Here is a 57,671-nt window from a genome sequence, read left to right as displayed (position 1 = left end):
CTGATCAAATCGTCTCAAGAACAGGGTATGATGAGCGATTCTTGGTAGATTATAATGCCAAAAACCTCAAATTAAATGGTGCATTACATTATAGAATCAATGACCGCTCTGAGCTATCGTATACCATGAACTATGGCTCGGGTACTTCGGTATATACTGGAGCGCAACGCTATTCTTTAGCTAATTTTTCTATCATTCAGCACAAATTGGAATTGAAAGGGGCTAATTACTTCCTAAGAGCTTACACCACTATTGAAAATTCTGGAGATTCTTACATAGCTGACTTGACGGGTGTGGCCATTAATGATCGATGGAAATCGAACACAGATTGGTTTGGTCAATATGCCGGTGCTTACCTGCAAAACCTTTTCGGTCAAGGTGTCACTCCAGGACAATTAGGAAGTCCTGCTCAGCAAGCCCTTGCACATCAATTTGCTCGCGGAGCTGCTGACCAAGGAAGATTGATACCTGGAACGCCAGAGTTTGAAGCTGCAAAATCAGCTGTAAGAGGTGAGGTAATTCCCAATGGTTCGCTTTTCAATGATCAGTCTAGAATGAATATGGTAGAAGGCCAATACAATTTCAGTGATGAAATTGATTTTATGGACTTACAGGTCGGAGGCTCCTATAGAGTATATGATTTAAGATCCAACGGAACCATTTTCGCCGATGTAGAAGGAAATGATATCACCATCCAAGAGGTCGGTGCATTTGCTCAAGCTTCTAAAAAGGTAATCCAAGATAAATTGAAATTGACGGGATCTTTGAGATATGATAAAAATGAAAATTTCCAAGGACAGTTTAGCCCGCGACTTTCAGGTGTGTTTACTCAAGGAAACAACAACATCAGATTATCCTATCAGACTGGTTTCCGTAACCCTACAACTCAGGGACAGCACATTGATCTGAATGTGGTTTCTGCTCGTCTGATCGGTGGACTGCCCTTCTACAGAGAAAAATATGATATCTACGAAAATGCTTACACCTTAAGCTCAGTAAATAGATATGTAGCAGCGGTAGGTTCTGGTTTGTCTCCAGTCGATCCTAGAGCCACAGGATTGCTAGAAAGAGCCACTCCGGATTTGATTCCCGAACTGAGACCAGAGCGTGTTCAGTCTGTTGAGATTGGTTACAAAAGTTTGTTGAGCAATAATAAGTTATTGGTTGACTTTGCTTATTACTACAATATCTACAATGACTTTATTTCGCAAACAGCGGTTCGAAAAGCTCCGGGACCAGTTTTCCCAGGTGCAATGCCAAATACGGACGAGGGAGCAATTACTGCAATCAACGCTCCTACCCTTCTGACACCAATCACCACTCCTGGTCAGGAAAATACCTTCCAAACCTACACCAACATCGTGGGGCAGGAAGTTCGTGCTCATGGTGCCGCCTTGGGATTAACTTATAATCTGCCTAAAAACTTCACTTTGGGTGGTAACTATAACTTCAACCGTTTGATTTCTGACATTAGTGAAGACTTCTTGAATGATTTCAATACACCGGAGCATAAGACCAACATTACTTTTGGAAATAGAAAGCTGACAGATAAAATCGGATTTGGAATCACTTACAGGTATCAAAGTGGATTCAGATGGGAGTCTACTTTCGCCCAAGGAGATGTCCCTGAGATCCATACATTTGATGGACAGATCAGCTACAAAATGAAGGAATTGAAATCTATCATTAAAATCGGTGGATCAAATCTTTTCAATAATCGCTATTTCCAAAATTTCGGTGGACCTACAATAGGAGCGATTTACTACGTTTCCATCACATTTGATGAGTTGTTGAACTAATAATCGGCTAAAATGAAATATATCAATAAATCAATATTCTTACTGGTATTTGGCGCTTTAGCTGCCTGTACCTATGATTTTCCGGAGCCTCAGGTCAACGAACCGACTGCAGGATCGGCGGATTTCTCTAAAATAATTTCCGTGGGCAATTCCCTGACTGCGGGCTTTATGGATGGGGCTTTGTACAACAGAGGACAAGAAAATTCCTTTGCTGTGATACTGGCCGAGCAGGCAAGAGCTGTTGGGGGTGGGGACTTTAATGTCCCTTCGATCAACTCTACCAATGGATTCTTCCAAATGGGACCTCAAGGTCCCCTAGGTAGACTTGTATTGACCGTTAATCCTCAGACCGGCGCCACTGGACCGGCCCCTATAGGAGCTGGTGATATTCCAACAGATTTTACCGGTGACAAGTCAAATCTTAATAATTTTGGAGTACCTGGAATTACCCTATTGACGGCCTTAATCCCTCAAACAGGTGGTCCTGCTTCTCCTCAAAATCCTGCTTACAATAGACTTTATGAGCGATTTGCTTCTAACCCTGGCACATCCACTGTAATTGGAGATGCCGCTGCAGCACTAGCTGATGGAGGTACCTTCTTTACCTTTTGGTTAGGAAACAATGACGTATTAGGTTACGCAACAGGCGGTGCCTCAAATCCAGCTATCTTGACCTCTGATGAAGATTTTCAACAACGATTAGGAAGTGCTTTAGGCGCACTTCTACAAGCAAGTCCTGAAGCCAAAGGTGCTGTGGCCAATGTGCCAAGTTTAGCAGTTTTGCCTTATTTCACTTTGGTTCCTTGGAATGCACTACCTCTAGCCCAAGCCCAAGCGGATCAAGCTAATGCTGGATATGCTCAATATAATGGGGGATTGGCGTTGGCTAGAAATGGAGGGTTGATTACTGCTGAAGAGGAAGAATTAAGACAAATTCAATTTCAAGCAGGACAGAATGGCTTTGTGATGGCGGATGAGTCCCTTACAGATTTAAGTGGATTGGGAATTCCATCCTTAAGAATGAGTAATCCTTCTGACAGAGCTACCTTACCATTGGCACAAGCTTTGGGTCAGGTGGTAGGCGGTAATCCTGCCTTAATTAGAGGTATCAGTTTTCCTGTAGAAGACCAATTTGTTTTGACCATCCAAGAGCAGGCTGAGGTTAATCAGAAAATCACTGCTTTTAATGGAATCATCTCGGCCGCAGTACAAGCAAATAATGACCGATTGGTACTAGTAGATGTAAATGACCTTCTAAATAGAGTACTTCAAGGTCAAGTATCTTCCGGTGGTGTGGGGCTAACGGCTTCAATTGTCCCTCCTACAGGTGGCTTCTCTTTAGATGGAGTGCATCCTAACGCAAGAGCTCATGCTTTTGTAGCCAATCATTTTATTGATGCCATCAATGCTAAATGGGGAGCAAATATCCCTAAAGCTAACCCTAACAATTACATCGGTAATGATCTTCCTAGATAAGATTACCGATAGTTGAATAATGTAAAAAGCCACTCGATTGAGTGGCTTTTTTGTTGAATAAGCTATTTGGAATCTTAATCGGCAAAGTGGATTCGTTTTCTACTAAACTTGCTTTGGACTAAAATGCATATCTTTTGGTTAATGTTCGCTTTCTAAAGTGCTCAAAAAGCTTACTAGATCCCTTATTTCTCTTTTACTCAATTTACCAGCTAAGGTAGGCATACTTGAGACGGCTATTTTCTTCTCACTGATTTCATTAGGTTTATATGTTTTTTCAGGTTCCGCTCCTACTTTCACTGTCACCCCAGCTTCAGAATCTTCCATCAATGTTCCGTTTACCTCCTCCCCATTTTCTAGCTTAAGGCTTACAAAACCATAACCTGGAGCAAGCCTAGCACTAGGGTCCACCAAAGCAATCAATAATTCCTCTCTACTTAATTTTTTGGCAATTCCATTCAATCTAGGGCCGGCATTTCCTCCCATATCATCATAAGCATGACAGCGAATACATTGTGCGGTTTGATTTTGAAAGAAAATGTTTCTTCCTACCCGTACATTTCCTTCGGCCAAGGCTCCTTCAAACTTTTTCCATTCTTGATCTCCGGCCTTTTGAGAAAGCAATTCTTCAAATTGATCTTGAAGACTTTCGGAACCGGTAGCACCTACCGCTTCCTCGAGTTCGACCCAAGTAGCAGAAGTTAAATTATTCGAGGAAAAATCAGCAAAAATTTTCTCCCATACAGGGAGTTCCGCCGAATTGTTTAAAGCTCCCAAGGTCAATAATGCACGCTGTTTTTCAGCATCGGTTCGCTTTTGGATTATGTCCATGAGCAAATCTACCTTTTGATCTCTTGGCAAAGAGGTCTCCGAAAGCAAGGCTAAGCCCGCTACCCGAACCCTATCTTTGGAATCGTTCATGGCGGTGGCAATTGCATCAGGAAGATTAGAAGCGTCCATTTCTTTCAATGCTTGTAATGCCTGAACTTTGACCTCATCGCTAGGATCTGTTTTAAGCCTTGTCAATAATAAATCTGCAGCATCCGCAGTAGATAGTTTGCCCAAAGCTTTTGCCGACTCTACTCTTATGTTTGACGATGGATGAGAAAGTGAGGCTGATAGGACGGATAAGCTTTGCTCGCGGACCAAGTTTCCATCTCTTTCGACAGGCCCTCTGAAACGTCCATCTACGCGGTCTACTACAGAAGGCTTACTCCAAGTCCCCACAATAGCCAAAGCCTCGATTTTCATAGCCTCTGAAGCTTTACTGGATGAGATATAGGATAAAACATCATTCAACTGCTTCTCTCCTCCTACTCGCTGATTGGCGCTAAGGATCCTTCTGACCAATGCTTCGTTGTTGTATGGAGTGGAAGAAATCAATGCCGCTAATTCCGGGAGGGCTGCTTCCACCGAAAAATCATCATGAATTGCTCTTGCCGCCTCTGTTACGATCAGTTCATTTTGATCGGAGAGAAACTTGGCCAATGCCGGACTTTCTAACCTTCTCAGGGCGATCACCACCCCCATTCTTACCGCGTTTGACTCATGGTCTGAAAGTGCCGCTAGAGTTTCCTCATCACCTATTCTAGCCAATGCTAAAGTAGCCGCATGTCGTAAATATGCATCTTCGTCATCATTGGCCTCTAATAATGAAATAAGCGCACTCGTGGCTTTAGTTTCAGCTGTACGTCCAAGTGCCTCTGCCGCGAAAAACTGGGCTCTGGCATTCTCATCTTTCAAGTTGGCAATCAATTCATCGCCCCCTTTGGGATAACGAATATCCCCTATCCACTTAGCAGCTTGGGCACGGATTTCGGGATCAGAATCTTTCAAATAGGAAACCAAAATGTCTGCCTGATTTAAATCATTCAATCTGGCAATCTGACTGATCCCTACTATAGAATGAATTCTAGCATATTGATTTGAATTATCCGCCAAAACTTCTTCGAAAATGGCCAAGCCTTCTTCCTGTCTTTTGGCAAGCTCAAACTGCCCTTTTCTCCTTACTCTCAAATCTTCATGATAAAGTTTTGACTTGAGTTCAGTTGAAGAAAGGGATTTAAAATCTGCCTTCAATTCATTTTCTACATTTGACTGCAGCTCCCAGCCTTCGGCTTCTTCATCCTCTAGTTTCCAGATTCGACCGTAGTTTTTGGTTCCCCATCCGTCTACCCAATCCGCAAAATATAGCTTTCCGTCAGGTCCAAAATCCATACCAGTGGGCAATACTCCAGAAATGATTCGCTCAGTTGACTTTAATTCAAATGAAGCTCCCTTGGGCTCAAGTGTGAAGGCGTGAATTCCTGAGTTGGCAGCATTGCCTACAAATTCCACCACAAAAAAGTGATCCTTCCACTTAGGTCCCAAACCGGAACCCGGATTATAAACCATCCCTGTAGGTCCTGATACGTAATTCAGAATGGGCGGGGTAATGAATGCTGCTTGTTCCTCCCATCTAGGAGTAAATAACTTTTCGTCCATCCATACCTTATAGGTATTGTTATCAGGGTCACGGTATTTTCCAAACTGCCAATTAATTCTCCAACCCGAGTCAGAGCCATTGGTCAGATAAACCAGCCGTTCTTTTTCTCCAGCGTGATCTCCATCATTGTCCACAGAGATCAAATTATTGTGTGCATCAAAAACAAACTCGTGGGTATTTCTAACACCCATAGCAAATATTTCAAAGTCTGACCCGTCAGGATTGGCCCGAGCAATTACCCCTCGATTGGGATATTTCCACTCTTTGCCATCCGGTCCTTTTCCATTGAAACCGATATCTCCTATTCCCCAATAGATTCGACCATCAGGCCCCATCTCTAATCCGGACATTCCATGAGCACCAAAACCGATATGAATTCCATAACCATGGGAAATGGATTCCTTATCGTCCATTATGCCATCTCCATTCTGATCTACAAGGCGCCACATATCTGGACCTACTCCCACATAGAGGGCATCTTCACCCATCATCACAGCACCCGCTACGTCGGTAACTTCATCATTGAAATCTTCTACCACGAGTTGTGAGAAATCCGCAAGTCCATCTCCGTCTGTATCGCGAAGCTTAAATATCTGCTCCTTCTCGACGGTCATATCTCGCCAGTCATGCGAACCGTCACCATTCAAGTCAGCGAGCCAAGTATTTTGATCACTTCGCTCAGGAGATAATTCGGAGTGTAAAAAAGTTCGCTTATCTTCTATATTTTGAAGACTAATGGAGCGTATTTCCCAATCTTGATGGCCACGAATATCAAATTCAGAATTCTTTTGGCGATTGGTTCGGGAATAAAAAAGATCTCCCTGATCTGTGATATGGATAGAAATGGGATCAAACACCAAGGAATCCACTCCCCATGCCGAGAGTTTTAATCCAGATTTTAAAACAGGGTTAATTTGAGCTCGGGCATTCTTAGCCTGCTCCTCCAATTCAGATTTTCCAAAGGTTTTAATCCGAAGATCAGTTGGCTCCTTTTGACAAGAAATCAAGGAGAGTATTATGGTGGTCAATACACCATAGCTGATGTTTTTCAAGTGCATAGGTTATTTGAGCGTTAGGTTTAAATGACAAATTAGTCATTTTTAAAAAAGTCTAGAATCCACTCATCAAAACATTTGGAACTACTAGTCCTAAAAACAAAAATCCCGACCAGAAGTCGGGATTTTGTTCACTTTAACCACTAACAACCATAAAACAAAAATACTGATAACCAGCTTCTTACACCAGTCCTATGTAGTCCGTACGGGAATCGAACCCGTGTTTCATCCGTGAAAGGGATGCGTCCTAACCCCTAGACGAACGGACCATTTGGGGTTTGTTAAAAATTTCAATTGTCGAAAATTCTATTACTAAGAGATAATTCGATGAACTAAGTAGTCCGTACGGGAATCGAACCCGTGTTTCATCCGTGAAAGGGATGCGTCCTAACCCCTAGACGAACGGACCATGAAAAACCTTGAAAAACGTCCTTTTTCAAAAGGTTGTGCAAATATAGAAGCTTGCTTTTAGAATAGCAAAGTGGCTGCAAAAATTTATTTAGAATAGCCTCTAAAAAGCTGATCCAAAGCAATTAAAATTTTCTCTGGGAGGAATCAATTCCTTTTGGCTAATTTTAACCTTTCAAATGAACCTCTATTTCATGCAAGCTCCAAAGAAGATTCGAATAGCCATTAATGGATTTGGAAGAATTGGAAGATATACGACGAAACTATTATTAAATCGCCCTGAATTTGAATTAATAGCCATCAATGATCTGGCTGATGACCAAGCAATTGCCCATCTTTTAAAGTATGATTCAGTACACGGCAAGTTTGATTCTAGGATTTTTGTCGAAAACACAAAGCTTATGGTCGATAATCAACCCATCGATCTACTTTCTCAAGCTGACCCGGAGAAGCTTCCTTGGAAAGAAATGAAAATCGATGTAGTGATAGAGTGCACAGGGAGATTTACTACAAGAGAAGGAGCTGAAAAACACCTCAAAGCAGGGGCAAATAAAGTAATCATCTCTGCTCCTTCACAAGATGAAAGCATCAAAATGGTGGTTTTGGGGGTGAACGATTCCATTTTGATTGGCGAGGAGCGAATTGTGTCAAATGCTTCTTGTACCACCAATTGCCTTGCCCCTATGGTACAGGTTTTGGAGGATCAGTTTGGGATAGTGAAAGGCTATGCCTCTACGGTGCATTCTTATACCAATGACCAAAACCTTCACGATGCTCCCCACCGGGATTTACGGAGAGCGAGAGCTGCGGCTTATTCCATTATCCCGACGACTACCAATGCCGGAAAAGCACTAGACCGTGTCTTACCTTCCCTGTCGGGAAAGATAGAAGCCTCTGCGATGCGCGTTCCCGTTCCGGATGGATCGCTTACCGATCTTATTGTAGAGCTCAAAACTGAAGCAAGCGTAGATGCGATAAATGACGCTTTTTTGAAAGCCTCACAAGGATATTTGAAGGGAATTGTACAAGTAGAAGATGATCCTATTGTCTCCATGGACATTTTGGGTAATCCACACTCTTGCATTATTGACTCCGCACTTACCTCTTCTAAAGGAAATTTGATAAAATTAGTTGGATGGTATGATAATGAGGCAGGTTATTCCAACAGATTGGTGGATTTGATTGGCGTGCTTTCTGCACGAAATCAATCCTTCATTCTTTGACTCGGTTCAAACCTAGTGCTTTGATCATCAAATTGGGCAAGGGGCCCGTTTTCTTTCGGGACTTGAGGTTGAGATAAATCCCCAAAGGAGCAAAAATGGGGACTTTAAAAGTTTCTACCAATTCTACCAAGGTCCCATCTAAGTCTTCTATATAAGCAAATCTTCCCGCTGCTTTTCCCATATCAAAGTTATCCTTACTATCCACCTTAAAATCAAAGCCAAGAGATAAGGCTTTTGCCTTAAGATCGTCCATACCATTCACATCGAAACAGAGATGGATAAAACCTAAATCACCCCAAAATCGATCCTTGAAGATCCTTCTTCCTGTAGTTTTTTCGGTTGAAATCAATTCGATTTCAGATTGACACAGGAGGCGACCAAATGCCCCGGTAGGCTTTCCTGCCTTTGTCATGACCACCCTTCTGTATTTCACATCTCCCCCTGCCAAGGATTTGATATCATCAAAAAGATCAATGCAATCACTTTTTACCTCATCGTGTCCTAACAAATCCCGATAGAGTGGCAGACTTTTTTCAATAGATGAACAGCCGATCAAAACCCCACAGACTCCACCTGTGACTCCTTTATTATCAGAGAACCAAGAACTATTTTCAATGATTTCAAATAGATTTCCAAAAGGATCTTTTACATAAAAATGACAATCCCCGGCTGGGCTTTTGTTCGGCTGATTTAAAATTGTCGCGCCTATGTCCTCAAGGTGTACTTTAGCCTGATTGATGTCTCGACAGCGGATTTTAATGGCTAAAATACCAAGGTCTGTGAGTTGGATGTCAAAAGCTGCGGACTGCGGTATCCTTGATGTGTACTGCCATACTTCGAAGCCTCCTCCTCCTTGTAAATTCATCGCCAAAATGGCAAAGCGCTCATGAACTTCACCTCCTGTGAAAGGTGACATCAGCGTGGCGGCAGCCTTATCCCTAAATATCGGTACATCCATCCCAAACGCTTTTCTATACCAGGTCCAATTTGCCTCTGCATCCTGGACTCCTATTCCGATTTGTTGGATTCCATTTATTGAATAGGCCATTGGTTTTTCATCTAGTGTTGAGCATTTTCTGATACAGCTGTCGGATTTCTTTAGGATCTCGGTGTTGAATAAAATAAGTGAAAGCCATCAAGTTAGCCCATTGAACTTTAAACCAACTATTTTGATCATATTTTCTAGCAGAAACACGGATTGACCTCGGAATAATGTGAAATCGAAAACGCTTTTTAATTCTTCGAACCAGCTCAAAGTCTTCCATGATGCAGTACTCTTCATTAAAACCACCCAATTCTTTAAAAATTGATCGATGAATATAAAGCGTCTGATCTCCTCCTCCAGAAAAGAGCCCATTAAAGCGAGTAAACCAACCATTTATTTTGAGCAAGAAATTTTCCGAATCGAAGCGATACCTGTAGCAACCCACAAGAGCTCCTTTTTCGACAGCTTTCAAAATGTCACTGTAGAACCCCTTCAGCGGTCGTGTATCTGCATGAACAAAGTAGAACATATCACCAGAGGCTATTTTGGCACCCAAGTTCATCTGAACAGCTCTGCTAGATCGCCCTGAGTTTTCGAATAGCACTCCATTTTGCCTGCAAAAAGTGGCACTTTCATCTTCACTTCCCCCATCGATGACAATTATTTCATGAGGGAAATTTTTCAACTCTTCTTGAAGTAGTGGGATCAACTCTTGGAGATTTTGTATCTCATGAAGCGTAGGTATAATGACCGATATTTTCATAAGTAAAAAAACTCAGTTCACCCGCTGGACCACGTAATTTTTGATTGGATTTTGAATCAAAACCTTGGTCAATTCCTGCCCTGTATAGTAAAACCGGTTTCGATTCCCGTTGATTTCGATTTCAAAGACATCTTTTTCCACCTCTTTGACTTCACTCAAAAGCCCAAAAGTCTCTGAAACAATTTCATCTCCATCTTGAGGTTTCTCAAAGTAAAATTTTGCAGTACTCCCCTCAATCACTCGCTGTATTGTGGTAGAGTTTTCATATTTGTATGTCTCAGCCTCTACTTGATAATGATTTTCCATCCAATCAATCTCAGTAATAAAGTCTCCTCTATTAGACTGAGAAGATACACGCGATGAAATCAATTGATCTTCAAGATATTGACAGTCGATCTCATGGTTCAGAAAAATCTTTCCAAAAAACCAAAAGCTTACTTCACTCTGCAGAAGGAAATTTTTGTTATTACCATTTTTGGTGAGTTTGGCTTCCAGGTCTCCAATTTTAAACCCTGCTACTCGTATTTCATAATTATCTACTTGGGTTTGATTTTGCGCGGATAATTGTCCGCCGAAAACAAAGCTCATCAATACAGCAAAAAGCGCTGATCTTTTCCAAGTTTTAGCAGCAGCCTCCCCCATCATAGAAATAAGTTGAATCTGTAATTAAAATATCTTTTCTACCTAAAACCTGAATCGCACCGGCGGTCTTATCACAAATAGCCAAAGGCTGATTGTGCATTAAGACATGTCCATTTTTGTCATCAAAGTAATCCTCTTCTCCGAAATAGACAGCTGCTTTTCCTGTAAAAACACAAGGCCCGTCAGTTGGCATGGGGTCTTTTATAGCACAAACTTCCACTGATTCTAAGACGATCATGTTTTCTGTATCGTATTGACCGGGGGCCAATACACGGTATGGCCTTTTGGCTCTGATTTCTACTGTACCAAATCCTGCATCAGTAATCATTTTGATATAGTCTTTCAAAGGCAAAGAACCGCTGAGGCAAAGGGCTCTAAGCTTAGGATCATTTTTCAAGTTTTCTGGCATAGGATCTTCTGTAATCGGATCACTCAGCACAAGTCTACCGTGTGGTTTGAGAACACGGTGCATCTCAGCGAGAGCTAGCTTCAGGTCTTCATGTGTGAAAATATTGAATAGGCAATTCTGAGCAGCGACATCTATAGAATTATCCTCTACGGGAAGGTTTAGGGCAGTGCCTTTACGCAAATCGACAAAACTTCGCTGAAACCAATCGTTTTCTTTCTCGGCGACTTGGAGATTTTGATCACAGGCAGCAAGCATATCCTCTACAATATCCACTCCGATGACACCTGATTCCTGGCGGGAAAAGTAAGAAAACTGCAGTACTTCCATTCCGCCTCCTACTCCCACATAGAGTATTTTGGGATTGTTAACGAGGTCCCTAGGATGAACTGTACTTCCACAGCCGTAATTCATCTCCTGCATGATTTTGGGGATTTTTAAGCCGGGAAATTGCCAAATCGGAGAAGTCGTGCAGCATAGCCCTACATCAGGTGTCTGAGCGGCTTTTGCATACACATCGATGGTGGTGTCTAAGTAATTATTCATAGGTACTGGTGAAAAGAGATTTCATTTTTTCCCAATCCTCTAAGCGATCTATATCCGAGAGCATGGGCAATAAATAATAGGTAAGTTTTTTGGCTTCTATGATAGATTTAGTCTGATCAAATACCATTTCCGAGCTCCAGGAGATTCCTTTGAAAAGAGACGGAATTAATTTATTCATTCCAAGTAGATAATATCCACCATCTTCTGCTGGACCGATGACCACATCCTTGCTATCTAATTGATCAAAAGCTTTTTGGATAAGTTCAGCACTGATTTCGGGACAATCTGTTCCAATGATGATCAGTTTTTGGAAATTACTTTGGAAGAGATCTTCAAAAGCATTTAACATACGATCACCGAGATTTTCGCCACTTTGAAGCCTCATCCTGTAGGTAGGACCCTGAGGTTTATTATCGGGAACGAATGAGGAGTAGTACACGTATTTTTCTACATTCAATTGACTGCATACTTGATGGGTAAAATCACACAACTTTTCATAAATAGCCAATGCCTCTTGATCTCCTAAATCCTTAGCCAATCGAGTCTTAACTTTACCGAGCTCAGCATTTTTTTGAAAGATAATTAGTGCACTATTTTTCATCATGCTGTGCTACCTCCGCAACTAGAGCCCGACCCAGCCGTGCAGCCGAAGCAATGCTTATTCACAACAATCTCTCTTTCGGTCAAAGACTGTTGATCCCAATCCGAAATGTGTTGGCTGTTTTCGGCATTTACTTTTAAGTCTAACATTTGATTGAAATCACAATCAAACAAGTACCCATCCCAACCGACAGATACCGTGTTACGGCACATCACATTTGCTGCAGCACCCGGGTTAAAATTCTCTATAAGTTTCTCCATGTAGGCCTCATAGTTTTCACTTCTGATGAGATATTCCAAAAAGCGACTTATGGGAATATTGGTGATGGTAAAGAGAGAATTGAAAGTGATATCAAATCGCTCTTTAAGCTTTTTCTTAAACTCAAGCTCTAGGGCCTCCTGCGCTGGAGGCAGAAAAGCTCCTGAGGGATTATAGACCAAGTTCAGTATTAGACCAGTACCGGATACCCCATAGCCGACTTGATTCAGGAGTTGGAGAGCTTTTATACTTTTATCAAATACTCCATCTCCTCTCTGGGAATCAGTTTTCATCGCAGTGAAATAAGGCAAGGAAGACACGACTTCTATATTATGTTTCTTGAAAAAATCAGGTAAATCATGATACTTTGGGTTGGCCAGAATGATGGTCAAATTGCAACGTACAATGATGGTACACTCGGAATTGATCTCACGAATTTTCTCGATAAACCATCTAAAATGAGGATTCATCTCAGGAGCTCCACCTGTAAGATCGATCGTATTGATTTGATGATTTTTGATCACATCCAGACAAGCCTGCATCGTCTCGGGAGTCATTATTTCTTTTCGATCCGGACCGGCATCAACGTGACAGTGTTTACACACTTGATTACACATTTTGCCAAGATTGAGCTGTAAAATCTCAATCTGGGTGGGCTTCAAGGGAAACAAACCTATGGGATCAAGTTTGCTTTCAAAGCGATCTACATTACTATTTTCTAATATTTCAAGTTCAAATGCGGGTTCTGAAAGTGGGTTTGCTAATGCTTTGAGTGACTTCATTCCGATTACATCGATATTTCGTTGATTTTATTCATCATTTGTGTGGCGTGTACCAGAGATGCACCTCCTCTGATAGCTGCTGCCACATGAACAGCCTCCATCATTTGCTCTTCATCACAGCCTTTTTCCAAAGTATCCGTGGTGTAAGCGTCTATGCAATATGGACACTGAATAGCGTGTGCCACGGCCAGTGCGATCAATGATTTTTCTCTTGCCGTCAGTGCTCCTTCTTCAAAAACCTCTCCGTAGTAATCAAAAAATTTATCTGCTAAAGGTTTCTGAAGTTGGCCGATTTTTCCAAATTTTTTTAAGTCCTCTGGATTGTAGTAAGTTTTCATGATCTGATATACGTGTTGATAGTTTAAGTTGGATTGAAGTTATAGGAAAAAAAACACAAGAACAGAGCGAATGTTATTAAATGTGTTTGTGGGAACAAATTATTCTATTTTCCTATTATCCCTATAGACTTTAAATAACAAATTACTATGACATTACGACTAGGAGATTTAGCGCCCAATTTTCAAGCTGAAACAAGCCAAGGAAAAATTGATTTTTATGAATATCTAGGGGATAGTTGGGGAGTATTGTTCTCACATCCTGCTGATTACACACCTGTGTGCACCACAGAATTAGGAGCTGTTGCCAAGCTCAGGGATGAATTCGAAAAAAGAAATACCAAAGTGATGGCATTGAGTGTGGATGGTCTGGAAAGCCACAGGGGCTGGATAGCCGATATCAATGAAACTCAACAAACGGAGGTTAATTTCCCTATAATCGCTGATAAGGATAAAAAAGTATCAGAGCTCTACGATATGATCCATCCCAATGCGAATGAAAATTTTACGGTAAGATCAGTTTTTGTGATTGGAAACGATAAAAAGATCAAATTGATTATAACTTACCCTGCATCCACGGGAAGAAATTTTGATGAACTGCTCCGAGTGATTGATTCTTTGCAATTAACGGCTAATTATTCGGTAGCTACGCCTGCCAATTGGAAAAACGGAGAAGATGTGGTGATCTCACCTGCGATCAAGGATGAGGATATTCCTGCTAAATTCCCAAAAGGACATCAAGTGGTAAAACCTTATCTAAGAACCACTCCACAGCCCAATTTGTAAGTACAAGAAGGGGAAGTGTAAAAGCTTCCTCTTTATTTTTTGATCTGATTGATCCATGCGATGACTGATTCGATGGATTTGGAAATTTTAGCAAATTCCCCTGCTGCTATCCAGTCCTTTCTCATTAGCTGTGAGCCCATCCCCACACAAAGCACACCTGCATCAAACCATGGCTTTATACTTTCTAAACTGGGCTCTACTCCTCCTGTGGGTATGATCTCCACCTTTGGTAATACAGCATGCACTGCGGGAACAAAACCAGGGCTAAGGATATTTGCAGGATAGATTTTGACCAGTTCGGCGCCCAATTCTGTAGCTTCAAAGACCTCAGAAACTGTACCGCAACCCGGCACCCAAGGGATATCCAACTTCTTGCAGTATTCTCCTAATTTGGGATTCATCACAGGTGCCACAATAAATTCAGCTCCCATATCGATAAATTCTTCAGCTTGCCACGGATGGTAAATCGTACCAACTCCTAGAGAAAGGCCAGGAAGAGTTTCTGCCATTCTTTGCAAAGCCGGAAAAATCAAGGGCGCTTGATCGCCACGATTGACTAATTCGATTACTCGAATCCCTCCTTCATAGGCTGTTTCTAATAGCTTAAGACAGGTTCTTTCATCCGGATGATAAAAAATAGGCATCACGCCCGCCTGATGCATTTTTTGAATAAATGGACTATTGGGGTTTCTCATTTTATCTTTTGATTTTTCCTGATTTACCACTCATGACTTCTTGTACTTCCTCCAAGCTACAGAGCAGCTGATCGCCAGGTACGCTATGTTTGAGTGCACCGGAAGCCATTGCAAAATCAATCGCCTCTTGGGGAGATAAGTGTAACAGTCCATAGATTAAGCCCGCCGCATAAGCATCTCCTGTACCCACTCTATCTATTATAGGGTTAAGGTCGTAGGATTTGGATCGAAAGCTTTCACTTAACGTAAACAAGCGCGCTGAAATCGTATTGTGTGAAGCAGAATAAGTATTCCTATTGGTATGACTTATCCATTTTAGCTGCTTGAATTGTTGGAAGGCAAATGTTGAAGCTTCTTTAAAATCTTGAAATGATTTATTTAAACATTGTTCAAAATCCCTTTTCCCAGCAATCATCAGGTGGGTGTTTTCCATGATTTCAGGCATAATTTCATGTACCTGTTTTCCATATTGCCATAGGTTACTTCTATAATTTAGATCACCACTCACTTTGATTCCTCTTTTATTTGCTTCTTGGACGGCTTTGCGAGTTAAATCGGCAGCTGACTGCGAGATAGCAGGCGAAATCCCAGACCAGTGCAGCCAATCTGCTCCCTCCAATAATTTTTCCCAGTCTACATTTTCAATGCTGAGTTTGGAAAAGCTTGATCCCTCTCTATCATAGATAATCTTGGAACTACGGTGTAATGCCCCTTTTTCTAAAAAATAAGTTCCTAATCGTCCAGCCAAGGAATAACAAAACTCCGTATTGATCCCCATTCGACGTAAGGAAGCTATAGCCGCCTGACCTAATTCATGACTTGGAAAAGCAGAAAGATGCAATGCCTGTGTGCCCCAATTGGCTAAGGCCGCACCGACATTGGCCTCAGAACCTCCAAATTCCAATTCTAAATAAGTTGCCTGTAAAAATCGCTGATGCGCTGGTGGTGAAAGCCTCATCATGACTTCTCCAAGAGTAATAACTTTCTTCATAAGATAATTTAGATCACGGTGATCAAATTACCCAAAGTATCCAAAATAACCTGTATCTATCAATTAAAAATCTACGGAAACGCTTTCTATCATGAATTAAAGAAAAAAGGATGACCGTTTGGTCATCCTTTTATTGGCATACCTTACTATTTATCTTACTGCAGTTTGATCTGGGCTTCAATTTTAGAAGTTCCTTCACCTGTATTAGAATCATACATTCCAGTCAAAACACCTTCACCACTAGCATTTCGGAATTTTTTTGTTCCGCCGACGATATGAACTACCGCTTCGAACGTCACCATGCCATTTGCATCTGGAAAAGTAGCTTGGTTTGTCTCACTTCTATAAAAGATAGCCGTCCCATTTTCGCTTACGGTAACCGAATTTACATCGTCAGGGATATCCGTCAGGCCAAAAGAAGCTAACTCATCCGCATAAAATTGGGTAACGGGAGCGCCTTCAGAAGTAGTAAGCGATGTAGCTACTTGATTGATAAACGAGTAAACTTTTCCCATCCCTTGTGCTTTTCCTACTCCAGTCCCGGGTAGAAAAGTTAAAGGAAGTTCTTCTGTAGGTGGAACGACTGTAATCTGATTAACGAAGGACTCTTCATAAGGTATAAGTCCGCCCTTCTTGAGATTTTCTCCACCTTCTTCCGTGGTGGTAATTTCGACTTGAGACTGATCGATAAGGGGTGTCTCTGTCTCCGAAATACAAGCTGAAGCACCGAATACCATCGCAGTCAGAACCAGCAATTTGTGGGTAATTGATAGATGTTTTTTCATTTGAACATTTTTAAGGATGATAGAACTTTAAGGTTGTTTTAAATAATAAATCAACTGTGGCTAGAGCAAATAAATATCTGCAAATCCACATTTTTGTAGTTCATACCAATAAAAATGCCAAAAATAACTACTGCTCTATCAAAATAAATTTTGCTTTAGATCCTTTTGACCGAATCTCCTTTGCTTCTTGATATTCCTTGGAATAATACCATTCCTTTGCACTTTTCTTATCTGGAAATTCAAGCATAACCAAGCGATCATGGGACCACTCCCCTTCCAATACTTCTACAGGATTTCCCCTAAGGACAAACTTCCCCCCATGAGCCTCTACGGTGGCGGGAGTTAACTTTTTGTATTCATCATAGATAGCAGCGTCAAAAATATCTGCTTCCACTATTACATATGCAGCCATAATTTCTTTTTTGTCAAAAATAATCTTTTCTCAATATAAAAACCTACTCAAAACCAAGACCTGCGGCATATCGTACTTTTGCAAAAGCCATCTTTTGCTTAGCTAAGAGTTCGTTGAGGGTAACTTTTGAATCCAAAACAGAAACTTCTCGGGCATTGATCAAAAACAAACTACTTTCTCCCATTTCAAACCTCCTCAACTCAGCTGTCAGTAGTCGCTCTAAATTATCTACATTTTGACCAAAGGTATTCACCTGCTGATCCAATATTCGGTAATTATTGATTTCTGCCTCTAATTTTGTTCGAAGCTGAAGCTCTTTCAGCTCCCTAGAGTTTTGTTTGAAATCAATCTTTGCTTTAGCAAGTCCAACAGAACCCCGTGCCTTTCGAAAAAGTAAAGGCGTATAAATGGAAACGCCCCATTTATAATTGTTTTCAAAAAAGGGTGCATTTTCAAATTGATTGAGCTGCTCCACTAAGAAATTATACTTGACTTTGACAACGGGTAGAATGGATTGAGCTTTTAATTTCCGGTCAATCTCTAAGCCAGCTAATTCAAAATCAGTCAATTGCAGTTCGGGATGGGCTGCCACAATCGTCCTCAGCTCCTCTACATCAAATATTTCTAAAGCACCATCTTCTAAACTCTCAGGTACAACTCCGTCATTAAGAACCATGGGAAGTGTGTTTTCATCCCACAAGAAGGTATTCAGCATTTGAGTTGCAGCGAAGAATTCGTTCTGTGCTGCTTGCAGTTTATACTGTCTGTTTAAAAGCTGAGAAAAAGCCTCAACGGTATCAATTGCCGCCAAATCGCCTTGTTGGAAGCTTCTTTTAATTGCTCTAAATCGAACTTCTGCCAATTCTACTCCCTCATCCAGTACTAGTAAATTTTGATAAGACATCGACCATTTCCAGTAGGACTCAAATCCCTTCACATAGAGTTCGTTCAGAAGTGTAAGCCTTTCTATCTCGGTTGATTGTTGATAAATCTGAGCTTGTCTTAGCATGGCTCTTCTTTCATCTAAAATCAGCCCTTGGCCGAGATTAACTGAAGCGCCGGCAGCAAATAATCCTCCTGAAGGAACAATATTTTCAGAACTAAGAAATGAACCTGAATTTTGCTCAAAGGTACCATTAAGTTCTACCCCTGCCATCGTGGGAATACTGATGCCTGCCTCTCGCTTGTCATAATAGGTGCTTTCTTTGAATTCCTTATTGTCCAAAGTTCCGAATAGCAAAGGGTCAAAGGCACCTCTTGCAGTTTGAAGTTCCCTTGCTCCCATTTCCAAGGTGATGTCAGCTTGAGAGGCCACAGGATGATATTCCTGAAGCCACTCCAGAAAGGTATTCATCCGCAGCGTGTCTGACTGAAAAGCCCCAGCCGAAAGACCTTGAAAAAGAAAAATCAATAAGAAGAGTCGTTGTCTCATTTTTTCTCTTTAGCTAATGCGTTCTTTTGTTCTTGAGTATAATAATCGGCAGGGAATCCATTAAGCTGTCGCCAGATTTCATACCAAACAGGTACATCATTCAAAAGCGCGATGCCATCAGCACCCGAACCTATCCGTAAGGCATCAGGCCATGCTTCTTCCTCCGGATCTTCGACAACCAAGATTCTATACTGATTAGTAGGGCCTGCAAACTGATCTATTGCCACCACTACTCCTCCAAAAGTACCATTTGAAATCTGTGGCCAACCTGAAAATACAATGGCTGGCCAACCATCAAAGATGAAACGAACTTTATTGCCAACTTTGATCAAAGGGAAGTCTACAGGTTGAACATACATCTCAACTGCCAAATCAGCTTCTGCAGGTACTATGTTTAAGATAGGTTCTCCTTCCTTGATGGTCTCTCCCAAACCTACCTTTATCGCCTCAGCCAAGTAGCCATTTTGTGGGGCAAGGATGTATCTGAAATTTGTACGTGCCTCATAATTGGAGTACTGATTTTCCAATTTGGTCGCTGTCGCTTCAGTATCAAACTGAGCAGACATGGCAGTAAACATCTCCGATTCGGCTTTAGCCAATTTGTCCTTGAAATCATTATCAATAGCATCTAGATCCAACTGTGCAGTAATCAGCATATTTTGACTGCTGAGGTAGTCATTTTCAGCTGCTATCAACTTGGCATTGACGTCTTGAAATTTCAACCTTCTACTTTCTAAATCTGTCAATGATCTAAGTCCTTCCTCGAAAAGGCTTTCCCATCTTTCTAGCTGCTGTTTACCAATATCGAAATTTACTTTGGCCTGTTGAAATTTAATGCTGTCTGACTCCACTTTAAGCTCAGCCATTCGGAGTTTATTCTGTGCTTGCTCCAGTCGTAAAATATTGTTGCGTTTTAATGCCTCTATCTGATCTTTCAGCGCGGAGACCTTATCTCCGTAAGATCTCGCAGACAAATTTTTGGCATCCAATTGTAATTGTGTTCTAGGCAATAGCAAAGAATCAAAATACTCATCCTTGATTTCAGAGATCCTGACAATGGTATCCCCTTTAGCCACATAAGATCCTTCAGCCACATACCATTTCTCTATTCTTCCAGCAATAACAGAATGAATAGTCTGTGGTCTCTGATCAGGTCTGAGGGCTGTTACGTAGCCCTTTGAGCGGATATTTTGTGTCCAGGGCAAGAATAGAAACAAAAAGAAAATAAGGAGCAGGGAAGTCAAAACTCTGACTCTTTTTGTATACTCTTTCAGTGGTAAGGTCATTACCAAGCTTTTTGCACCGCTAAAAGGAATTGATTCCTTGATCTTGATTTTGGAAATGTTTAGCATGGCTTATTCTCCTTTTTTAATGTATTCCTGATAAGCTGTGTAGCTTCCTTGAAATTTAATCATTCCTTGATCCATGACGATTATTTGGCTTGCCCGCTCGATCACCTCAGGGTCTTGTGTGACCAAAAGCAAAGTCCAGTCCCCCGCCATTAAATAATCCATAAGCTTCAGTTTGACTTCTCTGGTCTGATGCAGAAGTGCATTTTCCATGATCATAGCTTTTGGGGTACCTACCAGGGACCGGCTGATCAATATACTCTGAACCAATCTTCGGGAAAGGCCTTTTCCTTCTGGCTGCAGCATGGTATTAAGCCCCTCAGGAAGCTGGTAAACATAATCCTGAAGCCCTGCTAGTTCCAATACTTGATTCAAATGATCCTCATTGTACTCACGGCCCATAAGGATGTTTTCATGAATGGTTCCATGAAAAATTTGCTCCATTTCAAGGCAATCTCCCACCATGGTTCTATATTTTTCGAGGTGGATCATTTTGATTGATAGGTCATTGACTAGGACTTTTCCATCAAACTCCTCATACAAGCCTGAAAACAATGCCATTAATGCACTTTTTCCACTTCCACTTTTACCAGTGATGACTACTTTTTCTCCAGCACCTATGGATAGGTTAACATCTTTCAGAAGTGGACGATCTGCATCTTTGGGTTGAAAGCTGACCTTCTCCATCCCAAATTTCAAGCCTTCACTTTTGGAAGTGACGATTTTCTCTGTTCCTACACTATCTTCAAGGTCAAGGTCCATTAGATGACCTAATTTTTCTACCGCTACCAATGTGTCATAAACTGTTTCTAGGGATAGAATTAACTTTTCTACAGAGTTTACCACCAAAATGATAATTACTTCTGCAGCTACGAATTGACCTATACTGATTTGATCGTTGATTAGCAATAAGCTACCTGCCACCAAGAGACTGGTCACAATCAGCACTTTGAAGGCGATCATGATTTTGTATTGAAAAATCAACACTGAAAAGTGCTTGGATCGAAAATCAACGTATTTCTGAAGTAATTTATCTGCTCGCAATACAGGCAGTCGAGGACTTCCTGCTAACTTGAAGCTGTTCATTGTCCGCCCTATCTCCTCCAGCCAATAGGCGGTTTGATACTTATAAGTGGACTCTTTGAGTGCAGTCTCCATACCCCGTGGGCCTGTGAAATAAAAGATAAAAAAGAGGATAACTACCAGAGCAATACCGAATAATATAAAGAACGGGTGGTAAACAGAAAGCAGAAGCAACCCAAAAATCACTTGAAGAACAGCCGTAGAAAAATCAATCAGAATTTTTGATAGTCCCTTTTGCAAATTGACCGTATCAAAAAAGCGATTGACGATTTCCGGAGCGTATTTCCCATGAAGTATTTCTGCTTTGACTCTTGGCAATCTATAAGCTATGGATAAGCCTGATTTTGAAAAAATACGCTGCTGCAATTTTTCCATAATCTGTAATTGGGAAATTTGAAGAAAGCCGCCAAACAACACCCCAGCTGCGACTATCATTACTAAAATCACCCAAGAAGTGGATATTCTCCCTCCTAGAATGAAGTTAAGAATAGCCTGAATTCCTAGTGGAAGCGAAAGGGTAATCAAACCATTTAGGATCGCATAGAAATAGATGGAGTAAACTTGGTTTTTTTCTTCCCTCAGTAAGCTAAAAAATCGCTTAATGGGAGTCATTTCTTGATTAGTTGTCATTTTGAATGGTATTTATCACCAACTGATAAAAGAACTGAAATCTAGTAGAGGCATTTAAGCCATTTTCGGTCATCCCCGGTAAATGCTGTGAATTGAAAGATTGCAAAAGGCTGGATTCTAAAACTGTATAAACCAATGTTTTAGGAAATTTATAAGTAGGATTGATTTCAGAAACAATATTGGCTATTCGCTCTCCAAATTTGTAGACTTGAGCAAAAATTCCAATTTCATGTTCCTGATCCACATCCTTTGTTAAGTAGCCTTTGATGGATTCATTGATCACAATTTCCCGGAGTATTTTGGGGTCAAGGTATTCATTCTTGAGAAATATAGGGCCTTCGGCTAATAATTTGATGGATAATCTCAAGCGCTCAGCAGGATCTATCAAATTAGCAGTTCCAAAAACCAAGTTGTGCTCCATCCAGCCCCAATACCAAGCCGTGAGGTAAAGCAACAACTTATGTTTGTTTTCAAAATAACGGTAAATCGCAGCCTCCGTACTGCCTATTTGACAAGACAGCTTTTTGAAGGTGAAGTTTTCCAGCCCTAAATCTCGGATCATTATCCCTCCTTCTCGAACGATCGCTGATCCCAATTCAGAGCTGAAAGGCTCCTTCTGATAGAGGTTGGAATTGACTTCTACCTTGATTTTATTCAGTATAGCCTCCATATTTTTTTGGATAAGATAAGGCTGTAACGGAGGCTGTTTGTAAAAAGTTTAGTAAAGCTTTGAATTTTGTTAGTAATATTTACAAAAGGAATATACTTACTTTTTTTGGCCTAAATATAATAACACCCACCCGATCAATAAGGGATGAATGAGCAAGAGCCTAATCCATGCAATCCATGGGGAAACACAGAGAGAATCCTCAACACAGGATCCGATTTGGATGAAATAGATATGAGAAGGAATAAATAGGATCAGAAGCACCACCAAACCTATCAGTGCCCCTTTTTTGAAGGAAGGAATTAATAAACTTAAGGACAATACTATTTCCAGGATACCAGCAATAATATTAATCCCTCTAGGAAAAGGTAAATAACCTGGAATCAGTGGAATATAAAAGTCAGGATTGAGGAAATGATTGATGCCAGCTCCGAAGTAAAAAAGTACTAGCAGATAGAATCCTAGTGTTCGTATGATTGGATGAAGGTTCATTTCTGGATTTTAACTTTAAGACCTATCAAAATCCAAAAATGTTTTAATCAATGCCCCCTGTATTTCAATTTTCCAACGCCATATAAGTAAAGCACTTTTGAATAGCGGAGCATAACAGGTAAAAAGACTGTGTTAATTACCACAATAGTGCTTAGGTACATCCAAAGTTCGGGTTTTTCTATTAAAACATTAATAGCTACAAAAACCGTAATCACTAAAGCTACAGAGAAAGCATAGCTGATGTACATAGCACCGTCAAAAAACCTTGGCTCAGGTTGGAAAGTCGAATTGCAAACTTTACAGGAGTGATTGATATCGGTTAGTTTTCGAAAGCTAAATAAAGACACAGGAAATAAATCCCCTTCACGACAACGAGGGCATTTTGCGGTAATGATAGCTTGACCTAAACTTTTTGCCATTTTTTTAATTTTTTTGCGAATCTACAAAATTTATACTTCCAAAAGGTGACCTAAGACACAATTCCAAAGATCTAAACTCAGGTCAAATTTTTTCGTAAATTTGTGCTGTGAAAAGGAAAAGCAGTCATAAAAATCATAATAAAAAACTGTCTGCTTGGCAGCGGATTATTTGGTCTTTGCTTTTGATCAATTTTATCAATCTGACCGCTAACTTTTATGAATCTCCTCTTCATGATCCAGAAAATAAACTTCTTGAGGATCCTATCGACTCACTTTCGGAATTGATTTATGAGTTTGTCCTTGAAGGTGACCAAGATATTATTCCTGATAATGGTACCGAACAAGAAGAAAAAAACAGCAAAAAACTTACGGTCTTTTTTACCAATATTGATTTAAAATCTTCGGAAAAAATAAGTTTACCCCAATTAGCTTCTCCATTTTACTTGACCGAGGAAAAGGAGTTATTTTTTGACCCTAGTACCCCTCCTCCAGATTGTGCTTAAGGTTTAAATTTTTATTTAATCATCTTAAGTTCAATCTATTACCACAAATGAAAAAAATCTTGACTATAGTGCTGTTTTTCAGCACTTGGAATCTGTATGCTCAAACTTCCAATACCGATTCCTCTAAAATAGAAAAACAGTTTCTTGACTCTGCGTTTATCTATGAAATAGAAGCGACAGATAAATTGCGTAAACCCAAAGTTCTTCATGCCGAGCCTTTATATATTGATCTAATTCGTGATTTAGGGGCTAGGAAAGGAGAAAAGGAGTGGAATTTTGGATTCGGCATGCAGGACAAGCGAAATTTTGACGAGTTTCACGCTTTGGTAGAATATGAGTTTGCGCCGATTGATCGTCTGGGTTTTGAAATTGAATTACCGTTTTCCATGTATTCTTTTCGGAGTATGGAAAGCGGCACCGATCAACCTGAAAATAGATTAGAGTCTATCAAACTGGCCACTCAGTGGACATTCTTAGTGAATGAAAAACACAACACCTCTCTAGCTTTGGGATATATTCATGAATTCACAATGGTGGGCTTTGAGCGCTATCGATCAAAGCAGACCTTTAATGGTAACGTATACAATCCCTTTCTAGTCGCGGCCAAACGCTGGGGGACAAACTATCATACCCTGCTGTACACAGGTCCTGTTTTCGAGAAAATGCGATCCGGCCAACTTAATACAGGATTTGAAATCAACTCCAATTTTCATTACATGATTTCGGGTACTCGGAATTTTATAGGCTTGGAAGTTAACCAATACCTAGAAAATGGAAATCTGGAAACCACACTCAGACCTCAAATGCGTGTCGGTCTTGCAGAAAACCTTATGATTGGAATCGTCAGTGCCATTCCACTGGGACAACCCAATAATGGCTTAGGATCATTTGTAAGAATAATTTATGAGCCGGGCTTTCGGAGTATGCATTAAATCCATGAATTCTATAAAAAAGAGGCCAACATTTGCTGGCCTCTTCGTTTATCTGATCTCATCTAAATCGTAATCTTTGCCTCTTCCCCACTGCAGAAGTTCCTCGAGCGTATAAAGCTCTAAGGTGTCAAGGTCTTTTACTTTAAAATTATCTCCTTGAAGCCGTGTGATAATTTCTAATTTTCTCACCTCACCTTGATTGATCAAAAGGTACCGTCTCCCCACTCTCAAATTATCCAGCGCTATAGCCATTTATTATGCTTTTTCGGGTATGATCACCCCTACTGCTTCGAAGGTGATTTCAGATTTAGGTTCTGTGATGGCATCGATTTCTTCCTGAGATTTACCCTGATCTTCTGCATAATGTCTCAAGGTCTCTACATCTGTTTCTACTCGTGTACCTACCCCTTTCAAAATTATTGGAAAACCTTGGCTATTTGTAGGTACAAAAAAGCCATAATCCTTGAAGGTCACTCTCATACTTTCGCCATTGGGAAGGTCCATACTTAGCCAACAGCCCTTACTAGTACACACTTCTTTGATTTCACCTTGAATGATGGCCTCTGCGGAGCCCTCTTCTTCAATTTGATTTACAAAATAAGGGAGATGAGTCAAGAGTAATTTACCATCGAGACTTTCTCCATATTTACCGGCAACGGACTCAAGTTTTCCCACGACTTCGCCCATTTCATAGGAAGGCAAATCAGCGTAAGGCTGGTCGGAGTTTGAGCTACAAGCAATTGTACCCCCCACAAGTAGGGTTAACATAAATCTAAAAGTGATCTTTTTCATAGTTCTTTATTTTTTTCAAAAATAGTCCTATTCGATCAAGAGCAAAAATATTTTAATTTGAAGGCTATAAAAAATTTGGATCTAAAACATCAAATTTTAGCCGCAATCGTTTGCGAAAAATTTAAATATTAAATCATTTAGAAGAATTTATTCAATAAATCTTCTCTTTTTTTGACAATCCCTTAATTTTACATTCAGTTTAATTCATCCAGCACTCCCATGCCTCAAACCAAAAAATTTATCATTGATTTTGACAGTACCTTCACGCAGGTAGAAGCCCTCGATATCCTAGGGGAAATCTCACTCAACGGAGACTGTGCTGTAGATCAAAAACTACAAGCCATCAAAGACATCACCGATCAGGGAATGGATGGTTCTCTTACTTTCAGAGAGAGTTTAGAGCAGCGACTCGATATTCTTCAAGCCAGCAAATCTCAAATATCTGATTTAATTAAGGCACTGAAAAAGCGTGTCTCAAAGTCTTTCGAGCGAAATAGAGAGTTTTTGGTAGATAATGCAGAGGATATTTTTATCATTTCCAATGGATTCAAAGATTTCATTATTCCCATCGTAGCTGATTACGGCATCAAAGAAGAGAATGTTTTTGCCAATGAATTTGTCTATGATAGTGAAGGAAAAATTGTAGATTTCAATAGAGAAAACCCCCTTTCAAAAAACAATGGCAAAGCAGAAACGCTAAAAAACCTGAAGCTGGAAGGCGATATTTATGTGATTGGTGACGGGTATACTGACTATGAAATCAAAGCCTCTGGCTTTGCCAACAAGTTTTACGCATTCACAGAAAATGTTCATCGGCCTAAAGTTACTTCCAAAGCTGACCACATTGCTCCAAGTTTCGATGAAATCTTATATATCAATAAATTGAACACAAAATTTTCATACCCAAAAAGTAGGATTAAAGTACTCCTACTGGAAAATGTCCATCCTATAGGAATAGAACTCCTCAAAGAGGAAGGCTATCAAGTAGAGGTAGTCAGTTCGGCGATGAGCGAAGAGGAGCTTTGTGAGAAAATCCAAAATGTCTCCATACTCGGAATCAGATCAAAAACCAATGTCACCAAAAAGGTATTGGAAAATGCCAATCGCCTGATAGCTATCGGTGCTTTCTGCATAGGTACTAATCAAATCGATTTAGAAACTTGTCAGGAAAAGGGCATCGCTGTTTTCAATGCTCCTTTTAGCAATACCCGATCAGTTGTAGAGATGGCTATCGCTGAAATTATCTTCTTGATGAGAAATTTCTATGACAAAACCGTGGGCATGCATCAGGGAAGATGGGATAAATCTGCCAATGGAAGCTTTGAAATCCGAGGTAAGAAACTGGGAATAGTAGGCTATGGAAATATTGGTGCTCAGCTTTCTGTTTTAGCAGAAAATATGGGTATGAATGTCTTCTATTATGATGTGATTGAAAAATTAGCTTTGGGAAATGCCACTAAGGTTTCTAGCCTTGAAGAGCTTTTGCAGGACTGTGATATTATATCTCTACATGTGGATGGCCGCAAAGACAACAAATGCCTAATTGATGCCTCCAAGATTAAAATGATGAAAAAAGGAGCGATTTTAGTTAATCTAAGTCGTGGTCATGTGGTGGAAATCCCCGCCCTGAAAGAAGCCATCCTTTCCGGACAGCTTGCTGGCTGTGCCGTAGATGTATTTCCTGAAGAGCCAAAAAACAATGCCGAACCTTTTCAATCGGAACTGATCGGCCTACCCAACACTATTCTTACCCCTCATATTGGAGGAAGTACTCTTGAAGCCCAAGAAAATATTGCACGATTTGTTCCCGGAAAAATCATGGAATACATCAATACGGGCAATACTTTCAACTCGGTCAATTTCCCAAATATCCAATTGCCCTTCTTGAAGGATGCGCATCGCTTGATACACATTCACCATAATGAGCCTGGGGTTTTAGCTAAAATCAATCAGGTTTTGGCAGGCTATGAGATCAATATTGTAGGGCAATACCTCAAAACCAATGAAAAAATTGGGTATGTAATCACCGATATCAATAAAGCTTACACTCAAGAAGCCATTGATGCTTTGAAAAGCATAGCAGGCACGATCCGATTCAGAATTCTATATTAATTTTTGCTTTATCTGAATGAAATGGCTGTCTCAAAATGCATTTAAATATCAACCAGAACCTTACAAATTCAGTGAAATTAGGATCTTATTCAAAAGTTAATTGAATTAGGGTCTTGGTCACATTGAGAAGAGCTTTATCGCTCAAATTCTCAATGTGGCTTACTGGACCTAGGAGATAGCCTCTTATTCGTACAATTACCTCAGGACTCGATCATTCTCCTTAAATAGTTGATTTGGCCTAGGTGATAGTTGAGATGGCCGTAGAGGTGGATCAAGAAGTAAGCATAAGTCATAGGCTTTCCAAAATGCTGAATAGGATATTCTTTGGCTAGTAAATTATTTTCAATTCCTTCTAGACTGAGGTAAACCTGCTTTTGAGTAAGTTCGACCTCCTCCAAAATGGTTTTTTTGCTTAGACCACTGCCACTGAATTCAAAATCCCTGTCACGTTCGTAGTCAAATCCCCCTAATTCTTTGGCGAGAAAATGGCGTAAATTTCCACATAGGTGGAGCGCTAAATTCGCTGAGGAATTGGTAATTCCATTCGTAACCTTCCAAAGATTTTCTTCATGTTCAAAGGAATTAATTTCGTTAATTAGGCGATTTAAATCGCGGTCAAAAAGTTCAAGAAAATGACTAGTCATACCATAAATTTTTTATAAAAAGCGTTCATAAGCTCTCCGCATTCGATCATCGTATTGATGAGATGCTTGAGCGGGACCATTGTAGCAAACTGCAAATCGGGTCCAATCCTTATTTTTAAGATGCTTAATGCAACCAAATTTTTCCAAATATCTACCAAAGGCCTCTAGGTGATTCCGTTCGTGTTTTTCCATTTCAGAAACAAACTGAAAAACTGAACTATAGCCTAATTTTTCGGCATGAAATCCCATGATTTGATAGCTTCCCCAAGAGCAGGAAGACAAAGCTGCTTCTTTGATCAAGGGATTAGCTTGTAGTGTCTTAGCTTTCTCTAACCTCTGAAATTCTCTAGCGCCTCCCAAGTAATGCTGACGTGTCCATTTTGGATAGAGGACATCGGCATTAGAAAAATTAGCCAAGCTTTCAGGCTCAATCCCCCGTGATTTTAATTCTCTCCAAAAAACATGACCTTCGAATAGGATTTTAGGTCTTCCATCTATCAAAAAACCTTTGCCACTGCTTTCTATTTCATTTACTGCCTTGACTGCGGCAAGTTCCAAGCCAAAACGATTGGCAAAATCAATCAAATCGCTTTCATCCAAGAATTTATCTCCAAAAGCTTCCGCTGGCTTGGTCTTGTCAATTAAGACAGTCCAAGTTTTGATTCCGACTAGTCCGTCTACGACCAGATGATTTTTTGACTGAAAATCCAAAACAGCCGCCTCGGTCATTTTTCCAAAATAACCCGTAGCTGGTATTTCGTATCCAAGTTTGAAAAGTAATTCTTGTAAATACGCTACAGCGGTTCCCCTACTTCTATATTTAATGAGTTGCATGGCTTTAAAAATTAAAGAAATGACAAAAACTTCTCTAAAATTTAATTGAAGCCAGTTAAAAAACCAATTTTAGAAAGGATTATTCATCAATAACGTTCCTTCTTTTTCCAAATTTAGAAGTTGAAGCTTTGTTTTCAGTTGGAGTGGGATCAGGCTGAGGAGTAATGTTTTCAGGAGCTGATCGAGGTTTTAACTTGGGTTTGGGTGAGTTATTTCCAGCTTTTTTCTTGGTAAATTTGCCTTTTCCTGAATTTTTATTGGAATAGCTCGGACTGTCTGATTTAGGCTGATAAGCGGGACCGCTTTCGAATCCCTCAGGTAATGGTAATTTTCTGATCTCCATCCCAATCAACTCTTCGATCCGCTTAAATTTATATTGATCTTTTGGATTGACGAAGGTGATGGCTTCTCCTTCCATATCTGCTCGAGCAGTTCTTCCCACTCGGTGAACGTAATCCTCAGGATCCCCTGGAGTATCGTAGTTTATAACCAACTCAATGCCTACTACATCGATTCCTCTTGAAATAATATCTGTTCCGACTAGGATTTTTACTGCTTTGTTTTTGAATGCAGACATGATTTTTTCCCGCTCTACTTGCTCTAGGTCTGAGTGAAAGGCTTCCACATCAAAATGTTTCTTCAGCGTTTTGAAAAGTGCTTTGACCTTATCTTTGGTAGAAGCAAAAATAATCACCGCTTCATAATCCTTTTGAGATAAAATGTGCTTGACCAATTCTTCTTTTTGAGTATCATAAACTGGATACATGGACTGGGTCACTCCTGCAGCAGTTTTACCGATGGCTATGGAGATTTCTTCAGGTTGCTGAAGAAATTTCATACTGAACTGCCTAATTTTGGGTGGCATGGTAGCCGAGAAAAGCACGGTTTGTCTTTTCTTGGGCAAGTAATTGACAATCTTTAGGATATCATCAGAGAATCCCATATCCATCATCCTATCGGCTTCATCCAGTATCAAGTGCTCAAGAGAACTAAGATCCATTTTTCCACCTGCTAATAATGCAATCAAACGACCCGGCGTAGCGACCACAATTTCAGCACCTGTTTCCAAGGCCTTTTTTTGCTGCTCCCACACGATACCATCTCCTCCTCCATAAATAGAGATAGAACTAATTCCCAAGAAATAAGCAAAACCTTGAATCTGCTGATCGATTTGTATGGCAAGTTCCCGAGTGGGTGCTAAGATGAGGGTGTTTAAGGAACTGGTACCTGTTTTTGAAATTTTATTCAATACCGGAAGGATAAACGCGGCGGTTTTTCCGGTACCAGTTTGGGCACAGGCAATTAAATCCTTGCCTTGCATGATGACAGGTATAGCTTTTTCCTGAATGGGTGTAGGCTGTTCAAAGCCCATAGCGTCTAAGCCCTCTTGTAGCGAAGACTCAAATTGAAATGATGAGAAATCCAAAATGAAATGATTTTATTTAGGTGAAATAATGGCAAATGCCTATCCCAAATATAGTTTTAAATCGGATAGAAAGCCAATCTAGAAATGGGCGCTGTTTTTTTCTTATCTATTTGGAAGAGAATTCATCCAATTGCATAGATAGATCATTTCGCTTATATTTCCCTATTAGTAGAATAATTAATATATGTATCGATTTATCGCTCCTAAAGCCTTGATTTTGTCACTTGTTTGCTTCCTGGCAATTTTTTCTATCCATGCTCAAAATTTTGAGTTAAAAGGTAGGGTTATTGACTCGGAAAGCAAGAATTACCTGGATGGAGTTAGTGTGACTTTAAGGGGGACGGCCTATGGTAAGCAAAGTGTGGCCGGAGGCCTTTTTAAGTTTGACGATTTGCCAGAAGATAAATACACGCTTTCCCTCAATTTAAAGGGATACAATCGATACGATCGCCAAGTCAATCTCAAAGAAGACTTGGACCTTGGAGATATCGTTTTGGTAAGAATCGGAGCTGAAGGAACTGTTTCCGCATTACAAAAGACCATTCGCTCTGACAATGTACTTAGACTAATCAATGAGCGTCCTAATTTTCAGGGAGGAAACATGGTTTTTGGAATCGCGCCAGAGCCCAAAAAATTAGAGGGAAACAGTTATTTGGACAATAAGTGGAACTCGGCCTCCATATTACTCTATCGGGATCAGCAAATGCTTGAAGGATTCCGGGTGCGTTATAACATCACTTCGAATATGTTCGAATTGATGGAACCGGAGAATAATCTTGTTTCTATTTTGCCTGGACTTCGAGTTCAAAACGTCGTTTGGGTGGATTCCACCTATCGGGTTCCGAGGTATTTTGTCAATGGTATGGACTTTCTTGATGAGGGAAGTCCAGTTTCTGGATTTTTTGAGGTCTTGGTTGAAGGAGAATTGCCACTACTCAGAAGAACTTTGGCGGTTTTCAAGGAGTCTTCTTACAATGAAGCTCTGATGATTGGGGAGCGAAACGATAAAATCGTGAAACGTGACAAATATTTTTACCTGAGAGGAAAAGACTTAGTGGAAATGCCCAGAAAAAGAAAACAGTTTTTTCCAATTTTTGGAGATTTAGCTGAGGAAATGGAGGAGTTCACTAAAGCCAACAATCTGAATATCAAAGATCCCAATGATGTATTTCAAATATTTACGAAATATAATTCTGAATTTGCAGGATTCAAACCAATAATGAACCAACTCCTAGAAACCGAAAAATAAATAAGCGTATCCACATCACCCAATGCAGAATGATCGATAGTTTATTACCCCAATTCATGTTTTGAAGCCTGCAAAACTGATGCTAAATATTTCTAATCTTAAGGGTTTACTACCCGAGGATGTCTTAGCTAATTTGCTCGCTAAAAATTTGAAAACCATATCATTAATTCCCAAATCACCCTTCCAATTCATGAAAAAATCACTACTAATCTATACTTGCTTACTTTCAATAAACCTTTATGGACAAGGCCTACCCGGATTAGGGGCCGGCACCACTCCTAACAACAAACCCATTCTTCATGGCAAAAACTGGGTAGCCATCACAGGAAAGCCACTCGGTGCCACAGCCGGTGCAGCGATCTTCCAACAAGGAGGAAATGCTGTGGATGCAGCCTGTGCCATGATAGCAGCAACTTCTACCATGTGGGATGTCTTATCCTGGGGCGGTGAAACACAAGCCTTGATTTATCATCCCGTTGAAAAGAAAGTCATCGCCATCAACGCACTTGGATATGCACCAAGCGGAGCAACAGTTGATTTTTTTAAATCTCAGGGAATGGACTATCCACCCCAATACGGGCCCTTGGCAGCCACTACTCCAGGAACTCCCGGAGGAATCATGACCATGCTGGCAGAATATGGGACGATGAGTCTGGAGCAAATCCTAAAACCCTCCATGGAACTAGCCAAGGGATATCCGCTCGAAGCCCAAACAGCTAATGCCATGGAAGCGCAAAAAGAGAGAATCAAACAATGGCCTTATTCCAAAAAGATTTTTCTTCCTCACTTAGGTGAAGAAAGAGAAGCCCCAGTCGCCGGGGAAATCTTTGTTCAGGAAGACTTGTATCAGACCCTTTCCAAACTTGTAGAAGCTGAAAGATCAGCCTTATCAGAGGGAAAAAGTAGAAAGGAAGCCATTTATGCGGCTTATGATCGATTTTATAAGGGGGACATTGCTAAAGAAATCGTCAGAGGAACCCAAGAGCAAGGTGGGCTTTTTACAGAAGATGATTTAGCCAACTGGTCTGTCAAAATCGAAGAGCCGCTACATGTCAATTACAAAGGCATAGATGTCTACAAACTTCAGGAATGGACGCAAGGACCTGCTTTGCTTCAATCATTAAATATCCTGGAGAATTTTGACCTGAAGTCAATGGGTTATAATTCTGCAAATTATATTAATACAGTCTACCAAGCTATGAGTTTGGCATTTGCGGATCGGGATTTTTACTACGGTGATCCGGCTTTCGTAGATTCTCCAATGGAGGGATTACTTTCGAAAGAATACGCTAAAGATCGTGCTAAGCTGATCGGGGAAATGAATGACCCAAAAATTGGCCCTGGAGACCCCTACCCTTACCAAGGAGGTGTTAATCCCTTCTTGAATATTCTCAAAAAAAATCAGAATGCTATGGCTGCCCTAAGCCCTGAAGATAGGAGTAGTAGCTTGGATGAGAAGTTTTTGCAGGATTTCTTAAGTGGAACTACCTCTGTGGAAACTGCTGACGCAGAAGGTTGGGTTGTTTCAGTCACTCCAAGTGGTGGTTGGATTCCAGCTGTAGTGGCAGGTAATACAGGAGTTGGCCTTTCGCAGCGGATGCAAAGTTTTGTCATCGATGAAAACCTCAATCCTTACAATCTTCCTGAGCCGGGAAAAAGACCACGAGTCACCCTAACTCCAAGTTTGGCCCTGAAAGATGGAAAGCCTTTTCTTTCCTTTGCTGTACAAGGCGGTGATTCCCAAGATCAAAACCTATTGCAGTATTTCTTGAATGTGGTGGAGTTTGGAATGGACGTACAAGAGGCTAGTGAAGCAGCTAATTTCAATTCATATCAGATGCAAAGTTCTTTTGGAGATCATGAAATCAGACCGGGTGCTATCGTCTTGAGAAAGGATACACCGGATTGGGTCACCAAGGACCTTTCAAAGAGAGGCTATTCCATCGAACTCTGGAATAAAACTTCCGGCCCTATCAATGCCATTTGGTTTGATTGGAAGCACGGTAGTTTCTGGGGTGGATCCAGTGATTATGGAGATGATTACGGTATTGCTTGGTAAATATATTTTCGAAAAGAGAGTAGCCTAATATTGTTCTCATTCGATCTATTTGATTCAATTAGAACGAATAAAATCTTAATCAACCATCAACCAAAAATAGTCTTACTATGAAAAAATTCTATCAGAGCCTTTTGATCGGATGCCTAGGTCTAGGGATAGTTTTGCCCCTACATGCCCAGAAAAAAGCAAAATCCGAGGTACTCAAAGAAGAGGTAAAAACCAGTATTGACACTCGATTTGCAGAACTTACCGATCTCAGTGACAGAATTTGGTCTTTCGAAGAAATCGCATTTCAAGAAACCCAATCTGCCGCTGCCCTATCCGATTATGCAGAAGAGCTAGGATTTAAAGTCACCCGCGGAGTTGCAGAAATCCCCACCGCTTTTGTGGCCGAGTATGGATCAGGCTCCCCTATAATCGGTATTTTGGGAGAGTTTGATGCCTTGCCAGGACTCTCTCAAAATAAAGTGCCTTACAAGAGCCCCTTAAACGAGGGAGCGCCTGGACATGGTTGCGGGCACAATTTATTTGGAGTGGCTTCTTTGGGAGCAGCTGCCGCAATAAAAGATTTGATTGAGGAAGGGAAAATTCAAGGAACGGTTAGATTTTATGGTACCCCCGCGGAGGAAAAATTCTTTGGCAAGCTATGGATGATTCGTGCAGGATTGTTTGAGGATGTAGATGTAGTGATGGATTGGCATCCGGGTGCAGAAACCAAAGCAGCTGTACAAAAAGGTCTAGCTTTAGTGGACTTTTTGGTTGAATTCAAAGGACAAGCAGCTCATGCTTCTTCGGACCCTTGGAATGGAAGAAGTGCAGCAGATGCACTTGAACTGTATACGACTGGGATCAACTATTACAGAGAACATGTAAAACCCACCGTCCGGATGCATTATCATATTCAAGATGCAGGTCAGGTTGTCAATGTGGTACCGGACTATAGTCGTATTTGGGTACGGGTGAGAGATAGTAGTAGAGAAGGTCTAGTCCCCGTCTGGAAGCAGGTAGAAAAGATGGCTGAAGGTGCAGCGATTTTGGCAAACGTGGAGCATGAAGTCAACCTGATTTCTGGAGTTCATGAAGTCCTTGTCAATCGTACGGGATCAGCCGCATTACAGAAAAACCTAGAGAATTTAGGTTCTATTTCCTACACTGAAGAAGAGCAGGAATTTGCAAAGAAAATCCAAGAGGCAACCGGAAAACCACAGATTGGTTTGGTATCCAAAATTGAGCCGATGGAAGAAACTGCAGAACACAGCATGGGAGGCAGTACAGATGTGGGAGATGTGAGTTGGGTAGCACCAACTATCCGACTATCTGCTACCACGGCTCCCAATGGCACACCTTGGCATTCTTGGGCGGTAGTAGCAGCTGGAGGGATGTCCATAGGACACAAAGGTATGGCCTACGCTGCCAAAGCACTATCCATGACCATGGTGGATCTTTTCCAAAATCCTGAGTTGGTCAAGCAAGTCAAAGAAGAGTTTAAAACTAATAAAGGGGACTATGAATATCAGGGCTTTATTCCCGATGGTCCTCCTCCTATCAATTCCAAATTACAGTAACTCATCAGAGGCTGTCTCATAAATAGTTTTTTTGTCAGCTTGAGCGGTTCCGAAAGCCGTTTCCAGCACTCTAGAGCACATTTCGATTTCGAGACTCTCGTCTCTCCAGTGCTCAATGTGACAAGTTTTACTTTTGATACAGCCTCTTTCTTTTTATTATTCATCAAACATCTACTTTCATGAAAACCATCGCAATCTTCTCTTTAGGGCTCCTTTCTTTCGTCTTACTTCCCCTTCTGACCAAAGCTCAAACTGATGAAGAGCTCATCCAAAACCTGATTCAGGATTCATTTGATGATCTTTTTTCTGGATTCAAGTCCGAAAAACTCCTGGATTATTACACTGAGGATTTTTTACTTTTGGAGCAAGGGGAAGTTTGGGATACTGAAATGATCCTAGGTTATTTTGAGCGAGCAAAACAAAATCCTAATCCTGTCCTCAGAACTAATAGATTTGAGTTTATTGAAACAAAGGTTAGTGGGAACACAGCCTGGACCGCCTATCATAATTACGCCACCTTCAGTCGAAATGGAGAAGTGATTCAGGAATTGTACTGGTTGGAAAGTGCCACAGCGCTAAAAACTGAAAATGGTTGGCGATTGGACATGTTGCATTCTACCCGAGTGAGAACGGAGCAATAATTCTTAGACTTCTTTAAATCCTAATTCAATTATCCGATTTCGGAATTGAAATGGAACTTGCACGTAAATTCGAATTCCGGAAGTACAATGACAAGCAAAACAATCTTGTCTAAGCCCTTCTTCAGTAAAAAAAGTAACCTTGGCCCCCAGTATACCTTGATCGATTAGGTAATCCTCTACCGCTATTTTAAGTGCTGAATTTTCTCCTCCAGAATACCCCCATGGATCGGCACAGTAAGTTTGATCCCGGTAAAAATGAAAGACACTTTTGCTATCCTCACCTATGCAGGCCCAAAATAGCCCAGAAACCAAAAATAGGTAAAGAACAAACTTAAATGCTTTCATAGATCATAGCCATTTCTTACAAAACGAAAAAAAAGGACCGATCGCTACTTATCGGCCCATTGATCTTATCCAAATAGCTTTTCTAAAATCTTATAGGTAATCAAATAAGTAGGTCGAACGCCTTCCATCCCCAAAGCACCCGAAGCTAAGGTACTGCCTGTCTCCAGCGGATTATCCGATGCATAGTAGGCATAGAGGACCTTGACATTGGATCGAATACTTTTCCGGATTTTAGATGCAGATTGAATGGCTTTTTGGTAATGTGCACCTTCCATTTCCAGCCCGATAGCATTCCAAGATGACTCCATGAAGTACTTTAAGATATCCTTATTTTGAAGCGAAGTACCCAATACCGTGACCATAGAACCGGAATAAACACCTAAACCATAACCCTCAAAGTCGGACTTTTTTAATTCATTTCGGAAAGGATAATTATCAGCTGTCCCTTCAAAAACATGGGCATCAGGAATCATCAGGTCTCCTTTTCCACCATATAAAATACCCGCCTTACCCATAATTGAGGTAGAGACGACATTCAAATTATATTCCTTCTCCCCTCTTTTGTAGGGTTTTAGCAGTTCATCGAAGCATTCATAGGCTTGTTCACCAAAAGCATAATCCATCACTACAAAAACAGGACGCTTTTCTATTTCTTTGGGCAGCTTCACACCTGGTAAAATCTCGTCCTTTTCCAAAAGTGCTGTATCGATAATTTGAGCGCCGATGTTAGTACCCGAATCATCAGGAATATCCACGAAACCATGCCTGAGGGCATATTCATAAATGGTTTTAGCGTGGTTGTCTTTTGCATTTACTGAAATATCCATCGCTACTTTTTCAATCTCTTCGTAGCTGTTTATTGGCAATTTCTGATTGGAATAAATGGTGTTGATGACAGAGTGAAGATTAGCCGAAATGATATGAATAGGTCGCTTCAGCAAATCTTTCTCATCCAAAGTGGACTGTATCTTTCTAGCCCACAGCTCCCCATAAACATGGTGACCAATTCGCTCTCTTAGCGTTGCCGAGAAAGATATCTCACGATCCTTATCATGCTGAATCTCTTCCATAGCCAACCTCCCCATGTGGTAAACGATGGAGAAGAGACTATTGGAATTGGCGCTTCTTGAAAATTTTTCTACTGCCTGAACGGTTTCCTCATAAGTCCTTCCAATCAGGTGACTGAGGTAGGCAGATGCCGCTTCCTTGTCAAACTCCTCTCCATTTTCCTCTTTGGAAACAAATTCTTCAAGCATGATCCAATTGGTAGTTATTCTACCTTTTGGATCTATGCTATTATGATAGATTTTATTGGACTCTATGTATAAAAAAGTAAGGTGGGTAAGTATATCATATATATCAGATCGACCTCTTGTCATCTCTACATACATCACTTGCTCATCCAATCGATAACAATTCCTCCTTCTTTTGGGTGGAATAATAGGTGCAAGATGAGAGGTTTCGTATCCTTCTCTACTGATCAATCTCACAAACCGACACTCTTCAATTCCTCTAGGCAAGCGCTCCATTACATAAAGAAGACCATCTAATTCGATTTTTTCTCGATCTGTAATACTGCCGTAAATCTCAGGGCTCAGAACCATCAGGGCTTGAACTAAACTCTCACCAGAAACCCCCATTGGTTTGTAATTTCCACGGGTAAAAAGGTGTCTCATGGTAATATACAGTCTCTCGATCGCCGCTCTGGACTCGTGTGCTCTTGTTCTTTTCATGCGTTACTTTTTGGTTAAATTCAGCAAAGATAGTTAAAAAATACCAATTTGGGGATAAATGGGCGCTTTTGGATTACCTAACTATTAAATCTTGATGAAGTGATCTTCCTATGAAGAACTAAAATGCAGACTATTCAGATAGATAGTCTGCAAAGAATTTCTGTAGTTTATCTACTTTAGGTTTGACTACAAACTGACAATAAGGCTGATGACCATTGAGGTTAAAATAATCCTGATGATAATCCTCCGCAGGGTAGAAATTCGTAAAGGGGGTAATTTCGGTGACGATTGGATTTTCAAAAACTTCCGCTTGATTCAAGCTGGATTTTAAATTTTCAGCTGCTTTTTGAATTTCCTCATTGTGGTAAAAAATAGCTGAGCGGTACTGCGGTCCGGCGTCTGCTCCCTGTCTATTTAGGGTTGTGGGATCATGTGTAGCCCAGAAAATTTCCAATAGTTTTTCTAAACTGATGAGGTCAGGATGGTAATAAATCTGAATTACCTCTGCATGGCCTGTAGTTCCGGAGCAAATCTGTCTGTAAGATGGATTTGGAATTAATCCGCCAGCATATCCAGAAACTACTTTTTCAACTCCCTTTAGTCGTTGGAATACAGCTTCTGTACACCAAAAGCATCCTCCGCCTAGGGTTAACAGTTTTAAACCGTCTGGAATGGAAATACTCGTACTCGGAAGTTCATTGGTCGTATTCATATCATTCAAACAAGCCTGCTGTTATTTTGGTTTTGAAATCCTAAGAGGACCTTTAGGAATTTGATTTGGATCTATGGGAATACCTTTCTGACTCACTCTAATTTTACCTTGAAGGTAAAGCTCCATCATGCTTTCCCTTACCTCTTCCATAAACAACCTCCAATCCTCAGGGTAAAGTTGTCTCACTACTTCAGATGGACAAAATGACTTATCCTTCCTTTTCCGACACATTTCCAAGATGGCTGTTTTTAGGACATCCATTTAGGTTTTTTATTTACAGACCATTACAAAAGCAGGCGGCAAATTCTTTAAGGTGAAACTGGCATTCACCTGACTGAAATACTTTTTAAACAAACTCTTCAATAAATACGAATAGCAAATTTGAATAAATGCCCCACTTTGAGAGAGTGCCAAGTTGGATTTTTTCAAAATCTCATCAGTAGCCTCTTTACTAATAAGCGAAAAAGGAAGTGAAGAAAAGATATAATCCGCTTTCTCTCCCTCCAAGTACTTATCCAGATTTCCTGCCGAATCGTTGATTATCATCACATTTTCTTGTGGAAATTGCTTTTTCATGGACTCACAAAAAGAAGCATTGATTTCAAATACTAAAAGCTTTGCATTAGGATTCATAGCATCAATAATACCCTGAGTAATACTGCCGTCTCCCCCACCCATTTCCACGATAAGGTTGGCTTTCGAGAGATCAGATTGGGAAATCATTTTATTGACTAATGACTTGGAGCTAAAAGTAATTGCTCCAGTGGTACTTAGATTGCTATATAATTCAATCAGAAGATTAGATTTGCTCATAAATTTGTAAATAGGCCTTGAAGATACCCGTTTTTACCCTATATTTTCTAGCAAAACCCTAAAAACTCATAAAATTTTATGGCCCAAAAGGCAGCAATTCGTTCCACTCTTCCTTACAGATTACGTGTCATTTTCAAGAATTTTTGGGGAGGGACATTGATTTTTATGGGGTTAATGATTCTTCTTAGGGTTTTAGAGATTTATATGATTTTTGACAATCATGTAATCAATCTTAAACCCTCTGAGATTTTAATAGCAGGCCTGTTTCAAGATTTAGGTTGGTTGCTATACTTGACGGGGTTGCTACTGATGATTTATTTCCCGATAAGTCTTCTATCGGCGAAACTTGGAAAAGTGATTTTACTAGTGCTTTTGACTACTTTAACTATAGCCCAGGCTGGATTGATTTTTTACTTTACCAAGACATTAGTTCCGTTAGGTAAAGATTTATTCGCCTATAGTATGGATGATTTGATCCTGACTATAAGCAGTTCGGGACAACTTAATTTTTGGACAGTGACGGGTAGTATTTTAGCTTTAGCCTTGATATTCGGATTTCTAAATCTTGGTAATAAGTATATTCGTCTATCGCTGAAAGGCTACGTGTTCTTAACTGTAGTCTATCTTATATCAGTTTTCACATTTACGGTCTTAGCACCCTCTCAGGGAAGTGGGGCTAATGAAAACAAGCAGAATATCGAACTCAATAAATCCCGATACCTCACCGAACAGGCTTTTGAGGAATGGATGTATGGAGGAGAATATTATTTTGATTTTTACCTCCGTTCGGTCTCTGACGATTTATTGGTAAAAAAAGAATTCATAGGTGATGAATATCCTTTTGCGCATTCGGGAGACTATCCTGACGTATTAAGTCCTTTTTTTGACAGTCTTGAGCAGGCCCCTGATATTGTATTTATTTTCCTTGAAAGTTTCGGTAAAGCCTATTCAGGAAGAGACGCCTATTTAGGAAGCTTCACTCCTTTCTTGGATTCTCTAGAGCAGCATAGTTTGGTCTGGCTTAACGCCATCTCTTCAACGGGACGAACCTTCGGCTTGCAACCTGGAGTTTTTGGGGGCTTACCCTTCGGGAACAGGGGTTTTTTAGAGCTTGCAGATGAAATCCCATATCATCAGACCTTACTGAGTGTCTTGGGACAAAATGGGTATGAAATCCGTTATTTTATCGGAGCAGATAAAAACTTTGATAATGTCGGGCCTTTTATAGAATACCAGAAACCCACTCAGTTTATTGATGAAAAGGGCTTCGACCCTAAATACCCAAAAGGCCCCTCATCAGGTTCATTCTCTTGGGGTTATGCAGATAAAGAATTATTCTTAAATGGTTTGGACAAGTTACCATCTAACTATACCGCTCCACAGCTGATTACCTTTCAAACGCAAACCTCTCATGATCCTTATCTGGTGCCTGAGCGGACTTTTTATGAAGAGAAATTTGAAGAGCATCTCATCAACTACCTCAAGCTAGATGATGATCAATTGCCCAATTACAGGGCCTATAAGGACATTTACATGACTGTGCTGTATGCAGATGATGCCGTTCGGCTATTCTTTGAGGAGTATAAAAAACGTCCTGAGTTTGAAAATACTGTATTCATTATCACTGGAGACCATCGATTGCCTGAAGTTCCCATGTCTACGCGACTGGATCGATTTCATGTGCCTTTGATCATCTATTCTCCACTATTGAAGAGGAATGACTATTTCAAAGGTTTAAGCAGCCATTATGAAATCACTCCAAGCCTGCTTTCATTTCTAGAAAAACAAAATCAAATCCGAGTACCGGAAATAGTCACTTGGCAAGGGCAAGTGCTGGATACCTCCCGTACTTTCCAATCCAAAATCGCAATGCCTCTGATGAGGAATAAAAACCAATTGGTGGAGTATATTCATGGGGAGTTTTTTCTTTCTGCCGGTGATCTGTTTCTGATCAATGATAATCTTGACATCGAACCCATCCAAGACCCTGATATGATGACTAAGTTGAATGGGGAATTTGAGGATTTCAAAAATAAAAATTCCTATATGGTCCAAACAAGAAAGCTCTTGCCTCCTCCTTCCGATATTCAATAAGATGCTAAAACCTAAAGTAGGTTTTACTCGCTTTTTAAGGATTTTTCTCTATCTAAAATTTGGGAAATCAGAGGGAGATAATAATTCCAAAAAAAGCCTTGCTTGTCTCTGTAGTCAGCTACTACATAAAATCCACGCCAAAGAAAAGAGATGCCTTTGAATCTAGGCGAACCCAATTCCCCATCAAAATCAGAGAAATCACCAGAGAAATAGTACAAGTTACCTTTACCGTTTTTCTTGGTGACAGCAGCAGGAAAAAATCGAGGAAGTCCCATCTTGCGTAGTTTTTCAAGTCCCGTTCCTGTTGGGTTCAAATCAAAATAAGAAATCACTTCGTAGTCCCGCTCGATCAGCACAATATCAAACCAATCAGGGTAAGGCACCACTTCTGGTAAGTTAAATTGTGGCTTGTTGAGTTTTGGAGTCCGAATCAATGGGGTTTTATTTTGATAATCTTCCACTGCATTAAGCACTTGGATCTCTCCACTCTCATTGACGAAAATCATCCCATCTCCCTTCAATTGCCAAGGCCCATGCTGCTCGGTATAATTATCTATCAACCAAGATGGCAGCTCTTTATTCACAAGGGTATCCAATTCTTCATAATACCGCGCTATCCAACCGGTCCATTTTAGTCCCATGATGTTTTCAAAAGAACTCCGGTAAAATTTTGGAGTTGGTGAAGCCATACTGTTGTACTCGCCAATGATGGTTTTCTCTTGTTGTTTAGCTTCGGTGAGAAGCTCTACATCCTTTGCATCCAAACCACCATAGATTCTTTTACTTTTTTCACCACTCTCTATATCCTTGAAGTTTTCAGTATAAACTCCATAAGTATCTGTGAGATAGATTAGATCCTTTCTTGAGACCCACTCAGTTAATTCATTACCTGATGCAGGGATACCTCTCACGCTACCAAAATCGGCTTTTTCATTGGGTACAAAACCAAAGTAATCCTGATCAGTGAGATAGGATTCTCCGCTTGATTTGATGAATTTTTGATAGTTGAGGACATAAAACAATCCATTATGCTCCCTATAGGTGCTGTTGGGGACCGTTTTATCGATGATGACTAGATCCAAAGTGCTGCTTGGCCAAAGGTACCAAGCCAAGTAGCTTAATCCCGGTATCACGATTACAATGAGATATAGCGGCCAAAGTCTTTTTAGGAATACTTTAAGTTCTTCAGACATGGATCAAAATCTATATTCAGCACCAATAGAAACATTAAAATTATTTCGGATTCTATCCGCTGCCAACTCATCCCAACTGTAACCCGAATACCCAAAAAGCATAAATCGATCAGTGATAAGTTGCTGATATCCAAATCTAAAGCGATAAGAATTTAATAATTGACTTAAATCTCTATTTTCTTCATCAGGAGATACTCCCGTGCTGAGTTGTATAGAAAAGAAATCTTCGGCCGACTTGAAATAATACCTGGCTTGAAAAATACCCGAAGTACTCACGCCGCCTGTTCCGGTAGGGATCACATTCAAACGCAAATTCAGCCACCAGCTACTCACGTATTTACCCACCGATGCGGTGTAAATATTGGTAACTGTTCCAAAATTCAAATACCGGTAACCCCCATCTATTTCCCAGGCATTCTTTAAATTAAAATAGATCGATCCTCCAAATCTGAACTGAGGAAAAAAGGAAGCTCCAGAACCACCAATATTCAGATAAGCGTAGGAATTTTTTCCAAGCGAAGGATAAGCATCCAATTCATAGAGCGTCCCAAAGCCATCAAATCGTGAACTTTGAGTTACTCTTGCGATTAGGGAACCTGTGAGGTCTGTTCTCGTCCTCGCATAGGCTGACCATGTCTGCCAAGGACTAAGCTCTCCTCTAAAACTGTCATAATCAAAAGTAGCTCCGATGGCATTATTTCTTCTCAATCGCTGCAGGTTTTGCATATAGCCCAAAAGACCTTCTCGTTTATAGCCTTTTTCGAATAACTTCATGACTTGAGCATAGGCTTCATCGTAATTTTCTCGGTAATAGAAGAGCCTTGATTCACGATAAGCAATTTCGTTGGGAAGTTTTTCTTCAAATTTCTCTTTAGCTATAGCCAATACTTTCTCAGCTCGATCCAAGCTATCGGCCCAGAAAAGATTGTCTAAATTTGCAGCGTAAGCATCTGTGTAGGTAGGTGATGCCAAGATAGCCCGATCCAGATAAATAGCAGCCGAGTCATTTTTACCTTCCCAGGCATAGCTCCTTCCGACCAAAATCAAAAGGTCAGCATAGTTAGGATATTTTTCTACTGCTCGAAAAAGGATTTTTCTACCCTCAGCATACTTCCCATCCATAATGAGAACACGCGCCTCCGCGTAGAGTACGTCAGGATCAAATGAATCTTGGGCTGAAGTGGTGAAACTTATCAAGCTCAAGCTTAAAAGAAGTACTATTGCTGTTGCTTTTTTCATGAGCCTGTTTGGGTTTGAATGTTCTTTTTATCTTCAGCCGATTTAAATCCTGTACGGATCATTTTGCCCCAGCCTCCTTTGCCGAGAATAAAGTCCAAATGACCCCTAATTCCCCACAAAACCACTTTGGGGTGAAGGGTGAAGGGTTCCTGTAAAATGATCCAAATGAGACGCCTGAGGTCTTTTTTATCTTTGTAATTGTTGTATGAAATCTGCTCATACAGTATGCTAAATATAGAAATCAATAGCGATAGCAAGTAAATCATGGTTAACAAGGCCATAAAATAAACAGCAGAAAAGTCTCCCACCAAAATCAAAACAAAGGTATAAAGCACACCCAAAACTTCTAAAATCGGGGCCATTTTCTCATAGACGGTCCAAAAAGAAAAAGAGACCACTCCAAAAAAACCATATTTGGGATTGAGACCTATTTTACGATGAAGCTGTAGTGTTTCGATGGTACCACGCATCCATCGGTTTCTCTGTCTGCTCAATACAGACTCATCTTCGGGAACCTCAGTCCAGCAGAGTGGATCGGGAACAAAAGAGACACGATACTTCAGGTTTTTCTCTTCCATGTACCTTCGCATCCTCACCACTAGCTCCATATCCTCTCCTACTGTTTTTGGGAAATATCCTCCTACTGCTTTGACAAGGTCCCTTTTAAAAAAGCCAAAAGCACCGGAGATAAGCATCAGACCATTGACCCTTGACCAGGCCATTCTCCCCATCAAAAAAGCCCGGAAATACTCAATAACTTGAAATCTCCCCAAGGTTGACTCTGGTATGCGATACTTTGTCACTGTGCCATCCTGCACATCACAGTTATTAGCGATGCCAATCACTCCCCCTACAGCAATTACTTTCTTATTGGTTTCCTCCATAAAAGGACGAACCATTCGTGTAATCGAATCATTGGCCAAAATGCAATCCACGTCTATACAGGCCAGTACCTCCATGGAGGCGACATTGATACCAGAGTTAAGAGCATCGGCTTTACCACCGTTTTCTTTATCGACAATGATCAATCTTCTATAGGACTTATTTGTCGATCGATAAATCCCCCTGACTTTTTGTGTTTCAATATCCGGATGATAAGCAAAGTTCGTTTTTACCAATTCGAATGAACTGATCAACTTTTCCAATGTATCATCCTTAGATCCATCATTGACAAGAATCACCTCAAATTTCCCATAGTGCAAACTCAGTAGACTTTTCGCATTTTGGACTATATTGGCCGCTTCATTAAACGCCGGGGCGATAATGGAAACTCCAGGAGCTATTGGGGAAGTAATGATATCCTGATAATCTGCAAAACGGTTCTTTCTTCGGTAGTCACGCATTTCCAGCGCACTAAGAATCATGATGATGAAATAAATCACTACCGTACCAAAACTCAGGATCATAAAAAACACCCCGAAAACTTCTATGAGAAAGTAAAATAGAAAATTATACATGGCTAAGTAATGGGTCTAAAATATGAGCTCGGAGTCGCTGTATATCATCTGCAATTTGATCCTTGGTGTATCGCTCAAATGTTTCGGGATTGAGTTGGTATATACTTCTGAGTAATGCTTTTTTTAATTCAAAATGAGGATTCTCCGCAAAAAGATTAATTATAATGTTCAGTGAATTTTCATCTCCCAATTCACCGGCTACCTTCACCGCTGCCAATTGGACTTCTTGGTTTTTGGAGTATATGCATTGATTGATAAAATCCACCTCCATATGAGCCCCTATAGTCTCATAGGTTTCCAAAAGTTCAATTTTCTCTTCATCAGTAGCTCTTTGCGAAAGTTCTTTAAGCCCAGGAAGTAAATCCAGACGCCCTAGCATCCTCACCAGCTTGATCCCAAATAGCCTGACCGATTGATTATTTGAATGAAATAATTTGTCTAATTCCAGAGATTTGGAGCTATGGACAAACTTCAAAATCCGTAGGTAATTCATCTGTTGCCAGTCTGAGAGGGGATACTTTTGATCTCTCAAAAAGTCAAGATTGGAGGTAGGGGCTAGATTTAGCAATGTGGCTCCCGATTGTGATCGGACGTGAAAATTGGAAGAATTGGTATGCTTTTTCACCTCGGTCAATAGCTCAAAGAGATCCATCTCATTGACTTGAACTAGCCCCGTGGTGATCAAATCCCAACGGCTGCTTTTCAGATTTTTTCGGGTGATCTCAGTAAGTCCTGCCACTTTGTAAAAGGCCTTCAACTTATCCTTAAAATCCCCTTTCATTTTTTTGTTGAGACCAATGATACGATCAATCATTACGGCTTTAAACAATGGTTTTTGAAATAGCTTAGGTGGAAAAATTTCTAGTAAATCCTCTGTTTTAAGTTCCTTTATTTCGTCCAGTTCTTTTTCAAACAATAGACTAGTAAGCGGGCCAATGATCATTTCATCATATTCTTTTTTTAATTGCTCCCGCTTGTTTCTTTTAGTCTTGAAGATCATCATCGAGGCGATCATCAGTGAGGCCGTTCCCAAAAAAAACAACACAATGACCGAAACCCAAAAAAGTTTATAATCTGCCAGAATACGTAATTTATACTTTTCCAGGGGTTGGAAAGCATCTTTGGAAGCTTCCAAAATCAAATCAATTTTGCTGCCCTCTTCTTCCAAACCCGGAATAAAATCTCCAGTCAGCAAGAGGGTTTGAAGGTAGTTTTCAAGTCCTTGTTGATCAGTGGGATCCTCGTATATTTTATATTCTAAATGAGGATCAAAATCAGTTAATTGAGCGTAGATACTATCCAGTTTCGACCAATCCATAAGGGTGGAGCTTACCCATCCTGAATCGGTATTTTGGAACTGATAGATCGAATCCAAGTCCCTTTGTGGTTCTTGAAAAAGTCTAAACTGATAGCCAAGATTAGCCATCTTCTTTTGCCTAATAAGCTCTTGCTGAAGTTTGACCGAATCTGCAAAGAGGCTGTCCAAATCCTGTCCATAGGATGTCAGAGTAAAGAAAAAAATCAGCCCGAGCGTCAAGATTTTTTTCATAGAAATCATCTTAGAGCTCTTTTCACGCGAATCGCCAGTTCATTGGGATTAAAAGGCTTTGGAATAAAATCAGAAACCCCAAGGTTGAATGCTTCCAAAACCACTTCCTCCTCTTCGCCTAAGGAGCTCAGGACAATGATAGGTACATCTGGTTTGTGTTGGCGCGCGTGATGAATGATTTCTATACCGCTTCGAAAAGGCATCATGACATCGGTGATGATGAGGTCAGGGTTTTCTTCATCGATAGCTTTTATTCCTTCATTGCCATCTTTGACGACAATGGTCTCATAACCGTCTTTTTTAAGGCGAAACTGAACTAAACTGGAAATCAACAAATCATCCTCGATAATTAGGATTCTCTTCATTTTGACAGGGTGAGTTTGACAAAAATAAGCTCTTTTACCTATTCTCGCGATCTTTTATTTGACTAAATATAGTAGGAATGTAGATTTTCAACAAAGCTTATACCATTCAAATTAATAACATTTTAACAAAACCTCTTTGTACAGGTCAAAATAGTATCTCCTATCCCTTTTACTGCCATTAATCAAAAAAAAAAATGCTCTAGATAAAACTTAATGGATTCTGAAATAGCTTTTATTAGCTTGCTACAAAATGAAAAACCATCAATTTCACGAAATCGAATAGATGCCTTTCGTCAATTTCTTGATTGATTCAAGTTGCTATAAGATTTCACGTCCGCTTAACAGCGGGCTTTTGACCATTTAAAATCAGTTATAAACTCATGAAAAAAACACTTTTAAAAGCAGGTGTTTTGGGAATGCTGCTAGCAGGTGTAATGGGATCGGGCCAAGTTTTTGGCCAAAGTGATCCTACGGGCAAAAAACCCATTACATCAACCTATGCCATAACCAATGCCACCGTATTTGCAAACGCCTCCAGTACAGGAAATAAGGCCACTGTACTCATCAAAGACGGAGTCATCAAATCTATCGGAAGAAATGTTTCCCTACCACCGGAAACAAAAGTAATCGAAGGTGACTCACTCTTCATTTATCCTGGATTTATCGATGGAGCATCCCAAGCTGGTATTACCCGTCCTGAGGATCCTAAAAGACCAGAAGACTTTGTCTCCTCCAATCCACCTGATGAAATCGCTGGAATCACCCCGTGGAGATCTGCCATGGATCAGTTTTCCATCAAATCCAGTCAGGTCGATGAGCTACGAAAAGCAGGTTTTACCATGGCTCAAATCCTTCCTGATGGTGGGATGATTGCCGGAAAATCTGCAGTGGTGCTGATGGGGAATCCAAATTCTACCAACCTGATCAAAGCCAATACTGGACTCGCAGCAAGTATGCGGGGCGCTCGAGGGATGTATCCCGGTACAGCAGTAGGCGTGATGGCAAAGTTTAGAGATGTTTACAAGAATACCGAACTCACCCAAGGGAGAATCGCTCAGTTTACCAGCTCTACAGGAGTAAGTAGACCAGAAATGACTCCTACCTACATGGGTATGAGTGATGTGGTGACAGGTCAAGTTCCGGTTTTGTTTTCGGTAAGCAATGATTTGCAAGTTCGCCGTGCAGTTTCCTTACAAAAGGAATTAGGGTTTCAATTGGTATTGACGGGACTAGAGGAGTACGATGAAGTCATTGACTTCATCAAGTCATCTGGAGCCAAAGTATTGATACAGTTGGCTACTCCTGAAGATAAAGCAATCAAAGCACAAAAGGAAGATGTCAATGACGCGATCAAAGCACAATACGAGCGAGTACAAGAAGCCTATGATAGAGCGATTGCTCAAGCTGGGAAACTTGAGAAAGCGGGAGTTCCTTTTGCTTTCACTACTATTGGTACCAAAACAGCTGATCTTGGCAAATCCCTCCAAAAGATGATTGAGGGAGGCTTATCAGAAGCTGGAGCACTTGCTGCGCTTACTTCCAATGCGGCAGCCATCCTGGGAGTAGATCGTATAGCCGGAACTTTAGAAAACGGAAAAATGGCCAATATGGTCATTTCAACAGGCCCTCTTTTTGAAGAAGATAGTCAAATCAAACATGTAGTAGTGGATGGTAATTTCTTCGATTATGAAGTCAAAAAGAAGAAAAAAGTAAACGGGAATGACGGGGAAAGTAATCCCGTCGGAACATGGACTTATACTTCAGAGACACCGGCAGGTAGTTCAGGTGGAAGTTTCACTGTAGAAAAAGAAGGCAGTGAATATTCTGGAAAAATCACCTACGATGACCCTCAAGGTGGCGGTACTGCTACTTCTCCCCTTCAAAATATCCAAGCCTCCGGAAATACCTTGAAGTTTAGCTTCAATGTCAATGCAGGCGGGATGTCCCTGGACGTTCAGGTTTCCGGTGAAATCGACGGGGATAGCATGGATGGAAGTATGTACATTTCTGACTTCGGTTCATTTGCCATTTCGGCTACCCGTAATCCTTCCCTAATCGCAAAAAAGTAAAGCCATGAAAAAATTAAACTACTTTCTTACAGCGCTTTTGGGGTTAAGTATGCAGTTTGCATTTGCACAAACTCCCAAAGGAAGCGTATTGATCAAAAATGCTACCGTGCTAACGGTGACCAACGGAACTCTTGAAAACACAGATGTTTTGGTCCAGGACGGTATCATCAAGCAAATCGCTCAAAATATAAATGCACCATCCGGTGTTCAGTCTATCGACGCATCAGGCAAATATGTGATGCCTGGAATCATCGATGCTCACTCTCATGTCGCACTTGATGTAGTCAATGAGGCAACCAATCCTATTGTGGCCGAGGTCAGAATGAAAGATGTGGTCAATCCTTATGAAATTGGGATTTACCGAGCTTTGGCAGGTGGAGTGACTATCTCTCATGCCATGCACGGATCTGCTAATGTGATCGGTGGACAAAATGCCACATTGAAGCACAGATGGGGATCCACAGATCCTGCAGATATCATCATGCAAGATGCACCGAGAACCATCAAGTTTGCATTGGGAGAAAACCCAACCCGTGTTCACGGTCGTGGAAATGGAATCCAACCAAGAAGCCGTATGGGGGTTGAAGCTATTTTGAGAAATGGATTCAGCGAAGCCCTTCAGTACAAAAAAGCTTGGGAAACTTATACTGCCGCCAAATCCCAAAAAGGAAATACTATGGTCGCTCCTGAGTACAATGAGCGTCTACAAACTTTGGTGGATATCTTGGATGGCAAGATCATTATTCACTGCCACTCTTACCGTGCAGACGAAATCTACATGCTGATCAATGTGGCTCGCGATTTTGGAATCAGCAAGCTAGTCTTCCAGCACACAAATGAAGGCTTTAAAGTAGCTCCGGAAATCGCCGAGTACACCATGGGAGCTTCTGTTTTTGCGGATTGGTGGGCTTATAAATTTGAGGTTTATTATTCCACTGCCTTCAATGCAGCCATCTTGCAGAAAAATGGTGCTTTGACCTCTATCAATTCCGATTCTGCTGAATTGATCCGTCACTTGTATCATGAGGCGGCTAAAACTCAACGATATGGAGGATTGACAGATGATGAGGCGTTGGCAATGATCACCATCAACCCTGCCAAGCAGCTAGGAATCGACGATAAAGTAGGTTCTCTGGAAGTTGGCAAGCAGGCGGACATCGCTATTTTCGAAGGTCACCCACTTTCTTCTTATGCAGTGCCACAAATGACCTTTGTAGACGGAGTAAAGTACTTTGACATCAAAGAGGACAAAGACGATCAAAGACAGCGGGTGAGTGCCACCGAAATGGTAGAGCCTATCTTTCTCGGTCATGAAAATCACAGATGCATGCAGGATACCGAGCATTTGTTTGAAACTGCCAACGCATTATTCCATACCGAACATTAATCACCCCGAAAAAAAGAAGACATGAAAAGATTCAACAAAACCTTTCTCATCTTCCTGATGGCCTTTATGCCGATCATGGCAATGGCACAAATTGACGGGGAGTTTATTAAACCCCGTTCAGGGAAGTTTTTATTGCAAAATGCAACAGTTCATACCATTACCAAAGGGGTATTGAACAATGCTTCTGTGCTCATAGAGGACGGAAAAATTCTACAGGTAGGAAGCTCAGTAGCTGCTGAAGGTGCAGAAGTAATCGACTGCAGTGGTATGGTAATTTATCCGGGAATGATCGATGGAGGTACCACGCTGGGACTGGTAGAAGTAAGCTCAGTAGCAGAAACCGTGGACTACGCCGAAATCGGAAATTTCACTCCGAACATGCAGGCTTTAACCACGGTAAATCCAAATTCTGAGGCAATTCCTGTAACCCGAGTCTCTGGGGTAACTACCGTGATGACTGTGCCACAAGGCGGATTATTTCCAGGCACTGCAGCCTTGATTAATCTAGTCGGCTACACACCGGATCAGATGTATGCTGGTGCCAAGGCCGTAGTCATGAATTTCCCAAGCTCAGCACGTAGAGGGAGATTTGACCGTAGATCTGACGAAGACATCAAAAAGGACAATGAGAAAGCCCTGAAAGAAGCCAATGAGCTTCTTGAAAATGCCAAGTCCTACTTGGATATGAAAAATAATGGAGCTGATTTGGAATATTATCCAGAAATGGATCAACTTTCTAAAGTCCTCTCCGGTGAGCTTCCACTAATGATCGAAGTCAATGCCGCTGCAGACATTCAAAATGCCATCAAATGGCTGAATGGAAAAGAGATCAAGGCCTTCTTCTCTGGCGTGAGTGAAGGATGGAGAGTGGCTGAGGAAATCGCCAAAGCCGGAATTCCTGTTATTACAGGACCCATTCAGGCACTCCCTACACGTCAGTCGGACCGCTATGATACTCCTTATGCTAATGCAGGTAAAATGGCTAAAGCTGGAGTAAAAGTGGCAATTCGTACCAATGAAACTGAAAATGTCAGAAACCTACCATTTCATGCAGCCTATGCTGCAGCCTACGGAATGGGAAAAGAAGAGGCTTGGAAAGCTGTCACTATCAATACTGCCGAGATTTTGGGCGTAGCGGATCAATTGGGCTCTATCGAAGAGGGAAAAGTAGCCAACTTGATTGTGGCTACCGAAGATCCTTTTGAGACACGCGCTCAAATCATGCACGTATTCATCAATGGGTATCGTATCCCGCTTTCTAATAGACACATCAGACTATATCAAGAATTCCTGGAGCGCTCTCCAGATTTGAACGCGAACTGATTTAATCAATCCCTTAATCTAAGACCACAAGAATTCCCTTGAATAAAGGGTTTCTTGTGGTTTTCTTTTGCTTTATATTTAAGCCTATGAAAAATTTTGTTTTTGCACTCTATGGGCTATTGATTCTTTTGATTTTCGCCTGCTCTAAAACTGATCATGCTCAGGAAATTGAGCAACTTATCGAAGATTACAGAATTCAATACGCTCCAGATAAGCGGGTAGCCATTTGGGATATTAAAGTAGAAAATGATACGCTGAAAGGGGAAACTGATCAGCTACAAGCCTTCGAATCTTTTTTAGCTCAACTGGAGGAAATTCCTCAGCAATTCTGTAGCGAAGTCCAAGTCTTGCCATCTGTAAAACTGGAAGGAAAAACTTGGGCTGTGGTCACTATTTCAGTAGCAAATATCAGGAGTCAGCCGAAACATTCTGCTGAATTGGCCACGCAGGCATTGATGGGAACCCCACTAAAAGTCTTGAAAGGAGATGGAAGTTGGTACCTCGTACAGACGCCTGACGATTATATTTCTTGGGTGGATCAAGCAGGTATTCAGCTGATGACTGAGCAAGAGTTAGAAAACTGGTACGCCCAATCCAAAGTAGTTTTCACTCCCCTGACAGGGCATGCTTGGGCCGAGCCAGAGCAAAAAGAGATGGTCTCTGACTTGGTTGCCGGGAATATTTTAACTGTCTTGTCGGAAAAGCAAAATTATCTCCAAGTGCAACTACCCGATGCACGCAAGGGCTGGGTTCCGATGGATCATCTGATGAGCTACGAGGAGTGGATTAATTCAAGGGAAACAAGCAATGAAAACCTAATCAATACTGCCAAATCCATGCTGGGTGTCCCCTACCTTTGGGGAGGTACATCTATCAAAGGAATGGATTGCAGTGGCTTCACCAAAACCATTTTTTACCTCAATGGACAAGTCATTCCCAGAGATGCCTCCCAGCAGATTCATGAAGGTGAAGAAGTGGATATCGAGAAAAATTGGCAAAACCTGCAGGTGGGTGATTTGCTGTTTTTCGGGGAAAAAGCCACAGAAGATCGAAAAGAGCGCGTAGTTCATGTAGGCATGTGGATTGGAAACAATGAATTTATCCATTCCAGAGGAAGAGTGAGAATTTCCAGCTTTGACCCTCAGAGCCCCCATTACGATGAGTACGAACTTAATCGCTACCTGAGAACCAAACGAATTGTCAACCAAAAATCAGACGGAGTTCTATCTGTATCTGAAATTATCCAACCTAACAAACTATGAAGTTTTCAACCCAACTTGCCGCTTTTACGCTGGCATTATCAGCTTTCTCCTTCAGCAAAACCATGGCTCAAGATGGTTTCTTCAGCCAAAATCAAGCTGAACAAAAGGAAGTGGAAGCTGAATTTCTCCGATCTGTAAATTACGATCGATTCAAAATTCATCATCAAGAACTCACCAAGAATCCTCATATCGCAGGCACCGCAGAAAATGAGTTGGTGCAGCAATACATGGCCAAAATCATGGAAGAGGCAGGAATGGAGGTTAAGGTTTACCCCTACGATGTCTATCTCCCCAATCACCCTGGAAAATCCATGCTCCAGATCACTTCTCCTGTACAGATGACCCTGTCTCAGCAAGAGAAAGAATTGGATGAAGATCCATTTACCAAGGATTCAAGACTTCATTTGGGATTTAATGCTTTCTCAGGAAGTGACGACGTGACGGCAGAGGTGGTTTATGTAAATTACGGTACCCGGGAAGATTTTCAATTGCTAGAGGAAATGGGCATAGATCTTAAAGGTAAAGTGGTCATTGCCCGCTATGGAGGAAATTTTCGTGGCTTCAAAGCCAAATATGCCGAGCAATATGGAGCCATAGGTTTGGTGGTCTATACTGATCCCAAAGACAATGGATATACCCGTGGGGATGTGTATCCTGATGGGCCCTATTACAATGAAACCACCATTCAGCGCGGCTCCATGCTGACTTTGGACTGGACTGGAGATCCGCTTACCCCTTATGAACCAGCGCTTCCTTTTGATGGCGATGTGCAGGTAGAGCGATTGGATCCAAAGGATGTGGCCCTACACAAGATACCGGTCACTCCCATCGGCTATGGTGCTGCCAAAGAAATTCTTTCCCGCATGAAAGGTCAGGATGTACCGGAAACTTGGAAAGGTGGCCTGCCCATCGATTATAAAATAGAGGGCGGTGATGATCTCAAAGTCCGTGTGATGGTCGATCAGCCTATAGATTTTATTCGAGCGAATAATATCATTGGCACTTTTGAGGGAGCAAAATATCCTGATGAGTGGATTATTTTGGGTTCTCACTACGATGCTTGGAGCTTTGGGGCGACAGACCCAAATTCAGGCACGGCCATGCTATTAACCTTGGCTGAGGCTTTGGGAGAAATGGCCAAAAAAGGAATCCGTCCCGATCGATCCATTATGATCGGACATTGGGATGCGGAAGAGCAAGGAGTTATTGGCTCCACTGAATGGGTTGAGCATTTCAGGGATGAATTGAGTGCCAAAGCGGTGACCTATATGAACTTTGATGCGGGAGTGTCGGGTAGAAATTTTGGAGCATCGGCAGCGCCAACCTTGAAGAAGCTGATCATCGATGCCTCTAAGGAAGTGATGTATCCTGATTCGGCCAAAACTGTTTTTCAGGTTTGGGCGGGAGAAAAAGCAGAACCTGGAATCGGAAACTTAGGTGGGGGATCGGATCATATTGCCTTTTACATGCATGTGGGTATTCCTAGCTTGAGCGGAGGATCGGGCGGTGTAACAGCCTATCATTCCAATTATGACAACTTCAACTATTACAGCAAATTCGTCGATCCCAGCTTCAAAATGGGAGGAGCCGTGGCCCAGCTTTTTGGCTTGGTTACTTTAAGACTAGCCAACGGAAATGTGATTCCTTACGATGTGCCGCGCTATGCGCAGGATTTGAAAGGGCACTTCCAAAGTGTTACCGAAAAAGTCAAAAGCATGTCTCCTGACTTTACCGAGTTTTATCTGGTAAGAGAAGCTCTGATCAAATTAGATATCAGTTCGCGAACCTATCAGGAATCCTTGGAAAAGGCCTTGAGTTCAGGTTCAATAACTGAGAATCAATTAAAAGCAATCAATCAAGGTTTGATCGGCTTGGAGAAAAGCTGGATCGATCCTCAGGGCATGTACTACGGGGACTGGTATAAGTCCTTGTATGTCTGTAACGATCCTTTTTCAGGCTATGCTTCCTGGATTTTACCGGGAATTCAGTATGAGGTAGCTATTCAGCGAACGGAAAAACTGGAGGAATGGGATGAGCGTTATGCTGCAGCCATCGTAAATTTGGCCACCAAAATTGATGCCTTGGTAGAGATGATGTAAATTACGCTAGCGTTTAAAAAGGCCTAAGGAGAAAGCAAAGCTTCTTAGGCCTTTTTTTTATGTAATTGATGAAGTTGGTTCTTCAGACCTGGCTGCCGCAGGTAACCTTGGACCATGGGCATTTGAAAAGCATAATTCCGAGCACAAGTCTCCCTACGGCAGATAAATCTGAAGACTTGCGCTAAATCAGAATTTCGCTAAGCCAGTTTTAACTACTCAAAAATTAGCCTTTGCCAGTTGCTCCTGAAGGTAAATTCGCATCTCCTCCCCTTCTTCCAGTTTGATTTCTCCCGGTAAGCCAAGGATAAATCTGCCCAATCCAGGCAAATGGGGTATTTCACCTTTGAAAAAATACTGATTCCGATTTTTGATAAACATGAAAGGCCTTGCATTTGGATATTCTTCCTGCATCAATTGATAGGCTTTTTTGCTCATTTTCAGTTTGACAGTGAATCTTCTTTTTCCAGAAAACCCGAAGAGAGAAGATTCGGGGATTTCATGCTTTTTAGCAAATTTCCAGTCCTGATCTGCCAAGACCACCTCTCCTATTCGCTCGATTTTAAAAATCTTCATGGACTGACTTTCGGGTTCGAAGGCGTGGATGGATTCATAATTGGAACTAAAGGCTACAGGTTCAACCAGGCGATCTGAGGTGGTATCCGAACTCAAAGAATAATATTCTTTAAGCCAGATTTGCTTTCGATTTTGAATCCCTAGACCGATCAAGTCCACAAAACGACCCAAATTGGCTTTGAAGAGTTCCTCCGTACCCACCTTGAGTTCGGAGCGAAGATGGAGTTTTTGTAAAACAGAGTCCCTAAGGAGGTTCTTTTTACCTTGAGACTCTATCAAGCCTTTTAGCCATTGACTTTCCTCGGAAGAAAAGGTACCGTAATTCAGCGTAGCCTCTTGCCCAACAGGTTGCTGAAGCTTGTATTTGCTGTATTCTTTGATGATTTCAAATCCAAGTGCTTCCAGCAATTTGAAGTAGCGATAAATCGTGCGTTCATCCGTTTCCAGCATTTCAGCCAATCGATGAACTGGCTTCCCAATGGTTCCCTGAAGCAAATTGATTAGCTTAAAAACGCGTAAAATTTTTTGTTGCTCGACTTTTCCCGAAATAGCCATAGTTTTGAAGATAATTGAACTCAAAAGTAATTGGATTTTCGAAATGGAGTTCGTTTTTGACAGTAAATGTCGGGAAGAATAGGAAAGCCGGAAGACCAAAGACCGAAGACGGAAGTCAGAAGTCTTATGCATTAACAGGCTTAACACTAGAATCAGAAAGCTGAATGAGTTGAATTGAAAAAGAAGAGTCAAAAATCTATTCTGCCACCTGTAAATCGTAAATTAGTTGGCAGTAGGCTTTTAATTCAGAAGCTTGAAAGTCCGATGCTGGGTAACCGATGTCCGGTGTGGAAAGCCGGAAGACCCCGCCACGGCCTTTAGGTTTGCAAAGAGGAATTATTTGGAAAAATCAGACCTAATGCTTTTCTGATTATCAAGTGACTCAGATATTCAATAAATTAAAAAAGAATGGGGTGAACTTTCGCCACGGCTAGGCTAGTGACCTATTGTCCGTATCAGTCCCCATTCTTAATTGAGTTGCCAGTAACCAGTTAGAATTTTAGGCTTCAAGGCCTGTTAAAGGTTTTAGTTTCCGCAACTCTCATTTGTTAAACTTCAACGTCTAAATTATGAAATTCAAATCAGTTATCGGAATTGATGTAAGTAAATCTACCCTTGATGCTTATCTGAAAATCAATCATTGC

General features: G+C 41.0%; 51 protein-coding genes and 2 tRNA genes (1 of these 53 running past the window's edge). 17 read left to right on the top strand and 36 right to left on the bottom strand.

The window, feature by feature from the left end; genetic code table 11:
- Nucleotides 1–1,799: the 3' portion of a TonB-dependent receptor gene (locus BLQ57_RS04590; RefSeq protein WP_087938176.1), read on the top strand. 1,078 nt of this gene lie to the left of the window's left edge; only the last 1,799 of its 2,877 coding nucleotides appear in the window; the start codon falls outside the window, past its left edge; the stop codon is at nucleotides 1,797–1,799.
- Nucleotides 1,800–1,811: 12 nt separating this feature from the next.
- Nucleotides 1,812–3,275, top strand: a complete 1,464-nt coding sequence (locus tag BLQ57_RS04585) for an SGNH/GDSL hydrolase family protein (RefSeq protein ID WP_087938177.1) — start codon at nucleotides 1,812–1,814, stop codon at nucleotides 3,273–3,275.
- A gap of 138 nt (nucleotides 3,276–3,413) precedes the next feature.
- Here the strand turns inward: BLQ57_RS04585 and BLQ57_RS04580 are convergent, their stop codons facing one another.
- From BLQ57_RS04580 to BLQ57_RS04570, 3 genes are all read right to left on the bottom strand, one after another.
- A complete protein-coding gene (locus BLQ57_RS04580; protein WP_087938178.1) occupies nucleotides 3,414–6,815 on the bottom strand; it encodes a HEAT repeat domain-containing protein in 3,402 nt (1,133 codons plus the stop codon).
- A 194-nt stretch (nucleotides 6,816–7,009) separates the two neighbouring features.
- Nucleotides 7,010–7,081: transfer RNA gene (locus BLQ57_RS04575), tRNA-Glu, on the bottom strand.
- A gap of 68 nt (nucleotides 7,082–7,149) precedes the next feature.
- Nucleotides 7,150–7,221: transfer RNA gene (locus tag BLQ57_RS04570), tRNA-Glu, on the bottom strand.
- Nucleotides 7,222–7,399: 178 nt separating this feature from the next.
- Here BLQ57_RS04570 and gap point away from each other — a divergent pair.
- On the top strand, nucleotides 7,400–8,443 hold the full coding sequence (gene gap, locus BLQ57_RS04565) for a type I glyceraldehyde-3-phosphate dehydrogenase (RefSeq protein ID WP_240507737.1): 1,044 nt from the start codon (nucleotides 7,400–7,402) through the stop codon (nucleotides 8,441–8,443).
- Here the strand turns inward: gap and BLQ57_RS04560 are convergent.
- From BLQ57_RS04560 to BLQ57_RS04530, 7 genes are read right to left on the bottom strand one after another with little or no spacing between them, the layout of a single operon-like run.
- On the bottom strand, nucleotides 8,433–9,491 hold the full coding sequence (locus BLQ57_RS04560; RefSeq protein WP_087938180.1) for a VOC family protein: 1,059 nt from the start codon (nucleotides 9,489–9,491) through the stop codon (nucleotides 8,433–8,435). The two genes, gap and BLQ57_RS04560, sit on opposite strands and share 11 nt — an antisense overlap.
- A gap of 7 nt (nucleotides 9,492–9,498) precedes the next feature.
- The gene (locus BLQ57_RS04555) at nucleotides 9,499–10,191 is read right to left on the bottom strand and encodes a TIGR04283 family arsenosugar biosynthesis glycosyltransferase (protein WP_087938181.1); all 693 of its coding nucleotides are present in this window, start codon (nucleotides 10,189–10,191) and stop codon (nucleotides 9,499–9,501) included.
- 12 nt (nucleotides 10,192–10,203) lie between these two features.
- Nucleotides 10,204–10,836, bottom strand: a complete 633-nt coding sequence (locus BLQ57_RS04550; protein WP_087938182.1) for a DUF6134 family protein — start codon at nucleotides 10,834–10,836, stop codon at nucleotides 10,204–10,206.
- A complete protein-coding gene (arsM, locus tag BLQ57_RS04545; protein ID WP_087938183.1) occupies nucleotides 10,814–11,785 on the bottom strand; it encodes an arsenosugar biosynthesis arsenite methyltransferase ArsM in 972 nt (323 codons plus the stop codon). Before arsM ends, BLQ57_RS04550 begins: the two co-directional genes overlap by 23 nt.
- On the bottom strand, nucleotides 11,778–12,386 hold the full coding sequence (locus tag BLQ57_RS04540) for a TIGR04282 family arsenosugar biosynthesis glycosyltransferase (protein WP_262481072.1): 609 nt from the start codon (nucleotides 12,384–12,386) through the stop codon (nucleotides 11,778–11,780). The genes arsM and BLQ57_RS04540 overlap by 8 nt, the downstream gene beginning before the upstream one ends.
- Nucleotides 12,386–13,426: an arsenosugar biosynthesis radical SAM (seleno)protein ArsS gene (gene arsS / locus BLQ57_RS04535; protein ID WP_087938185.1), complete on the bottom strand. Its 1,041-nt coding sequence runs from the start codon at nucleotides 13,424–13,426 to the stop codon at nucleotides 12,386–12,388. Before arsS ends, BLQ57_RS04540 begins: the two co-directional genes overlap by 1 nt.
- Before the next feature lie 5 nt (nucleotides 13,427–13,431).
- On the bottom strand, nucleotides 13,432–13,764 hold the full coding sequence (locus BLQ57_RS04530; protein WP_087938186.1) for an arsenosugar biosynthesis-associated peroxidase-like protein: 333 nt from the start codon (nucleotides 13,762–13,764) through the stop codon (nucleotides 13,432–13,434).
- A 147-nt stretch (nucleotides 13,765–13,911) separates the two neighbouring features.
- On the opposite strand from BLQ57_RS04530, the gene BLQ57_RS04525 reads away from it, so the two are divergent.
- Complete coding sequence (locus BLQ57_RS04525; RefSeq protein ID WP_087938187.1) at nucleotides 13,912–14,547, top strand: peroxiredoxin; 636 nt, start codon at nucleotides 13,912–13,914, stop codon at nucleotides 14,545–14,547.
- A gap of 32 nt (nucleotides 14,548–14,579) precedes the next feature.
- Here the strand turns inward: BLQ57_RS04525 and BLQ57_RS04520 are convergent, their stop codons facing one another.
- The 10 genes from BLQ57_RS04520 to BLQ57_RS04475 form a co-directional block, all read right to left on the bottom strand.
- The gene (locus BLQ57_RS04520) at nucleotides 14,580–15,242 is read right to left on the bottom strand and encodes a beta/alpha barrel domain-containing protein (protein ID WP_139162660.1); all 663 of its coding nucleotides are present in this window, start codon (nucleotides 15,240–15,242) and stop codon (nucleotides 14,580–14,582) included.
- Nucleotide 15,243: 1 nt separating this feature from the next.
- Complete coding sequence (locus BLQ57_RS04515; RefSeq protein ID WP_087938189.1) at nucleotides 15,244–16,233, bottom strand: sugar kinase; 990 nt, start codon at nucleotides 16,231–16,233, stop codon at nucleotides 15,244–15,246.
- 155 nt (nucleotides 16,234–16,388) lie between these two features.
- Nucleotides 16,389–17,018 carry a hypothetical protein gene (locus BLQ57_RS04510; protein WP_087938190.1) on the bottom strand — a complete coding sequence of 210 codons (630 nt, stop codon included), beginning with the start codon at nucleotides 17,016–17,018 and terminating at the stop codon, nucleotides 16,389–16,391.
- Between the two features lie 127 nt (nucleotides 17,019–17,145).
- Nucleotides 17,146–17,430, bottom strand: coding sequence for a DUF1330 domain-containing protein (locus BLQ57_RS04505; RefSeq protein WP_087938191.1), 285 nt, complete (start codon nucleotides 17,428–17,430; stop codon nucleotides 17,146–17,148).
- 43 nt (nucleotides 17,431–17,473) lie between these two features.
- Nucleotides 17,474–18,862 carry a TolC family protein gene (locus BLQ57_RS04500; protein ID WP_087938192.1) on the bottom strand — a complete coding sequence of 463 codons (1,389 nt, stop codon included), beginning with the start codon at nucleotides 18,860–18,862 and terminating at the stop codon, nucleotides 17,474–17,476.
- Entirely contained in the window at nucleotides 18,859–20,214 is a 1,356-nt protein-coding gene (locus tag BLQ57_RS04495; protein WP_087938193.1) for an HlyD family secretion protein, read from the bottom strand. Before BLQ57_RS04495 ends, BLQ57_RS04500 begins: the two co-directional genes overlap by 4 nt.
- Before the next feature lie 3 nt (nucleotides 20,215–20,217).
- Nucleotides 20,218–21,924 (bottom strand): peptidase domain-containing ABC transporter, encoded by a 1,707-nt coding sequence (locus BLQ57_RS04490; protein WP_087938194.1) that lies wholly within the window; start codon nucleotides 21,922–21,924, stop codon nucleotides 20,218–20,220.
- Nucleotides 21,914–22,594 carry a TetR/AcrR family transcriptional regulator gene (locus BLQ57_RS04485; RefSeq protein ID WP_087938195.1) on the bottom strand — a complete coding sequence of 227 codons (681 nt, stop codon included), beginning with the start codon at nucleotides 22,592–22,594 and terminating at the stop codon, nucleotides 21,914–21,916. Before BLQ57_RS04485 ends, BLQ57_RS04490 begins: the two co-directional genes overlap by 11 nt.
- A gap of 96 nt (nucleotides 22,595–22,690) precedes the next feature.
- Entirely contained in the window at nucleotides 22,691–23,083 is a 393-nt protein-coding gene (locus tag BLQ57_RS04480; protein WP_087938196.1) for a DoxX family protein, read from the bottom strand.
- Between the two features lie 47 nt (nucleotides 23,084–23,130).
- Nucleotides 23,131–23,502, bottom strand: a complete 372-nt coding sequence (locus BLQ57_RS04475) for a DUF983 domain-containing protein (protein WP_087938197.1) — start codon at nucleotides 23,500–23,502, stop codon at nucleotides 23,131–23,133.
- 107 nt (nucleotides 23,503–23,609) lie between these two features.
- Here BLQ57_RS04475 and BLQ57_RS04470 point away from each other — a divergent pair, with 107 nt between their 5' ends.
- Together BLQ57_RS04470 and BLQ57_RS04465 are read left to right on the top strand one after the other, a co-directional pair.
- Entirely contained in the window at nucleotides 23,610–24,005 is a 396-nt protein-coding gene (locus BLQ57_RS04470; protein WP_087938198.1) for a hypothetical protein, read from the top strand.
- 47 nt (nucleotides 24,006–24,052) lie between these two features.
- Nucleotides 24,053–24,937, top strand: a complete 885-nt coding sequence (locus BLQ57_RS04465; protein WP_087938199.1) for an HAEPLYID family protein — start codon at nucleotides 24,053–24,055, stop codon at nucleotides 24,935–24,937.
- A gap of 48 nt (nucleotides 24,938–24,985) precedes the next feature.
- On the opposite strand, the gene BLQ57_RS04460 is transcribed toward BLQ57_RS04465, so the two are convergent.
- Together BLQ57_RS04460 and BLQ57_RS04455 are read right to left on the bottom strand one after the other, a co-directional pair.
- Nucleotides 24,986–25,189: a hypothetical protein gene (locus BLQ57_RS04460; RefSeq protein ID WP_087938200.1), complete on the bottom strand. Its 204-nt coding sequence runs from the start codon at nucleotides 25,187–25,189 to the stop codon at nucleotides 24,986–24,988.
- 3 nt (nucleotides 25,190–25,192) lie between these two features.
- Nucleotides 25,193–25,729: a DUF4920 domain-containing protein gene (locus BLQ57_RS04455; RefSeq protein WP_087938201.1), complete on the bottom strand. Its 537-nt coding sequence runs from the start codon at nucleotides 25,727–25,729 to the stop codon at nucleotides 25,193–25,195.
- Nucleotides 25,730–25,948: 219 nt separating this feature from the next.
- Between BLQ57_RS04455 and serA the strand changes: the two genes are divergently transcribed.
- Complete coding sequence (serA, locus tag BLQ57_RS04450; protein ID WP_087938202.1) at nucleotides 25,949–27,841, top strand: phosphoglycerate dehydrogenase; 1,893 nt, start codon at nucleotides 25,949–25,951, stop codon at nucleotides 27,839–27,841.
- A 200-nt stretch (nucleotides 27,842–28,041) separates the two neighbouring features.
- On the opposite strand, the gene BLQ57_RS04445 is transcribed toward serA, so the two are convergent.
- The 3 genes from BLQ57_RS04445 to BLQ57_RS04435 form a co-directional block, all read right to left on the bottom strand.
- Nucleotides 28,042–28,485, bottom strand: coding sequence for a DUF1572 family protein (locus BLQ57_RS04445; RefSeq protein ID WP_087938203.1), 444 nt, complete (start codon nucleotides 28,483–28,485; stop codon nucleotides 28,042–28,044).
- Nucleotides 28,486–28,497: 12 nt separating this feature from the next.
- Nucleotides 28,498–29,319, bottom strand: coding sequence for an N-acetylmuramidase domain-containing protein (locus BLQ57_RS04440; protein ID WP_087938204.1), 822 nt, complete (start codon nucleotides 29,317–29,319; stop codon nucleotides 28,498–28,500).
- A gap of 79 nt (nucleotides 29,320–29,398) precedes the next feature.
- Complete coding sequence (locus BLQ57_RS04435) at nucleotides 29,399–30,745, bottom strand: DEAD/DEAH box helicase (RefSeq protein ID WP_087938205.1); 1,347 nt, start codon at nucleotides 30,743–30,745, stop codon at nucleotides 29,399–29,401.
- Between the two features lie 184 nt (nucleotides 30,746–30,929).
- Between BLQ57_RS04435 and BLQ57_RS04430 the strand changes: the two genes are divergently transcribed.
- From BLQ57_RS04430 to BLQ57_RS04415, 4 genes are all read left to right on the top strand, one after another.
- Nucleotides 30,930–31,994: a carboxypeptidase-like regulatory domain-containing protein gene (locus BLQ57_RS04430; RefSeq protein WP_087938206.1), complete on the top strand. Its 1,065-nt coding sequence runs from the start codon at nucleotides 30,930–30,932 to the stop codon at nucleotides 31,992–31,994.
- Nucleotides 31,995–32,184: 190 nt separating this feature from the next.
- Nucleotides 32,185–34,053 carry a gamma-glutamyltransferase family protein gene (locus tag BLQ57_RS04425; protein WP_087938232.1) on the top strand — a complete coding sequence of 623 codons (1,869 nt, stop codon included), beginning with the start codon at nucleotides 32,185–32,187 and terminating at the stop codon, nucleotides 34,051–34,053.
- 107 nt (nucleotides 34,054–34,160) lie between these two features.
- On the top strand, nucleotides 34,161–35,618 hold the full coding sequence (locus tag BLQ57_RS04420) for an amidohydrolase (protein ID WP_087938207.1): 1,458 nt from the start codon (nucleotides 34,161–34,163) through the stop codon (nucleotides 35,616–35,618).
- 179 nt (nucleotides 35,619–35,797) lie between these two features.
- Nucleotides 35,798–36,259 carry a nuclear transport factor 2 family protein gene (locus BLQ57_RS04415; protein ID WP_087938208.1) on the top strand — a complete coding sequence of 154 codons (462 nt, stop codon included), beginning with the start codon at nucleotides 35,798–35,800 and terminating at the stop codon, nucleotides 36,257–36,259.
- A gap of 3 nt (nucleotides 36,260–36,262) precedes the next feature.
- Here the strand turns inward: BLQ57_RS04415 and BLQ57_RS04410 are convergent, their stop codons facing one another.
- The 5 genes from BLQ57_RS04410 to BLQ57_RS04390 form a co-directional block, all read right to left on the bottom strand.
- Nucleotides 36,263–36,604 carry a hypothetical protein gene (locus BLQ57_RS04410; RefSeq protein ID WP_087938209.1) on the bottom strand — a complete coding sequence of 114 codons (342 nt, stop codon included), beginning with the start codon at nucleotides 36,602–36,604 and terminating at the stop codon, nucleotides 36,263–36,265.
- A gap of 65 nt (nucleotides 36,605–36,669) precedes the next feature.
- Nucleotides 36,670–38,337: a DUF6909 family protein gene (locus tag BLQ57_RS04405; protein WP_087938210.1), complete on the bottom strand. Its 1,668-nt coding sequence runs from the start codon at nucleotides 38,335–38,337 to the stop codon at nucleotides 36,670–36,672.
- A 130-nt stretch (nucleotides 38,338–38,467) separates the two neighbouring features.
- Nucleotides 38,468–39,049 carry a peptide-methionine (S)-S-oxide reductase MsrA gene (msrA, locus tag BLQ57_RS04400; RefSeq protein WP_087938211.1) on the bottom strand — a complete coding sequence of 194 codons (582 nt, stop codon included), beginning with the start codon at nucleotides 39,047–39,049 and terminating at the stop codon, nucleotides 38,468–38,470.
- 21 nt (nucleotides 39,050–39,070) lie between these two features.
- Nucleotides 39,071–39,310, bottom strand: coding sequence for a DUF3253 domain-containing protein (locus BLQ57_RS04395; protein WP_087938212.1), 240 nt, complete (start codon nucleotides 39,308–39,310; stop codon nucleotides 39,071–39,073).
- Between the two features lie 9 nt (nucleotides 39,311–39,319).
- Nucleotides 39,320–39,862, bottom strand: coding sequence for a class I SAM-dependent methyltransferase (locus BLQ57_RS04390; protein ID WP_087938213.1), 543 nt, complete (start codon nucleotides 39,860–39,862; stop codon nucleotides 39,320–39,322).
- Nucleotides 39,863–39,940: 78 nt separating this feature from the next.
- On the opposite strand from BLQ57_RS04390, the gene BLQ57_RS04385 reads away from it, so the two are divergent.
- On the top strand, nucleotides 39,941–41,956 hold the full coding sequence (locus tag BLQ57_RS04385; protein WP_087938214.1) for an LTA synthase family protein: 2,016 nt from the start codon (nucleotides 39,941–39,943) through the stop codon (nucleotides 41,954–41,956).
- A 23-nt stretch (nucleotides 41,957–41,979) separates the two neighbouring features.
- Here BLQ57_RS04385 and BLQ57_RS04380 read toward each other — a convergent pair whose 3' ends face one another.
- The 5 genes from BLQ57_RS04380 to BLQ57_RS04360 are packed head-to-tail and all read right to left on the bottom strand — an operon-like array spanning nucleotide 41,980 to nucleotide 47,759.
- A complete protein-coding gene (locus BLQ57_RS04380; RefSeq protein ID WP_087938215.1) occupies nucleotides 41,980–43,149 on the bottom strand; it encodes a hypothetical protein in 1,170 nt (389 codons plus the stop codon).
- A gap of 3 nt (nucleotides 43,150–43,152) precedes the next feature.
- On the bottom strand, nucleotides 43,153–44,388 hold the full coding sequence (locus BLQ57_RS04375; RefSeq protein ID WP_087938216.1) for a YaiO family outer membrane beta-barrel protein: 1,236 nt from the start codon (nucleotides 44,386–44,388) through the stop codon (nucleotides 43,153–43,155).
- Nucleotides 44,385–45,845: a glycosyltransferase family 2 protein gene (locus BLQ57_RS04370; RefSeq protein WP_087938217.1), complete on the bottom strand. Its 1,461-nt coding sequence runs from the start codon at nucleotides 45,843–45,845 to the stop codon at nucleotides 44,385–44,387. The genes BLQ57_RS04375 and BLQ57_RS04370 overlap by 4 nt, the downstream gene beginning before the upstream one ends.
- The gene (locus BLQ57_RS04365) at nucleotides 45,838–47,394 is read right to left on the bottom strand and encodes a HEAT repeat domain-containing protein (protein ID WP_139162659.1); all 1,557 of its coding nucleotides are present in this window, start codon (nucleotides 47,392–47,394) and stop codon (nucleotides 45,838–45,840) included. Before BLQ57_RS04365 ends, BLQ57_RS04370 begins: the two co-directional genes overlap by 8 nt.
- 5 nt (nucleotides 47,395–47,399) lie before the next feature.
- Nucleotides 47,400–47,759, bottom strand: a complete 360-nt coding sequence (locus BLQ57_RS04360) for a response regulator transcription factor (protein WP_087938219.1) — start codon at nucleotides 47,757–47,759, stop codon at nucleotides 47,400–47,402.
- Nucleotides 47,760–48,139: 380 nt separating this feature from the next.
- Between BLQ57_RS04360 and BLQ57_RS04355 the strand changes: the two genes are divergently transcribed.
- The 5 genes from BLQ57_RS04355 (at nucleotide 48,140) to BLQ57_RS04335 (ending at nucleotide 55,899) form a co-directional block, all read left to right on the top strand.
- On the top strand, nucleotides 48,140–49,828 hold the full coding sequence (locus BLQ57_RS04355; protein WP_087938220.1) for an amidohydrolase family protein: 1,689 nt from the start codon (nucleotides 48,140–48,142) through the stop codon (nucleotides 49,826–49,828).
- 4 nt (nucleotides 49,829–49,832) lie between these two features.
- Complete coding sequence (locus BLQ57_RS04350) at nucleotides 49,833–51,215, top strand: amidohydrolase family protein (protein WP_087938221.1); 1,383 nt, start codon at nucleotides 49,833–49,835, stop codon at nucleotides 51,213–51,215.
- A gap of 21 nt (nucleotides 51,216–51,236) precedes the next feature.
- Nucleotides 51,237–52,538, top strand: coding sequence for an amidohydrolase family protein (locus tag BLQ57_RS04345; protein ID WP_087938222.1), 1,302 nt, complete (start codon nucleotides 51,237–51,239; stop codon nucleotides 52,536–52,538).
- 86 nt (nucleotides 52,539–52,624) lie between these two features.
- Nucleotides 52,625–53,800 (top strand): C40 family peptidase, encoded by a 1,176-nt coding sequence (locus tag BLQ57_RS04340; RefSeq protein ID WP_087938223.1) that lies wholly within the window; start codon nucleotides 52,625–52,627, stop codon nucleotides 53,798–53,800.
- Nucleotides 53,797–55,899, top strand: a complete 2,103-nt coding sequence (locus BLQ57_RS04335; protein WP_087938224.1) for a M28 family peptidase — start codon at nucleotides 53,797–53,799, stop codon at nucleotides 55,897–55,899. The genes BLQ57_RS04340 and BLQ57_RS04335 overlap by 4 nt, the downstream gene beginning before the upstream one ends.
- 216 nt (nucleotides 55,900–56,115) lie before the next feature.
- Here BLQ57_RS04335 and BLQ57_RS04330 read toward each other — a convergent pair whose 3' ends face one another.
- The gene (locus tag BLQ57_RS04330) at nucleotides 56,116–57,051 is read right to left on the bottom strand and encodes a helix-turn-helix transcriptional regulator (protein WP_317042213.1); all 936 of its coding nucleotides are present in this window, start codon (nucleotides 57,049–57,051) and stop codon (nucleotides 56,116–56,118) included.
- Between the last annotated feature and the right edge of the window lie 620 nt (nucleotides 57,052–57,671).

This window comes from Algoriphagus faecimaris, from assembly GCF_900101705.1.
Lineage (GTDB): Bacteria > Bacteroidota > Bacteroidia > Cytophagales > Cyclobacteriaceae > Algoriphagus > Algoriphagus faecimaris.
The sequence above is the reverse complement of the archived record's forward strand: the minus strand, read 5'-3'. Positions and strand labels throughout refer to the sequence as shown.

Excerpts from the sequence above, each read along its gene's own strand:
- BLQ57_RS04515 (WP_087938189.1), bottom strand. The coding sequence starts at position 16,233 with ATGAAGAAAGTTATTACTCTTGGAGAAGTCATGATGAGGCTTTCACCA.
- BLQ57_RS04550 (WP_087938182.1), bottom strand. The coding sequence starts at position 10,836 with ATGATGGGGGAGGCTGCTGCTAAAACTTGGAAAAGATCAGCGCTTTTT.
- msrA (WP_087938211.1), bottom strand. The coding sequence starts at position 39,049 with ATGAATACGACCAATGAACTTCCGAGTACGAGTATTTCCATTCCAGAC.
- BLQ57_RS04360 (WP_087938219.1), bottom strand. The coding sequence starts at position 47,759 with ATGAAGAGAATCCTAATTATCGAGGATGATTTGTTGATTTCCAGTTTA.
- BLQ57_RS04480 (WP_087938196.1), bottom strand. The coding sequence starts at position 23,083 with ATGAACCTTCATCCAATCATACGAACACTAGGATTCTATCTGCTAGTA.
- arsM (WP_087938183.1), bottom strand. The coding sequence starts at position 11,785 with ATGAATAATTACTTAGACACCACCATCGATGTGTATGCAAAAGCCGCT.
- BLQ57_RS04525 (WP_087938187.1), top strand. The coding sequence starts at position 13,912 with ATGACATTACGACTAGGAGATTTAGCGCCCAATTTTCAAGCTGAAACA.
- BLQ57_RS04395 (WP_087938212.1), bottom strand. The coding sequence starts at position 39,310 with ATGGATGTCCTAAAAACAGCCATCTTGGAAATGTGTCGGAAAAGGAAG.
- BLQ57_RS04445 (WP_087938203.1), bottom strand. The coding sequence starts at position 28,485 with ATGACTAGTCATTTTCTTGAACTTTTTGACCGCGATTTAAATCGCCTA.
- BLQ57_RS04585 (WP_087938177.1), top strand. The coding sequence starts at position 1,812 with ATGAAATATATCAATAAATCAATATTCTTACTGGTATTTGGCGCTTTA.
- BLQ57_RS04485 (WP_087938195.1), bottom strand. The coding sequence starts at position 22,594 with ATGGAGGCTATACTGAATAAAATCAAGGTAGAAGTCAATTCCAACCTC.
- BLQ57_RS04465 (WP_087938199.1), top strand. The coding sequence starts at position 24,053 with ATGAAAAAAATCTTGACTATAGTGCTGTTTTTCAGCACTTGGAATCTG.
- BLQ57_RS04380 (WP_087938215.1), bottom strand. The coding sequence starts at position 43,149 with ATGTCTGAAGAACTTAAAGTATTCCTAAAAAGACTTTGGCCGCTATAT.
- BLQ57_RS04345 (WP_087938222.1), top strand. The coding sequence starts at position 51,237 with ATGAAAAGATTCAACAAAACCTTTCTCATCTTCCTGATGGCCTTTATG.
- BLQ57_RS04580 (WP_087938178.1), bottom strand. The coding sequence starts at position 6,815 with ATGCACTTGAAAAACATCAGCTATGGTGTATTGACCACCATAATACTC.
- BLQ57_RS04375 (WP_087938216.1), bottom strand. The coding sequence starts at position 44,388 with ATGAAAAAAGCAACAGCAATAGTACTTCTTTTAAGCTTGAGCTTGATA.
- BLQ57_RS04490 (WP_087938194.1), bottom strand. The coding sequence starts at position 21,924 with ATGACAACTAATCAAGAAATGACTCCCATTAAGCGATTTTTTAGCTTA.
- BLQ57_RS04415 (WP_087938208.1), top strand. The coding sequence starts at position 35,798 with ATGAAAACCATCGCAATCTTCTCTTTAGGGCTCCTTTCTTTCGTCTTA.
- BLQ57_RS04430 (WP_087938206.1), top strand. The coding sequence starts at position 30,930 with ATGTATCGATTTATCGCTCCTAAAGCCTTGATTTTGTCACTTGTTTGC.
- gap (WP_240507737.1), top strand. The coding sequence starts at position 7,400 with ATGAACCTCTATTTCATGCAAGCTCCAAAGAAGATTCGAATAGCCATT.
- BLQ57_RS04500 (WP_087938192.1), bottom strand. The coding sequence starts at position 18,862 with ATGAGACAACGACTCTTCTTATTGATTTTTCTTTTTCAAGGTCTTTCG.
- BLQ57_RS04370 (WP_087938217.1), bottom strand. The coding sequence starts at position 45,845 with ATGTATAATTTTCTATTTTACTTTCTCATAGAAGTTTTCGGGGTGTTT.
- BLQ57_RS04555 (WP_087938181.1), bottom strand. The coding sequence starts at position 10,191 with ATGAAAATATCGGTCATTATACCTACGCTTCATGAGATACAAAATCTC.
- BLQ57_RS04350 (WP_087938221.1), top strand. The coding sequence starts at position 49,833 with ATGAAAAAATTAAACTACTTTCTTACAGCGCTTTTGGGGTTAAGTATG.
- BLQ57_RS04455 (WP_087938201.1), bottom strand. The coding sequence starts at position 25,729 with ATGAAAAAGATCACTTTTAGATTTATGTTAACCCTACTTGTGGGGGGT.
- BLQ57_RS04495 (WP_087938193.1), bottom strand. The coding sequence starts at position 20,214 with ATGCTAAACATTTCCAAAATCAAGATCAAGGAATCAATTCCTTTTAGC.
- serA (WP_087938202.1), top strand. The coding sequence starts at position 25,949 with ATGCCTCAAACCAAAAAATTTATCATTGATTTTGACAGTACCTTCACG.
- BLQ57_RS04560 (WP_087938180.1), bottom strand. The coding sequence starts at position 9,491 with ATGGCCTATTCAATAAATGGAATCCAACAAATCGGAATAGGAGTCCAG.
- BLQ57_RS04425 (WP_087938232.1), top strand. The coding sequence starts at position 32,185 with ATGAAAAAATCACTACTAATCTATACTTGCTTACTTTCAATAAACCTT.
- BLQ57_RS04510 (WP_087938190.1), bottom strand. The coding sequence starts at position 17,018 with ATGAAAAAACATCTATCAATTACCCACAAATTGCTGGTTCTGACTGCG.
- arsS (WP_087938185.1), bottom strand. The coding sequence starts at position 13,426 with ATGAAGTCACTCAAAGCATTAGCAAACCCACTTTCAGAACCCGCATTT.
- BLQ57_RS04460 (WP_087938200.1), bottom strand. The coding sequence starts at position 25,189 with ATGGCTATAGCGCTGGATAATTTGAGAGTGGGGAGACGGTACCTTTTG.
- BLQ57_RS04505 (WP_087938191.1), bottom strand. The coding sequence starts at position 17,430 with ATGGCTGCATATGTAATAGTGGAAGCAGATATTTTTGACGCTGCTATC.
- BLQ57_RS04335 (WP_087938224.1), top strand. The coding sequence starts at position 53,797 with ATGAAGTTTTCAACCCAACTTGCCGCTTTTACGCTGGCATTATCAGCT.
- BLQ57_RS04530 (WP_087938186.1), bottom strand. The coding sequence starts at position 13,764 with ATGAAAACTTACTACAATCCAGAGGACTTAAAAAAATTTGGAAAAATC.
- BLQ57_RS04540 (WP_262481072.1), bottom strand. The coding sequence starts at position 12,386 with ATGAAAAATAGTGCACTAATTATCTTTCAAAAAAATGCTGAGCTCGGT.
- BLQ57_RS04355 (WP_087938220.1), top strand. The coding sequence starts at position 48,140 with ATGAAAAAAACACTTTTAAAAGCAGGTGTTTTGGGAATGCTGCTAGCA.
- BLQ57_RS04365 (WP_139162659.1), bottom strand. The coding sequence starts at position 47,394 with ATGAAAAAAATCTTGACGCTCGGGCTGATTTTTTTCTTTACTCTGACA.
- BLQ57_RS04385 (WP_087938214.1), top strand. The coding sequence starts at position 39,941 with ATGGCCCAAAAGGCAGCAATTCGTTCCACTCTTCCTTACAGATTACGT.
- BLQ57_RS04475 (WP_087938197.1), bottom strand. The coding sequence starts at position 23,502 with ATGGCAAAAAGTTTAGGTCAAGCTATCATTACCGCAAAATGCCCTCGT.
- BLQ57_RS04420 (WP_087938207.1), top strand. The coding sequence starts at position 34,161 with ATGAAAAAATTCTATCAGAGCCTTTTGATCGGATGCCTAGGTCTAGGG.
- BLQ57_RS04520 (WP_139162660.1), bottom strand. The coding sequence starts at position 15,242 with ATGAGAAACCCCAATAGTCCATTTATTCAAAAAATGCATCAGGCGGGC.
- BLQ57_RS04405 (WP_087938210.1), bottom strand. The coding sequence starts at position 38,337 with ATGAAAAGAACAAGAGCACACGAGTCCAGAGCGGCGATCGAGAGACTG.
- BLQ57_RS04390 (WP_087938213.1), bottom strand. The coding sequence starts at position 39,862 with ATGAGCAAATCTAATCTTCTGATTGAATTATATAGCAATCTAAGTACC.
- BLQ57_RS04340 (WP_087938223.1), top strand. The coding sequence starts at position 52,625 with ATGAAAAATTTTGTTTTTGCACTCTATGGGCTATTGATTCTTTTGATT.
- BLQ57_RS04410 (WP_087938209.1), bottom strand. The coding sequence starts at position 36,604 with ATGAAAGCATTTAAGTTTGTTCTTTACCTATTTTTGGTTTCTGGGCTA.
- BLQ57_RS04440 (WP_087938204.1), bottom strand. The coding sequence starts at position 29,319 with ATGCAACTCATTAAATATAGAAGTAGGGGAACCGCTGTAGCGTATTTA.